Origin of the sequence: Nocardia beijingensis NBRC 16342 (assembly GCF_001612785.1) — a bacterium.
Taxonomy (GTDB): domain Bacteria; phylum Actinomycetota; class Actinomycetes; order Mycobacteriales; family Mycobacteriaceae; genus Nocardia; species Nocardia beijingensis.
The window spans coordinates 1-55463 of sequence record NZ_BDBC01000044.1 but is presented as its reverse complement, the minus strand read 5'-3'; the positions used below and the strand labels follow the sequence as shown (position 1 = coordinate 55463).

Annotated in this window: 60 protein-coding genes and 1 pseudogene; 36 read left to right on the top strand and 25 right to left on the bottom strand. The window is 69.3% G+C overall.

Going from position 1 to position 55463, the window contains the following annotated elements:
- Positions 1 to 282: 282 nt before the first annotated feature.
- The 3 genes from NB3_RS23505 (at position 283) to NB3_RS23495 (ending at position 1648) form a co-directional block, all read left to right on the top strand.
- On the top strand, positions 283 to 501 hold the full coding sequence (locus NB3_RS23505) for a helix-turn-helix domain-containing protein (RefSeq protein WP_307695456.1): 219 nt from the start codon (positions 283 to 285) through the stop codon (positions 499 to 501).
- Positions 502 to 522: 21 nt separating this feature from the next.
- Entirely contained in the window at positions 523 to 1098 is a 576-nt protein-coding gene (locus tag NB3_RS23500) for a class I SAM-dependent methyltransferase (RefSeq protein ID WP_067807466.1), read from the top strand.
- Positions 1099 to 1255: 157 nt separating this feature from the next.
- Positions 1256 to 1648, top strand: coding sequence for a hypothetical protein (locus NB3_RS23495; protein ID WP_067807463.1), 393 nt, complete (start codon positions 1256 to 1258; stop codon positions 1646 to 1648).
- Between the two features lie 15 nt (positions 1649 to 1663).
- Here the strand turns inward: NB3_RS23495 and NB3_RS23490 are convergent, their stop codons facing one another.
- Genes NB3_RS23490 through NB3_RS23480 form a run of 3 tightly spaced genes read right to left on the bottom strand, consistent with a single transcriptional unit; the run spans position 1664 to position 3884 of the window.
- Positions 1664 to 2548, bottom strand: coding sequence for a TIGR03621 family F420-dependent LLM class oxidoreductase (locus NB3_RS23490; protein ID WP_067807460.1), 885 nt, complete (start codon positions 2546 to 2548; stop codon positions 1664 to 1666).
- Positions 2549 to 2596: 48 nt separating this feature from the next.
- A complete protein-coding gene (locus NB3_RS23485) occupies positions 2597 to 2797 on the bottom strand; it encodes a hypothetical protein (protein WP_067807457.1) in 201 nt (66 codons plus the stop codon).
- A 10-nt stretch (positions 2798 to 2807) separates the two neighbouring features.
- The gene (locus NB3_RS23480) at positions 2808 to 3884 is read right to left on the bottom strand and encodes an NAD-dependent epimerase/dehydratase family protein (protein ID WP_067807454.1); all 1077 of its coding nucleotides are present in this window, start codon (positions 3882 to 3884) and stop codon (positions 2808 to 2810) included.
- A 111-nt stretch (positions 3885 to 3995) separates the two neighbouring features.
- Between NB3_RS23480 and NB3_RS23475 the strand changes: the two genes are divergently transcribed.
- The 3 genes from NB3_RS23475 to NB3_RS23465 all read left to right on the top strand — a co-directional run bounded on the left by NB3_RS23475 (position 3996) and on the right by NB3_RS23465 (position 6178).
- A complete protein-coding gene (locus NB3_RS23475; protein ID WP_067807453.1) occupies positions 3996 to 4622 on the top strand; it encodes a TetR/AcrR family transcriptional regulator in 627 nt (208 codons plus the stop codon).
- Between the two features lie 61 nt (positions 4623 to 4683).
- The gene (locus NB3_RS23470) at positions 4684 to 4995 is read left to right on the top strand and encodes a nuclear transport factor 2 family protein (RefSeq protein WP_067807450.1); all 312 of its coding nucleotides are present in this window, start codon (positions 4684 to 4686) and stop codon (positions 4993 to 4995) included.
- Positions 4996 to 5038: 43 nt separating this feature from the next.
- Positions 5039 to 6178 (top strand): alkaline phosphatase family protein, encoded by a 1140-nt coding sequence (locus tag NB3_RS23465; RefSeq protein ID WP_174553234.1) that lies wholly within the window; start codon positions 5039 to 5041, stop codon positions 6176 to 6178.
- A 267-nt stretch (positions 6179 to 6445) separates the two neighbouring features.
- Here the strand turns inward: NB3_RS23465 and NB3_RS23460 are convergent, their stop codons facing one another.
- Positions 6446 to 6823, bottom strand: coding sequence for a MerR family transcriptional regulator (locus NB3_RS23460; RefSeq protein ID WP_067807446.1), 378 nt, complete (start codon positions 6821 to 6823; stop codon positions 6446 to 6448).
- A 26-nt stretch (positions 6824 to 6849) separates the two neighbouring features.
- On the opposite strand from NB3_RS23460, the gene NB3_RS23455 reads away from it, so the two are divergent.
- Both NB3_RS23455 and NB3_RS23450 read left to right on the top strand, forming a co-directional pair.
- A complete protein-coding gene (locus NB3_RS23455; RefSeq protein WP_218020635.1) occupies positions 6850 to 8061 on the top strand; it encodes an MFS transporter in 1212 nt (403 codons plus the stop codon).
- Positions 8062 to 8173: 112 nt separating this feature from the next.
- On the top strand, positions 8174 to 8497 hold the full coding sequence (locus tag NB3_RS23450) for a hypothetical protein (RefSeq protein ID WP_067807441.1): 324 nt from the start codon (positions 8174 to 8176) through the stop codon (positions 8495 to 8497).
- A gap of 4 nt (positions 8498 to 8501) precedes the next feature.
- Here NB3_RS23450 and NB3_RS23445 read toward each other — a convergent pair whose 3' ends face one another.
- Positions 8502 to 8924 (bottom strand): MmcQ/YjbR family DNA-binding protein, encoded by a 423-nt coding sequence (locus tag NB3_RS23445; RefSeq protein WP_067807437.1) that lies wholly within the window; start codon positions 8922 to 8924, stop codon positions 8502 to 8504.
- Positions 8925 to 9024: 100 nt separating this feature from the next.
- Between NB3_RS23445 and NB3_RS23440 the strand changes: the two genes are divergently transcribed.
- Together NB3_RS23440 and NB3_RS23435 are read left to right on the top strand one after the other, a co-directional pair.
- Positions 9025 to 10248: an AfsR/SARP family transcriptional regulator gene (locus NB3_RS23440; protein WP_067807435.1), complete on the top strand. Its 1224-nt coding sequence runs from the start codon at positions 9025 to 9027 to the stop codon at positions 10246 to 10248.
- A 70-nt stretch (positions 10249 to 10318) separates the two neighbouring features.
- A complete protein-coding gene (locus tag NB3_RS23435; RefSeq protein WP_084823601.1) occupies positions 10319 to 10798 on the top strand; it encodes a DUF779 domain-containing protein in 480 nt (159 codons plus the stop codon).
- 66 nt (positions 10799 to 10864) lie between these two features.
- Here NB3_RS23435 and NB3_RS23430 read toward each other — a convergent pair whose 3' ends face one another.
- Entirely contained in the window at positions 10865 to 12418 is a 1554-nt protein-coding gene (locus tag NB3_RS23430; RefSeq protein WP_067807429.1) for a succinic semialdehyde dehydrogenase, read from the bottom strand.
- A 276-nt stretch (positions 12419 to 12694) separates the two neighbouring features.
- On the opposite strand from NB3_RS23430, the gene NB3_RS23425 reads away from it, so the two are divergent.
- Genes NB3_RS23425 through NB3_RS23410 form a run of 4 tightly spaced genes read left to right on the top strand, consistent with a single transcriptional unit; the run spans position 12695 to position 16392 of the window.
- On the top strand, positions 12695 to 15013 hold the full coding sequence (locus NB3_RS23425; RefSeq protein ID WP_067807426.1) for a nitrate- and nitrite sensing domain-containing protein: 2319 nt from the start codon (positions 12695 to 12697) through the stop codon (positions 15011 to 15013).
- A 2-nt stretch (positions 15014 to 15015) separates the two neighbouring features.
- The gene (locus NB3_RS23420) at positions 15016 to 15429 is read left to right on the top strand and encodes a roadblock/LC7 domain-containing protein (protein ID WP_067807423.1); all 414 of its coding nucleotides are present in this window, start codon (positions 15016 to 15018) and stop codon (positions 15427 to 15429) included.
- An 8-nt stretch (positions 15430 to 15437) separates the two neighbouring features.
- Positions 15438 to 15812, top strand: coding sequence for a DUF742 domain-containing protein (locus tag NB3_RS23415; RefSeq protein ID WP_067807421.1), 375 nt, complete (start codon positions 15438 to 15440; stop codon positions 15810 to 15812).
- A complete protein-coding gene (locus NB3_RS23410; protein WP_067807418.1) occupies positions 15793 to 16392 on the top strand; it encodes a GTP-binding protein in 600 nt (199 codons plus the stop codon). Before NB3_RS23415 ends, NB3_RS23410 begins: the two co-directional genes overlap by 20 nt.
- Positions 16393 to 16637: 245 nt before the next feature.
- Here the strand turns inward: NB3_RS23410 and NB3_RS23405 are convergent, their stop codons facing one another.
- From NB3_RS23405 to NB3_RS23390, 4 genes are read right to left on the bottom strand one after another with little or no spacing between them, the layout of a single operon-like run.
- Positions 16638 to 16919: a hypothetical protein gene (locus tag NB3_RS23405; protein ID WP_157111970.1), complete on the bottom strand. Its 282-nt coding sequence runs from the start codon at positions 16917 to 16919 to the stop codon at positions 16638 to 16640.
- A 46-nt stretch (positions 16920 to 16965) separates the two neighbouring features.
- A complete protein-coding gene (locus NB3_RS23400) occupies positions 16966 to 17463 on the bottom strand; it encodes a hypothetical protein (protein ID WP_067807507.1) in 498 nt (165 codons plus the stop codon).
- A 32-nt stretch (positions 17464 to 17495) separates the two neighbouring features.
- Positions 17496 to 17912, bottom strand: a complete 417-nt coding sequence (locus NB3_RS23395; RefSeq protein WP_084823600.1) for an NUDIX hydrolase — start codon at positions 17910 to 17912, stop codon at positions 17496 to 17498.
- Between the two features lie 52 nt (positions 17913 to 17964).
- Positions 17965 to 18438 (bottom strand): winged helix-turn-helix transcriptional regulator, encoded by a 474-nt coding sequence (locus tag NB3_RS23390; protein WP_067807501.1) that lies wholly within the window; start codon positions 18436 to 18438, stop codon positions 17965 to 17967.
- Positions 18439 to 18492: 54 nt separating this feature from the next.
- Between NB3_RS23390 and NB3_RS23385 the strand changes: the two genes are divergently transcribed.
- Both NB3_RS23385 and NB3_RS23380 read left to right on the top strand, forming a co-directional pair.
- Entirely contained in the window at positions 18493 to 19290 is a 798-nt protein-coding gene (locus NB3_RS23385; protein ID WP_067807411.1) for a thioesterase family protein, read from the top strand.
- 12 nt (positions 19291 to 19302) lie between these two features.
- The gene (locus NB3_RS23380) at positions 19303 to 20727 is read left to right on the top strand and encodes an MFS transporter (protein ID WP_218020634.1); all 1425 of its coding nucleotides are present in this window, start codon (positions 19303 to 19305) and stop codon (positions 20725 to 20727) included.
- A 226-nt stretch (positions 20728 to 20953) separates the two neighbouring features.
- Here the strand turns inward: NB3_RS23380 and NB3_RS23375 are convergent, their stop codons facing one another.
- From NB3_RS23375 to NB3_RS23365, 3 genes are read right to left on the bottom strand one after another with little or no spacing between them, the layout of a single operon-like run.
- Positions 20954 to 22063, bottom strand: coding sequence for a DNA glycosylase AlkZ-like family protein (locus NB3_RS23375; protein ID WP_067807407.1), 1110 nt, complete (start codon positions 22061 to 22063; stop codon positions 20954 to 20956).
- An 18-nt stretch (positions 22064 to 22081) separates the two neighbouring features.
- Positions 22082 to 23032, bottom strand: coding sequence for a M56 family metallopeptidase (locus tag NB3_RS23370; protein WP_067807403.1), 951 nt, complete (start codon positions 23030 to 23032; stop codon positions 22082 to 22084).
- Positions 23029 to 23409, bottom strand: coding sequence for a BlaI/MecI/CopY family transcriptional regulator (locus NB3_RS23365; RefSeq protein WP_084823599.1), 381 nt, complete (start codon positions 23407 to 23409; stop codon positions 23029 to 23031). The genes NB3_RS23370 and NB3_RS23365 overlap by 4 nt, the downstream gene beginning before the upstream one ends.
- Positions 23410 to 23537: 128 nt before the next feature.
- Here NB3_RS23365 and dinB point away from each other — a divergent pair, with 128 nt between their 5' ends.
- Positions 23538 to 24779, top strand: coding sequence for a DNA polymerase IV (gene dinB / locus NB3_RS23360; RefSeq protein WP_067807400.1), 1242 nt, complete (start codon positions 23538 to 23540; stop codon positions 24777 to 24779).
- A gap of 13 nt (positions 24780 to 24792) precedes the next feature.
- Here the strand turns inward: dinB and NB3_RS23355 are convergent, their stop codons facing one another.
- Genes NB3_RS23355 through NB3_RS23335 form a run of 5 tightly spaced genes read right to left on the bottom strand, consistent with a single transcriptional unit; the run spans position 24793 to position 29664 of the window.
- Complete coding sequence (locus tag NB3_RS23355) at positions 24793 to 25671, bottom strand: phosphoribulokinase (protein ID WP_067807397.1); 879 nt, start codon at positions 25669 to 25671, stop codon at positions 24793 to 24795.
- Positions 25672 to 25682: 11 nt separating this feature from the next.
- Positions 25683 to 26759, bottom strand: coding sequence for a class 1 fructose-bisphosphatase (locus NB3_RS23350; RefSeq protein WP_067807395.1), 1077 nt, complete (start codon positions 26757 to 26759; stop codon positions 25683 to 25685).
- A gap of 24 nt (positions 26760 to 26783) precedes the next feature.
- Positions 26784 to 27788 (bottom strand): AAA family ATPase, encoded by a 1005-nt coding sequence (locus NB3_RS23345; protein WP_084823598.1) that lies wholly within the window; start codon positions 27786 to 27788, stop codon positions 26784 to 26786.
- Complete coding sequence (locus NB3_RS23340) at positions 27778 to 28200, bottom strand: ribulose bisphosphate carboxylase small subunit (RefSeq protein ID WP_067807393.1); 423 nt, start codon at positions 28198 to 28200, stop codon at positions 27778 to 27780. Before NB3_RS23340 ends, NB3_RS23345 begins: the two co-directional genes overlap by 11 nt.
- Before the next feature lie 21 nt (positions 28201 to 28221).
- Positions 28222 to 29664, bottom strand: coding sequence for a form I ribulose bisphosphate carboxylase large subunit (locus tag NB3_RS23335; protein WP_067807389.1), 1443 nt, complete (start codon positions 29662 to 29664; stop codon positions 28222 to 28224).
- 156 nt (positions 29665 to 29820) lie between these two features.
- Between NB3_RS23335 and NB3_RS23330 the strand changes: the two genes are divergently transcribed.
- Together NB3_RS23330 and NB3_RS23325 are read left to right on the top strand one after the other, a co-directional pair.
- Entirely contained in the window at positions 29821 to 30684 is an 864-nt protein-coding gene (locus NB3_RS23330) for a LysR family transcriptional regulator (RefSeq protein WP_244892042.1), read from the top strand.
- Between the two features lie 72 nt (positions 30685 to 30756).
- Positions 30757 to 31611, top strand: a complete 855-nt coding sequence (locus NB3_RS23325) for a class I SAM-dependent methyltransferase (RefSeq protein ID WP_067807386.1) — start codon at positions 30757 to 30759, stop codon at positions 31609 to 31611.
- Between the two features lie 15 nt (positions 31612 to 31626).
- On the opposite strand, the gene NB3_RS35240 is transcribed toward NB3_RS23325, so the two are convergent.
- Genes NB3_RS35240 through NB3_RS23310 form a run of 3 tightly spaced genes read right to left on the bottom strand, consistent with a single transcriptional unit; the run spans position 31627 to position 35129 of the window.
- Positions 31627 to 33144, bottom strand: coding sequence for an FHA domain-containing protein (locus NB3_RS35240; RefSeq protein WP_067807384.1), 1518 nt, complete (start codon positions 33142 to 33144; stop codon positions 31627 to 31629).
- On the bottom strand, positions 33141 to 33584 hold the full coding sequence (locus tag NB3_RS23315; RefSeq protein ID WP_067807381.1) for a hypothetical protein: 444 nt from the start codon (positions 33582 to 33584) through the stop codon (positions 33141 to 33143). The genes NB3_RS35240 and NB3_RS23315 overlap by 4 nt, the downstream gene beginning before the upstream one ends.
- 3 nt (positions 33585 to 33587) lie before the next feature.
- Positions 33588 to 35129: a hypothetical protein gene (locus tag NB3_RS23310; RefSeq protein WP_067807377.1), complete on the bottom strand. Its 1542-nt coding sequence runs from the start codon at positions 35127 to 35129 to the stop codon at positions 33588 to 33590.
- 141 nt (positions 35130 to 35270) lie between these two features.
- On the opposite strand from NB3_RS23310, the gene NB3_RS23305 reads away from it, so the two are divergent.
- From NB3_RS23305 to nuoN, 15 genes and pseudogenes are all read left to right on the top strand, one after another.
- Positions 35271 to 35690, top strand: a complete 420-nt coding sequence (locus NB3_RS23305; protein WP_067807374.1) for an Rv3143 family two-component system response regulator — start codon at positions 35271 to 35273, stop codon at positions 35688 to 35690.
- Positions 35691 to 36154: 464 nt separating this feature from the next.
- Positions 36155 to 36535, top strand: a complete 381-nt coding sequence (locus tag NB3_RS23300; RefSeq protein WP_067807371.1) for an NADH-quinone oxidoreductase subunit A — start codon at positions 36155 to 36157, stop codon at positions 36533 to 36535.
- A gap of 51 nt (positions 36536 to 36586) precedes the next feature.
- Positions 36587 to 37141, top strand: coding sequence for a NuoB/complex I 20 kDa subunit family protein (locus tag NB3_RS23295; RefSeq protein ID WP_067807367.1), 555 nt, complete (start codon positions 36587 to 36589; stop codon positions 37139 to 37141).
- The gene (locus NB3_RS23290) at positions 37138 to 37914 is read left to right on the top strand and encodes an NADH-quinone oxidoreductase subunit C (RefSeq protein ID WP_174553233.1); all 777 of its coding nucleotides are present in this window, start codon (positions 37138 to 37140) and stop codon (positions 37912 to 37914) included. Before NB3_RS23295 ends, NB3_RS23290 begins: the two co-directional genes overlap by 4 nt.
- Entirely contained in the window at positions 37914 to 39239 is a 1326-nt protein-coding gene (gene nuoD / locus NB3_RS23285) for an NADH dehydrogenase (quinone) subunit D (protein ID WP_067807366.1), read from the top strand. Before NB3_RS23290 ends, nuoD begins: the two co-directional genes overlap by 1 nt.
- Positions 39236 to 40003, top strand: coding sequence for an NADH-quinone oxidoreductase subunit NuoE (nuoE, locus tag NB3_RS23280; RefSeq protein WP_067807363.1), 768 nt, complete (start codon positions 39236 to 39238; stop codon positions 40001 to 40003). The genes nuoD and nuoE overlap by 4 nt, the downstream gene beginning before the upstream one ends.
- Positions 40000 to 41322: an NADH-quinone oxidoreductase subunit NuoF gene (gene nuoF, locus NB3_RS23275; RefSeq protein ID WP_067807360.1), complete on the top strand. Its 1323-nt coding sequence runs from the start codon at positions 40000 to 40002 to the stop codon at positions 41320 to 41322. The genes nuoE and nuoF overlap by 4 nt, the downstream gene beginning before the upstream one ends.
- A complete protein-coding gene (locus NB3_RS23270) occupies positions 41319 to 43856 on the top strand; it encodes an NADH-quinone oxidoreductase subunit G (RefSeq protein ID WP_084823595.1) in 2538 nt (845 codons plus the stop codon). Before nuoF ends, NB3_RS23270 begins: the two co-directional genes overlap by 4 nt.
- Positions 43849 to 45129, top strand: a pseudogene (gene nuoH / locus NB3_RS23265) (NADH-quinone oxidoreductase subunit NuoH); the annotation flags it as partial. The gene NB3_RS23270 and the pseudogene nuoH, both read left to right, overlap by 8 nt.
- On the top strand, positions 45115 to 45741 hold the full coding sequence (nuoI, locus tag NB3_RS36355) for an NADH-quinone oxidoreductase subunit NuoI (RefSeq protein WP_371855932.1): 627 nt from the start codon (positions 45115 to 45117) through the stop codon (positions 45739 to 45741). The pseudogene nuoH and the gene nuoI, both read left to right, overlap by 15 nt.
- Positions 45738 to 46568, top strand: coding sequence for an NADH-quinone oxidoreductase subunit J (locus NB3_RS23260; protein ID WP_067807357.1), 831 nt, complete (start codon positions 45738 to 45740; stop codon positions 46566 to 46568). Before nuoI ends, NB3_RS23260 begins: the two co-directional genes overlap by 4 nt.
- On the top strand, positions 46565 to 46864 hold the full coding sequence (gene nuoK / locus NB3_RS23255; protein ID WP_067807355.1) for an NADH-quinone oxidoreductase subunit NuoK: 300 nt from the start codon (positions 46565 to 46567) through the stop codon (positions 46862 to 46864). Before NB3_RS23260 ends, nuoK begins: the two co-directional genes overlap by 4 nt.
- A 1-nt stretch (position 46865) precedes the next feature.
- Complete coding sequence (gene nuoL / locus NB3_RS23250; RefSeq protein WP_067807352.1) at positions 46866 to 48752, top strand: NADH-quinone oxidoreductase subunit L; 1887 nt, start codon at positions 46866 to 46868, stop codon at positions 48750 to 48752.
- On the top strand, positions 48749 to 50371 hold the full coding sequence (locus NB3_RS23245; protein WP_157111969.1) for an NADH-quinone oxidoreductase subunit M: 1623 nt from the start codon (positions 48749 to 48751) through the stop codon (positions 50369 to 50371). The genes nuoL and NB3_RS23245 overlap by 4 nt, the downstream gene beginning before the upstream one ends.
- A complete protein-coding gene (nuoN, locus tag NB3_RS23240; RefSeq protein ID WP_067807349.1) occupies positions 50368 to 51993 on the top strand; it encodes an NADH-quinone oxidoreductase subunit NuoN in 1626 nt (541 codons plus the stop codon). Before NB3_RS23245 ends, nuoN begins: the two co-directional genes overlap by 4 nt.
- Positions 51994 to 52044: 51 nt before the next feature.
- Here the strand turns inward: nuoN and NB3_RS23235 are convergent, their stop codons facing one another.
- The 3 genes from NB3_RS23235 to NB3_RS23225 are packed head-to-tail and all read right to left on the bottom strand — an operon-like array spanning position 52045 to position 53659.
- Positions 52045 to 52872: a helix-turn-helix domain-containing protein gene (locus NB3_RS23235; RefSeq protein WP_244892040.1), complete on the bottom strand. Its 828-nt coding sequence runs from the start codon at positions 52870 to 52872 to the stop codon at positions 52045 to 52047.
- A gap of 5 nt (positions 52873 to 52877) precedes the next feature.
- Positions 52878 to 53426, bottom strand: a complete 549-nt coding sequence (locus NB3_RS23230) for a DUF6879 family protein (protein WP_067807341.1) — start codon at positions 53424 to 53426, stop codon at positions 52878 to 52880.
- On the bottom strand, positions 53426 to 53659 hold the full coding sequence (locus NB3_RS23225; protein ID WP_051020738.1) for a hypothetical protein: 234 nt from the start codon (positions 53657 to 53659) through the stop codon (positions 53426 to 53428). Before NB3_RS23225 ends, NB3_RS23230 begins: the two co-directional genes overlap by 1 nt.
- A gap of 251 nt (positions 53660 to 53910) precedes the next feature.
- Between NB3_RS23225 and NB3_RS35680 the strand changes: the two genes are divergently transcribed.
- Positions 53911 to 54153 carry a GntR family transcriptional regulator gene (locus NB3_RS35680; RefSeq protein ID WP_169810739.1) on the top strand — a complete coding sequence of 81 codons (243 nt, stop codon included), beginning with the start codon at positions 53911 to 53913 and terminating at the stop codon, positions 54151 to 54153.
- A gap of 34 nt (positions 54154 to 54187) precedes the next feature.
- Here the strand turns inward: NB3_RS35680 and NB3_RS23215 are convergent, their stop codons facing one another.
- A complete protein-coding gene (locus NB3_RS23215) occupies positions 54188 to 55018 on the bottom strand; it encodes an alpha/beta fold hydrolase (protein WP_067807335.1) in 831 nt (276 codons plus the stop codon).
- A gap of 130 nt (positions 55019 to 55148) precedes the next feature.
- On the opposite strand from NB3_RS23215, the gene NB3_RS23210 reads away from it, so the two are divergent.
- On the top strand, positions 55149 to 55463 hold a 315-nt coding region (locus NB3_RS23210; RefSeq protein ID WP_244892039.1), incomplete at its 3' end, for a TetR/AcrR family transcriptional regulator.

The window sequence follows — 55463 nt, the reverse complement described above, 5'->3', positions numbered from 1 at the left end:
TGGTCGGCCAGCGCGGCCCTTTCGCGCACAGGCTTGCGCGACGCTGACCTGCTCCACATGGTCAGTCTCAGCTCGGCGACATTCCCGTCATACCGGCAGCATCCGTGCATATGGCGTCAAAGGTCGCGGACTTGCGCGGTCGCCGATCGGCGCTTGCCGTGGAGTCGATCGGGAGTGTCGGCACTCCGGTGGATCTGGCATGCACGGCTTTGTACCTAGAATCGTCCGATGATCACGGGTTGAGCGCACCGGGTGCCAGCGGCTTCGCAGGCGTCCTGCGAGTTGTCCGCAGTTCCGGCCGCAGGGAGTGCGGAAGCGGCACAGCTCGCGGGCATCAGCGTGGACAACGTGGTGCGGCTGGAGCAGGGGCGCGGTCCACGGCCGTCCAGCTCGGTGCTGGCCGCGCCGGCCCGCGCACTGCGGCTCAACGACGAGCACCGCACACTGCTGTTCCAGCTCGCGGGCGCCCAGCGGTTCACGGTGACGGAGCCCTCGGGCTGACCACCGCTCTACAGTGACAGCGTGCGCGACGATCCCTACTGGAATCACAACACCCACTACCACCCTTGGTTGTTGAAGCAGGTGCCACGCGCGGCGCGCACCGCCCTCGACATCGGCTGCGGTGACGGGTTGCTGGCGGGCAAGCTGGCCGGGCGCGGGCTGACGGTCACCGGGATCGACGTCGACCCGGATATCATCGCCCGAGCGCCGGCCGTGGCGGGGGTGTCACTCGAACAGGCCGACTTCCTCGACTACGCGGGCTCGTTCGATGTCGTCACGACCGTGGCCACGCTGCACCATGTTCCGCTGCGGGCGGGCATCACGGCATTGCGCCGCCTGGTCGCGCCCGGCGGCGTGCTCGCCGTGGTCGGCTTGTGGAAGATGACGCCGCGCACGGACTTCCACTACTTCCCGCTGATCCCGCTCATCCGGGCGATGGACCTCTGGCACCGTGTCGGCGGGCCGAGCGCACGAATGCTCGACCCCGTCGACGGATTCGCCGAGATCCGTTCTACCGCAGCGGAACTCCTACCCGGTGCACGCCTGAGGCGGCGGCTCATGTGGCGCTACACACTGTTGTGGCACAAGCCCGCGTGATCATCGGTTCAGCGGACGCACCCGGCTAGAGTCGTGGCATGCCGTCGCTTCGGGAGCACAGACCGCGAAAGGCCATCCGCACGCTGCCCGACCACAGCGTGCCGATGCCCCCGCTACTATCCGGCGAGGAGGTGCGCGCACGGCTCGCCGGCGCAGCGTGACCTCCCGCGCCCTCGGCGGCGTCGTCTTCGACGCCGCGGCGGTCGTCGCCTTCGCCAACCGCGCCAACTACGCCCAGGCGGTCGTCTGGGCGACGGTGGACGCGGGAAGCACCATCGTCGTTCCGAGCACCGCGCTCGCGGCGGCGCGCACGCACATTCCGGCCGACCGGCTCGACATCCTGGCCGTGCTGGTCGGCTTGCCGCACACCGTCGTCCCGGCGTTCGACCGCGGCACGAGCCCGCCGCTCGCAGCATTCGGCGACGACCCCCTGGTCGCCGCGGGCCATGTCACCCGCGAAGCGGTCGCCCGCACCTGGCCCTGCCTGACCAGCCGTCCGAGACGGCTGCGGCAGATCGATCCGCGCGTCATCATCGATCCGCTGCCATGACCCGTACCCGGCCGATCAGCGCAGCAACTGGATGACGGGGGCGAGTTTCTCCATGCTGTCCTCGAGGACGGTGACGTAGCTGATGCCGTAGCGATCGCGCCGATCGCGCAGGCGGTCGGCCATCTCCTCGGGCGTGCCCATCAGCAGGAGCGGGTGTTCCTCCGGGGAGTCGGCGACGTCCGGAGGCAGCGCCGGACCGAAGAGCTCCAGCACGCTCGCGCGTTCGCGCGGCGGAACCACCCGCTGCACGAGGATGTTGAACTCGACTTTGTCCAACCGTGGACCGAGCAGTTGCCCCACATAGGCGACGCGCTCCTCGATCTCGGCGAGCCCGGCCATCTGCAGTGGCCCGCCGTTGCGCGCGGCCGCCGCGCCGGTGTAGGCGATGATGTCGGCGTGCCGCGCGGCGACGCCGAGCAGACGATCACCCCATCCGCCGATGAGGACAGGCGGCCCCGACGGCTGCGCGGGCTGCGGCTGGTACTCCGGATCGGCGAACAGCCTGCGCAGGGTGATCACCGTCTGCTCCAAGTGCTCGACGCGCTTGCTCCCGCTCTCGAACGGGATGCCGGCGGCCTCGAACTCGGCCTGCACATAGCCCGCGCCGAGCCCGAGTTCGACCCGCCCGTCGGTGAACTGATCAGCGCCGGCCACATCGCGGGCCAGCAACACCGGGTTGTAGAACGCGGTGTTGAGCACGAAGGTGTTCAACCGCACCCGTTCGGTCGCCTCGGCAGCCAGGATCAGCGCGGGGAACGGTGCCGGCATGCCGAGATGGTCGGCGACACCCACCACGTCGAAGCCGAGTTCCTCAGCCCGACGGCACTTTTCGATCCAACTCGAACGCGATTCGGGGACCACCATGTTGACACCGAACCGGAAAGGGTGCTGTGCAGTCACGTGTCCTGTCTAGCGAACCGGGCCGGGCCGCCGTACTCCGGGGCCGGGTCAGCACTGGGCGAGCGCACCCGCGGCAACCACGACGCCGAGCAGGGCGACGACGGTGGCGGCCACCGGCACCGGCCGTCGCAGCGCCCGCCGGATCGGGCCGGAAGCGTCGCGCCCAGCGGCGTTCGCGCGCGGGGACCGACGGGCGAACCAGCGCCGGATCATGGCGACCGTGGTGATGATCAACGTCGCGATCAGCATGCCCGCGCCCTCAGACCCGCACGGCGCGCGGCGCGGCGGCGTGAGAGGCGGACTTGCCGCGCGGCGACGCGACTATCCCGTGCCGCAGCAGACTTTCGGCGGTGTCCACCACGGTTTCGCGCACCGGCCGCATGGTCCAGCCCAGTTCGCGCCGGGCTTTGTCGGCGCTGAGCGACTCGGTGCGCCCCAGGGTCGGCACGGTCAGCCGGAGACTCTTGTCGAAGATCGCGACGCAGCGCACGAGCCAGTTCGGCAGCTGCCTGGTCGGCACCCGGAATCCGCGCGGCCCGTATTCCTCGGCGAGAACACGCGCGATCTCCCCCATCCACAGGTGTTCGCCCGCGCAGATGTAGCGGTTGCCCGCGGCCTCCGGCGTCTCCAGCGCCAGGCGGTGGGCCACGGCGAGATCGCGCACGTCCACCGGCGCCCAGCCGACGCGCGGCATGCCGGGCACGTCCGCGGCGAGCAATCTGCGCACCGGCTCGTGCGAGGTGCTCGTCGCGGCGGACAGCAGCGGCCCCAGCACCATGCCCGGATTGACGACGACCAGTTCGAAGCGCTCGCCCGCAGGGAGCCCCGCGACGAAATCCCAGGCCGCCCGCTCGGCCAGCGTCTTGCTCTTCTGGTAGGCCGGGCTGCGCTCGACCACCGACCAGTCGGCCTCGGTGCGCAGGCCGTCGGCAGCGTGACCGGCGACGATCGCCGCGATCGACGAGGTGAGCACCACCCGGCGCACGGTGCCCGCGGCCGCGCAGGCACGCAGCACGCGCAACGTTCCCTCGACCGCCGTATCGATGAGTTCGCGCTCGTCGTCGGGCGGAGTGGTGGGAAACGGGGAGGCGACGTGCAATACCGCCGCGCTGCCCGCGACGGCGGCTGCCCAGCCGTCGTCGCCGTTGAGGTCGGCTTGCGCGAACTCCAGTTCGCCCCCGGTTCGCCGGGCCAGCTCGACCAGGTGCGCCCGTTTGCCGGTGGCGGCGAGGTCGCGAACCGTCGCGCGCACGGCGTAGCCGTGCTCCAGCAATTCGGCGATGACGTGACCGGCGACGAATCCCGTTGCGCCGGTGACCGATACCCGTGTGCTCATTACTTCATCCGTCTCGTGGAGTGGCTACCGCGGCAGTCATCTGAGCGCCGCTCAGATAATCTAAGCACCGCATAGTTAGGTTGTCCAGGAGCCGTCGCATACGCTCGGACGGTGACGCGGACCAGTTACCACCACGGCGCCCTGCGCGACGCGCTGCTGGCCGCCTGCCTGCGTTTGATCGAAACCGAAGGGCTCGCGGCGGTCAGCCTGCGCCGGGTGGCCCGCGAGGCCGGCGTGAGCACCGCGGCGCCGTACCACCACTTCCCCGACCGAGCCGCCCTGCTGGCGACGCTGTCCACCCAGGGTTTCCAGCTGCTGGGAGCGCGACTGGCGGCGGCCCGCGCCGAAGCGGAGACGCCCATGGCCGCCCTGACCGCGCTGGCGCACGCCTACGTGCGGTTCTCCCGCGAGCAACCGGCCTACTTCCGCTTGATGTTCCGGCCCGAACTCTCCCAGCCCGACAAGCATCCCGACACCATGGCGGCGGGCGACGCGGCTTTCGGGGTGCTGGCCGACGCGATCACCGAGTGCGTCCGCGCGGGCGCGCTACCCGCCGACAAAGCCGACACACTGGCCGTCACGTTCTGGGGACTCGGCCACGGCCTGGCCTCGCTGTGGCTGGACGGACAACTGGAGAAGCGCGCCGGACAGTTCGGCACCACCGCCTCGGCACTGGTGGACGATGTGATGCGGACCTTCGCGACATTGATCGAACCCGGCAGGCCGCCGCTGCCCTAGAGTGAACGCCAGACGTTTGCTCCTCCGATGCTTCTCACACCGATCCGAGAGGACGACACGGATGACCGCGCAGCTGGATCCGACGGTGCAGGAGTTCGTCGACGCGCTCAACGCCAACGATCAGGACCGGTTCTACGCGGTTCTCACCGACGACGCCACCATGTCCGACGACGGCGTGGAGCGCAACCTCGCCCAGTGGACCGAAGCGGAGATCTTCGACAGCAACGGCCGCATGCGAGTCGAGTCGGTCGGCGACACCGGCACCGAACTGGTCGCCGACTACACCAATTCGCGTTGGGGCTCGATGCGAACCACCTGGCGGTTCGTCCTGCGCGAAGGCAAAGTGAGCCGTTTCGAGACCGGACAGGCGTGAATGCCCTTGCCAGCCCGCCGCTCGCGTTGACATCCTGACCTTTGTGTTCGTCGCGCCGCGTTACGGTACCGGCTCTCTCGCCGACCTGCTGCCCTCCGTCCTCGCCGGTCTCGGCGTGCCCGGCGAGGCGGACCGCCTCGGCCTCGGGCTCGACGCCGACCGGGTCTGCGTGCTGCTGGTGGACGGCCTCGGCTACCACGATCTGGTCGCGAATCCCGCTGCGGCGCCGTTCCTGTCCGGTCTCGCGCCGATCTCGCTCACGGCCGGTTTCCCGACGACGACCGCGACCAGCCTCGCCTCGCTCGGAGTCGGCGTTCCCCCTGGGGAGCACGGCATCGTCGGCTATCTGTTCCACGTGCCCGGCTACGACCCGCTGTTCACTCCGCTGTCCTGGCGGCTGCACGGCGTGCCGAAATCCGATCTGCGCAAGGAACTCGTTCCGACGGAATTCCAGCCCCGGACAACGGTTTTTCAGCGCGCCGCCGCCGACGGCATCGCCGTGGCCCAGGTGTCGCCACGCGACCAGGCGGGATCAGGACTGACCGAGGCGGTGCTGCGCGGGTGCGAGTTCCGTCCCCAGTTCTCGTTCGGCGATCTCGTCGCCACCGTGAGCGACGCGTTGCGCGCCGGTCCGCGTTCCTTGGTCTACACCTATCACGGCGATCTCGACCTCACCGGGCACGTGCGCGGACCCGCAACCCGTTCCTGGGAGCTGGAACTGGCGAATGCCGACCGGCTCGCCGCCGCGCTCGCCGAGGAGTTGCCCGCCGGAGCGGCGCTGCTGGTGACCGCCGACCACGGCATGGTGCACTTGGACGACCGCATCGACTTCGACACCACCCCCGTGCTGCACGAGGGCGTCCGAGCGCTCGGCGGCGAGGCCCGCGCCAGGCACATCTACACCGAGCCTGGCGCCGAATCCGACGTCACCGCGGCGTGGCAGGCCACGCTCGGCGCGGACTTCGAGGTGCTGACCAGGGCGGAGACCGTGGAACGCGGCTGGTTCGGCCCCACCGTCGACCCCGCGATCGCCCAGCGCATCGGCGATCTGGTCGTGGTCGCGCGTGGCAGGCGCGGCGTCATCCGGACCGGCGCCGAACCACTGCAGTCGCGGCTGGTCGGTCACCACGGTTCGCTCACCCCGGCGGAAATCGACGTTCCGCTGTGCGTCTTCCGCGCCTGATCGAGTGCCGCAAGCCTGCCGAATCCATCGGCTCCGTAGCCGGCGTCGATCGCTCGCTGCACCTCGGCCCGTGCGCGCGCCGACCTCGACACGATCATCACCGGCGAGTCCTTCGGTGACAAGAGGCTGTGAAAGCCCTTGGCAGTCACCTATGAGCCCCGTGGCGCTACGACTACGCATGCGACGGCCAACCGCCGACCGGCCAGCGGCAGCTGAAGTGGATGCAGTACCGGCGGACCCACCGCGGTGGTCGGGCAGTCGGCGCCACTATGTGGTGGCCGTCTCCGCGAGGTTGCGCCGGGCCGGGGCCTTGGTGGTGGCGAGCAAATCATCCAGCAGCGACCGAGTGTGGACCAGGTGATCGATGTCGCCGGTGATCCGGCGGCGTTCTGTTTCGAGACGTTCGCGGCAGTTGTCCAGCAACAAGGATTCGCCGGACAGGCAGGCCAGGATCTGGCCGATGAGGTCCATGCCGAGACCTGCCGCGAGGAGAGTCTGGATGTGCGCCACCGTGCGGATATCGGATTCGGTGAAGATCCGGTATCCGCTGGAGGTTCGATCCGGATTCAGGACCCCCTTCTCCTCGTAGTAGCGCAGCGCTCGCACGCTGACGCCGGTCCGTTCCGCCAGCTCGCCGATCTTCATCGGGCCGCTCCGTTCGCTACCCGGGCTTGACTCTCACGTCGACGTCAGAGTTTAGCGTGCCGAGCATGGTTCGAATTGCGGTCCTCATGTTCTGCGTCTTCAGCATCACGACCGGCGAGTTCGTAGTCGCCGGAATCCTGCCCGAGGTTGCCACCGACCTCGGTGTGGCCGTCGGCACCGCAGGCCTGCTGGTTACGGCCTACGCCGTGGGCATGATCATCGGCGGCCCGGTGCTCACGGCGGTGACCGCCGGGATCGACCGGAAGCGGCTGATGCTGGCACTGTTGGTTGTCGCGGTCGTCGGAAACGCGGTGTCCGCCCTCGCATCCGGATTCCCCGTGCTGCTGGCCGCCCGCGTGCTCACCGCGCTGGTGACCTCGACCTTCTTCGCCCAAGCCGTGGTGATCGCCGTGCGGTCCGCGCCGGCCGAACGAGCCGGCACCATGGTGGCCCGGCTGGCGTTCGGGATGAATATGGCCATGATCCTCGGAGCGCCGATCGGCACCTGGATCGGTCATCAGTCGGGGTGGCGCGCGACGTTCGCTGCGATCGCGGTGGCCTGCCTGATCGGCCTGGGTCTGGTGTTCTGGCTGCTCAGCCCACCGAGCGATGCGGGTCGGACCTCGGCGGTCGCGGAATTGCGGGTGTTGCGACAGCGGCCGGTGCTGGTGGCGCTGGCCATCACCGCGGTCGGCAACGTCGGTGTTCTCATGGTGTTCAGCTATCTCGCCCCGCTGCTCACCGATCTCGGCGGCCACCCAGCCGCCCGGCTGCCGGTCCTGCTTCTCGCCTACGGCGTCGGCGCGACGATCGGCAATCTCGTCGGTGGCACGCTCCATGACCGGAACCCGCGATTCTTCCAACCTTTCCTGCTCGGACTGCTGGCCGTGATCCTGGCGAGTACGTGGTTCGTCGCCACCTCGACCGCACTCACCGCGATGGCGGTCGTGGCGATCGGGCTGCTCGGCTTCGCGATCATCCCCGGCGTGCAAGCACGCGTCATGACGACCGCCGCCGAGGCGCCCACGCTGGCCATGGCCGTCAACGCGTCCGGTTACCAGGTCGCCGCCGCCTGCGCCGGCTTGTTGGGCGGACTCATCGCCGACTCCCCCGCCGGCCCCAGGCCCATCTACCTCGTAGCCGCAGGACTGACCATGTGTGGCCTGCTGCTGACCGCCACGGCTACCCGGGCGCCGCGCGGAACCCGCCGCGAAGACGCCGCGGCGACCACGCACTGACGGCCGCCTTCACACCTTTCGGGTCAGCATGTCACCGAGGTCGTGGCCTCCTACAACTAGTCTGGAGGCCGATCGCGGCGGCCAGCGCCGCCGAACCGTCAGGAGGAATCCCATGAACGCCACGCTGTCACGAACCGGCCGAACCGGCCTCGGGATCGCGATGGTCGCCATGGCGCTGGCGGGCTGCACCGATATCGAGCGCGCGCTCAACCGCGGCGGCGACACCCCGTGCAGTGAGTACGTCAAGCAGGACCAGGACACCAAGCGCACCACGATCACCAAGTTCGTCAAGCAGCAGAGCAACGACGACCGCGAGCCCGCGGGCACCGTGGTGGACGCGACGATGGTGTCGGTCGACCTGCTGTGCGGCGCCCAGGCCAACGCCGACACCCCGATCAAGAACGCCGACGTCGCAGGCATTTTCATTCGGAAGTGACCGCTCAGCGCGGCGGATGCGCGGCCAGCCAGTCCGCCGCGCGCTTGCGCGAGGCCCGCGACAGCCAGGCGTCCTGGATGACCTCGGTGAGCTCGCGACGGCTCAGTTCGCCGAGCCGGGCCGCGCGCACCAGGACCGACGGATGCCCGTCGAAGTGCGGCGTGGTGAAGAACGGCGAGTCCGGGTCCTGCACCAGCGCTTGCTTGTCCGACTCCGACGGCACCCAGATCACGATCACATCGGGGTAGCGCTCGCCGGTCGCCGGGTCGACGGCGTCCGGGCGGGGAGTGCGGAAGAACACGAACGATTTGCCCCCGACCTGGTAGATCGGATTGCCGCGTGGTCCGTCGACGCGCGTCACATGGGGCATGCTCGAGGCCACTTCGTGGACGTCGGCCAGACGTGCTCGCGCAGAACCGGTCGCCATGCCGTCAGCTTATGACGCGACCGGCGGGTAGCGGCCGAACGGTTCGCCACCGTCAGCGGCGTCCGCCAGAATGAGAGTGCGAATACGAGCTCACACGACGATGGGTGTCCACGTGGCGCTGTTCCGCACCCTCACCCAGCAGCGGGTCGAACTGGAAAGAGAATGGGAGCGTTGGGCGACGGCTCCGCCGGTACCGGAGCAACGAAACACCGTCCTGCGCAACGAAGTAGCACAATCCTGGCGGCGGTCGTTGCACACCGTCGATCCGGGCACCACCGTCGCGCCGGGAGTGGACGACATCGGCGACCGCTGGGCCGCTTCCCCGCTGCGCGAACCGGTGACGGCGCTGGCGGGTGAACTGCGCGCAGTCACCGAGGACTCCGGTTACCTGGCCGTGGTCACCGACAGCACGGGCACCGTCCTGTGGTCCTGCGGTGACCGCACCCTGCGCAGACGAGCCGAGCAGGTCAATCTCGCACCCGGCGGCTGCTGGGACGAAAGCCACATGGGCACCAACGGCGTCGCCCTCGCACTGCACGCCGATCGCCCCGCCACCGTGTTCTCCGCCGAACACCTGGTCGCCGCCCTGCACGGCTGGGTCTGCTATTCCGCGCCGATCCACGGCCCCGACGGCAGGCAGGTCGGCGCGCTGGACCTGTCCAGCTCCTGGGATCGCTCCCATCCGGCGGTGCGCACGTCGGTGCGGGCGCTGGTGACGGCGGTGGAGACGATGTTGCGCACGGCCGCGCCCGTGCCGTCGCCGGGCATCCGGCTGGAATGCCTCGGCGCCGCACGGCTGGTGCGCGAGGGGTCGCCGCTGCCGCTGCCGCCTCGGCAACTGGAGATCCTCGCCCTGCTGGCACTGCAGCCGGACGGATTCTCCCCGGAGCAACTGCACGCCGCCCTGTACGGCGACCGAGCGGTGTCCATCAGCACGCTCAAAGCCGACGTCTCGCATCTGCGCCGCGCGATCGGCGGCGAGATCAGCAATCGCCGTTACGTGTTGACCGGCCCGGTGTCCTGCGACGCGGTCGACCTGCTCGCCGCCATCACGGCGGGCGACACCACCTCGGCGGTATGGCTGTACCGGGGACCGCTGCTGCCCGGCTCGGAAGCACCAGCCGTGCTGCAGTGGCGCGACCATCTCGACGTGGGTGTGCGCACCGCCGTGCTCGCCGGTGACCGCGCCGAGCACGCGGTGGCGTTCGGCGAACGCGCGCCCCGTGACATCGCGGTGCACGAGCACGCGCTGCGGTTGCTCCCTTCCGACGACGTCCGCCGCGCCGTGGTCGCGGCTCGGCTGCATACGGCGTTGCGGGACTGAGGTTTCCACCAACCTCGCACCAACCTCCGCGGACCATAGTTGGTTCGGTCCGAGATATCTGCGAGGAACCATGAGCTACACCAGACCGGGGGCGGGACTCCGGCACCGCCGACTACCCGACACCCGGATCCGTCGTCCCCGCGGTGCGGTGGCGCATCGAACGCGGCGGGTGGAGATCACCGACCGCGCCAGGGCCGTCCTGCGCCACGTGATCGATCAGCACGGGGCCGTGCTGCTGCACCAGTCCGGCGGACACCGCGACAGCGCCTCACCGCGCTGCCTGCCCATCCGGGAGTCGCCGATCGGCGGCGAGGACGTGCTGCTGGGGAACCTGCCCTGGCACACCGAATTGTGGATCAGCGGAGAACAGTACGAGCGCTGGAAGTACGCCCACCTCACCGTGGACGTGGCCGACGAGCCCGGCGGCGATGCTTCGGACACGCTCGAGCAGATGCGTTTCGTCATCAGATCACGGCTGCTCACCGACGAGGAAGCAGCGGCGCTCGCGGCGGGCGGGCCGCCGCGCACCGGAGCCGACCGGTTGGCGTGACCCCTGCACGGAAACCGGCGGGTCGTCCGTCCGGGTGGGCACGACCACCCGGACGGACGTCGTGTCTCAGCGTCCGGGCAAGAAACGCAGACTGCGGGCCACGGTCATCAGGAACGGCTGCCACTTGCCCTTCGGGAAGAACTTCGGCGCGTCGAGGTTCAGGAAACGCGTGACCACGATCGACTGCGGCTCGGTGAATTTGAGCAGGCCGTCCGGCCCGTGACGGCGCCCGACACCGGAGATGCCCATGCCGCCCATCGGCGCGCCCGTGGTGCCCCAGGCCGGCGCGTAGCCCTCGTCCACACAGACCGTGCCCGCGTGCAGCCGCGCCGCGATCCGCTCGCCTTCGGACTTGCTCGCCGCCCAGACCGAAGCGTTCAGACCGTAGTCGGTGTCGTTGGCCAGGCGGATGGCCTCCTCGACATCGGCGACCGGATAGATCGACACCAGTGGGCCGAAGGTTTCGTTGCGACCGCATTCCATCTCGTCGGTCACCTCGCCGAGCACGGTCGGCTCGAAGAACAGCGGCCCCAGATCCGGGCGGGCCTTGCCGCCGGTGAGCACCTTCGCCCCCTTCGAGGTGGCGTCCGCGACGTGCTTGGACACCGTCTCCAGTTGCGCCTCGGAGATCAGGCTGCCGATGTCGGTGGAATAGTCGTAGGCGGCGCCGAGTTTCGCGGCGTTCACGGCGGCGACGAATTTCTCGGTGAACGCCGCCGCCACCCGCTGCTCGACATACAGCCGCTCGATCGAGATGCACAGCTGCCCGGCATTGGAGAAGCAGGCGCGCACGGCCGCCCGCGCGGCCTTGTCCAGGTCGGCGCCCGCGGTCACGATCATCGGGTTCTTCCCGCCGAGTTCGGCGGAGAAGCCGATCAGCCTGCGGCCGCACTGTTCGGCCAGGGTGCGGCCGGTCGCCGACGAACCGGTGAACATGAGGTAGTCGCAGGCGTCGACGATCGCGGTGCCGACGACGCCGCCCGGTCCGGGGACGACCGCGAGCAACTCCCGCGGCAGACCGGCCTGGTAGAGCAACTCCGCACCGGCCAGCGTGGAGAACGGAGTCTGGCTGTCGGGTTTGACCACCACGGCGTTGCCCGCGACGAGCGCCGGTATGGAGTCGCCGATCGACAGCAACAGCGGGTAGTTCCACGGCGCGATGACGCCGACAACGCCTTTGTGCTGGTACCGCACGGAGGCGCGGTTGAGCACGGGAAAGGCGCCCCGCACCCGGTGGCCGCCGAGCACGCCGGGTGCGATTCCGGCGAAATAGCGGGCCGCGAACATCAGGCCCATGATTTCCTCTTGCGCCGCCCAGCGCGCTTTGCCGGTCTCGGCCTGCACCACGTCCATCAGGAATTCACGGTGCCGCACCACCAGCGCGCGGTAACGATCGAGCACGGCGGCGCGCTCGGCCACCGGCCGCGCGGCCCAGCGCTCCTGCGCGGCCCTGGCTTTGTCGAAGGCGGCGGCGACATCGGCGGCGGTGCCGACCGGGACGCTGCCCAGCGGCTTTCCGGTGAAGGTTTCGGCGATCGTCCTGCTCTGACGTTCCGCGGGCGCCTCGATCGCGGCCAGCGCGCTGAGGCGCTCGAAGACATCGGCTTCCGGCGCGGGCATCGTTGCCTCCTACTTGTGAGTAACCGAGGGATACGGACAATCTACGCCGCGTCCGAGCCGCCATGAACCGGCCACGGGATGATTTCGCCGGGATCGGGTCACAAGCGATCGCGCAGGCCCACCGCACCGAACACCACCGACTCCCAGTTATGCTTTCCGGCAATAAGTTTCGGCGGATCGTGCGCGAAATCACAGCGAAGCATGTCACGTCAAATCCAGTCCCGCTCACCGGGACAGGACGCCCGGATCGCCGGGTTCGTGGTTTACGTTGTGCCGATGTTCAGAGCGAGGCTCGGGGTCCGCACCCGGATTCTGGCGATCGCGCTCATTCCGAGTCTGACTCTGCTTTTGGTCGGGGTGGGCGCAGCGGGCTATCTCGTCGCCGAAGGGACCAAGGCCAAGGACTGGGCGGCGGAAAGTCAGAACGCCATCGCGGTGACCAGCGAAGTCATGGACGCGGTGCAGCAGGAACGCCACCTCACGATCGCCCAGCTGTCCGGTGACGACACCCTCGCCGCCACGCTCGCGAGCGTGCGCCTGCGGGTGGACGCGGCGGTGCGCCGCCTGCTCACGGCCTCACAGAACCTACGCAACGTCGACGACACGAAGATCACCGGCAAGGACGCCGACTTCGATGTGCTGATGCAGAACATGATCATGGTGCGTTCCGCCGCCGACGCGGGCGCGTTGCCGATCCCGGACGCGTACATGTTCTACAACCGGCTGCTCGAGCCGATCCCCAAGGGCGCCATGGACGCCGTGCAGGGCGCGCCGGACAGCGGCACCGCGGTGCGAGCCGTGGCGGGTGTCCGGTTGTACTACGTGAGCGAGGCCATGGCCCGCAGCAATGCCCTCGGCGCGGTGTACCTCAACGGCGCCACGCCTCCACCCATTCCGATCGAGGAATACATCCACCAGACCGGCTTCTACCATTCCGAGTTGGCCAACCTCATCGCCGAACTCAGCGGTCCGACCAAAGATCGCCTGCAAGCGCTCACCAACAGCTCTGCCTGGCAACAGCTGACCGCGATGGAGAACGCCATCACCCACCGCGCCACCGCCGCGGGCCAGAACGGCGGCGCACGGCAAACGAGCTCGCCGCCGCTGCCACTGAACACGGAGGACTGGCACCGTGCCGCCACCGAGGTCAGCCGCACGTTGCTCGACACCTGGGCGGCGGACAGCCGGAATGTGCAGCGGTCCGCCGAGGACAAGGCCGCCGCGGCGGCGACCAGCTCCGCGGTCACCGGTGGCGGCATGCTGCTGGTGGGACTTCTGGTGCTTGTCGTGGCGGTCCTCCTGGCCAACCGCCTGATCCGCAGATTGAAGCGGTTGCGTGGAGAAACGCTCGCCTTGGCCGATGAGCGCTTGCCGGAGATGCTGCGCAGGTTGCGCGCGGGCGAGGAGGTCGATCCGGCGTCCGAGTCCCCGAATCTGAACTACGGCAGCGACGAGATCGGCCAGGTCGCCAAGGCTTTCCAGCACGCGCATTCCGCCGCCGTCGCCGCGGCGGTGGCCGAGGCCCGCACCCGGGAGGGCGTGAAGGCGGTGTTCTTGAACATCGCGCACCGAAGCCAGATCGTGGTGCACCGGCAGCTGGAGATCCTTGACGAAGCCGAGCAGCGGCAGGAGGACCCGAGCCTGCTCGACACCCTGTTCCGCCTCGATCATCTCGCCACCCGCGAGCGGCGCAACGCCGAGAACCTCACCATCCTCGGCGGCGGCAAGCCGGGCAGGCAGTGGCGCAATCCCGTGCCGCTGGTCGATCTGGTGCGCAGCGCCGTCGGCGAGACCCTCGACTACGCGCGGGTCCGGGTCTCGCGGCTGCCCGAGGTCCACGTGCTCGGCACGGTGGTCGCCGACCTCATCCACCTGCTCGCGGAGCTGGTGGACAACGCGACCTCCTTCTCCCCGCCGCAGTCCCGAGTCGAGGTGACCGGCAACGTGGTCGGCAAGGGCGTCGTGGTCGAGATCGGCGACCAAGGCATGGGCATGTCCGAATCCGAGCTGGCCAAGATGAACGACATGCTGCGCGATCCGCCGGATTTCGGCGTGGCGGCCCTGTCCGCGGACTCCCGGCTCGGGCTGTTCGTGGTCGCGCAGCTGGCCACGCGCCACGGCATCGCGGTACGGCTGTCGGATTCCGACTACGGCGGCATCAAGGCGATCGTGATCGTTCCGTCCGCGCTCATCGCGGCCGATTCCCTGCCGCAGACTCCGGCGGAACTCACCGATCCCGGCAGCAGGCGCAAGCTGATCGCCGGTACCGCGGTCGCGGCGGACTCGGGGAACCCCACCCGGACCGCGGCGTCGTCGGTGGCGACCCTGCCCGCCGAACCCGCCGAACTCCCGCGCTACGGACCCCGCCCGTATACCGAGGCGCCGGCGCAGGTCACACCGGACGGCCGACCCGCGTTGCCGCGCAGGAATCGTCAGACCAACCTCGCACCGCAATTGGCGCAGCCGGTCCAGGAGCAGACCGCACCCGTGCAGTCGCACCGCTCCGCCGAGCAAGCCCGTGATCTGATGTCCGCCATCGAGAACGGAACCAGACAGGGCCGTCGCGCTGTCATCTCCGACGAACAGGAAGGTTAGGTGTGTCCGCTTCTCCCGCAGGTGATCTCAATTGGCTGCTCGATGATCTCGTCGACCGGCTGGCAGGCGTGCGCCACGCGGTGGTGCTGTCCACCGACGGGTTGCTATTGGGCCGCTCCGGCGGAATGAACCGCGAGGACGCCGAGCACTTCGGCGCGATGTCCTCGGCGCTCTACGGGCTGGCGCGCAGCGCGGGCAACCGGTTCGACGGCGGCGGCGTCCGTCAGGCGGTCATCGAACTCGACCGCGCGGTGCTGTTCGTGACCTCCGCGGGCGACAACGCCTGCCTGGCACTGCAAGCCGCCGAATCGGCCAATCTCGGCATGGTGGCCTACGAGATGAACCTGACCGTCCAGCGCGTGGGCAACTACCTGTCCACGACCCCGCGCCAAGACCTCGTCGGGCATGTCGAGTAGCGACCGCCATGACCAATCCGCGTGAGCCCTGGTTCGACGAAGCGGCCGGCCCGCTGGTGCGCCCCTACGCGCTGACGCGCGGGCGCACCACCGGCGCCGGGCCGGAACTGGATATGCTCACCACCGTGGTCGTGGACCCGTCCGCGGCCCCGCTGCGACGCAGCGAACCCGAGTACGCCGAAATCCTTCGCCTGTGCCGGGTCTCGCAGACCGTCGCGGAACTCTCCGCACAGTTGCGTTTGCCGCTGGCGGTGACGAAGATCCTCGTCGGTGATCTGATCGGCGACGGGCAACTGATCTTCCGCGCTCCCGTCCCGACGGAGGCCGGACCCGATGACCTCAACATATTGCGAGCGGTACTGGATGGAATCCGAAAACTTTGACCCGAGCGGCACACCGCAACTGGCCGCCTCGGTCAAGATCCTCGTCGCCGGCGGGTTCGGCGTCGGCAAGACCACGATGGTCTCCGCGATCAGCGAAGTCGCGCCACTGCGCACCGAGGAGCTGATCACCGAAGTGAGCACCGGCATCGACGATCTGTCCGGCGTCGAGCAGAAGTCGACGACCACCGTCGCGCTGGACTTCGGCAGACTCACCATCGACCGCGACCTGGTGCTCTACCTGTTCGGCACGCCCGGCCAGGATCGGTTCTGGTTCCTGTGGGACGAACTGGCGCGCGGCGCGCTGGGCGCCGTCGTGCTGGCCGACACCCGCAGGCTGGGTAACTCCTTCGCCGCCGTGGACTTCTTCGAGCGGCGCGGCCTGCCGTTCATGGTAGGCGTCAACTGCTTCGACGGCGCACCGCGGTACACCATCGACGAAGTGCGCGACGCCCTCGATCTCGACTCGGTGACCCCGGTCATGCTGTGCGACGCCCGCGAGCGCAGTTCCTGCAAGGACGTCCTGCTCACCCTCGTCGAGCACCTCATCCAGCGGGCTCAGCGCGCACACGCCACCACCTGAGCGCGCCGCGCGCACACGCGGTGGGCGCTCCCCTACTTCGTCACGTTCACGCCTCGGGACGAGGGTACGGTTGCCAGGCCCGCCGCCGGTCTCGAATGATCCTAGGACTGGTGTCGCCGAGAACTGGCGCATAGGGCCGCCGAGGGCGGCGGCCTCTTCGTCACGCGGGTGTCGAACATCGATGGTCGATCGGTGGCCGTCACCCACGCGCAAAGGGGCCTCGCCACCGCGGCTTCGCCGCCTCGTCAGGCTCGGCGCATGAACGCCAACGTGTAGTTGACGTTCGAGATATTCCGATCGAGCACGCTGACCAGCTCCCAGCCCTGGGTTTCGAGCAGTTCGATGCCGTTGACCAGGTGGACTACCGGCTCGAAGATCGCGCGCTGGTAACCGGCCGAGCCGAACGCGAACCCACCGCCCTGCAGCGAGCTCAGGACCAGGTTCCGGCGCGGATAGGACCGCAGGTCCACCGCGCCGTTCAACACGGCGATCACGTCGAAAACAGGTCCGGGAGCAGGAGCATTCACGTCCCCATCGTTCCTCATCGTGGACGCCGCGGCCGCGATCGGCTCCTCACACCTGCCGGATCCAGGCGACGAACAGCACCGCGCCACCCGCGATCAGAGCGACGGCGACCGGGGCGGGCCACCGCGGCCCGGTCCGGCCGAGCAGGCCACGGATGAGCCGTAACTGGAACGCGCCGAGCCCGGCCAGGATCGACAGCCACACCGGGAGCAATCCGACACCGAGCGCCGCGTGGACCGCCCACGCGCCCGCCAACGTCGGTCCGCCCCAGGAGTTTTCAAGGTTACTGGCGGCGACGAGCGGAAAGCAGACGCCGCGGAACGCGGCGAGGACCGCGAGGAACGCCAGGAACCACGTCAGCAGGCCCACCCCGCCGCTGAGCACCGAGTGCGACACCGACCGCGGAGCCGAGAACTTGCGCGGCAGAACGGATTCGCCGAGCATTCGCCGCGGCGCGCGCAACCGGGTCGGAATCCGCCGCGCCGCCAGCGGCGCCGCGCGAAGTGCGTAGGCCGCGTACCGCAGCAGCACTCGAAACCAGGACATACCGCCGACGGTAGCGCTGTTCGGCCCGCGATTCACCGCAGCAGGCCCGCGTCCACCAGATCGTCGAACAGCAACTGATCGACCGGGGGCACGAGGGGGCGATCGGCGTAGGAGAACCACGCGACCTCTTCGATCTCACTGCTGGCGGCCAGCGTTCCCCGGTAATCCGCGGTGTAGCAACTCATCCGCACCAGCGCCCCGTCCGCCGGGCCGTGCACCACCGCCTCGTAGGTGCCGACGTGCGCGGCGGTCTCCGGCAGCAGTGCGACGGTGAGTTCCTCCTCGATCTCCCGCAGCAGCGTCTGCAGATCGGTCTCGCCGCCCTCGCGCTTGCCGCCCGGGATGTAGAAGACGTCCTTGCCGCGGGGTCTGGCGCACAGGATGCGCCCCTCCTCGATACGCACCCATGCCACCGTGTCGATCAGTTGCCGCACTCGCCCGTCCGCCACCGGCGCAGCCTATCGCCGCGCGGCGGCGAACGCGGAACCGGTCACACCGGCCTCAGCTCGATGGCAGCAGCGAAGGATCCTTGGCGCCGGGGCCCAGCACGGGACGCAGATCGCGCCCCGCGATGCGCTCACCGCAGGCGGAGCACACCGGCTCGACGGTCGCGAGGTGCCCGCACGTGGTGTGCAGGGTTTGCACCGGCGGTCCGTCCGGGGCGGCCCATGCGTCGCCCCACTGTCGCATCGCGGTGACGACCAGCCACAGCGAACGTCCCTTGGGGGTGAGCCGGTAGTCGTAGCGCACCGGATTGTCCTGATAGGGCTCTCTGCTCAGCACTCCGTGCTCGATCAGATGCTCGAGACGCTGGGTGAGCACGTTGCGGGCGATGCCGAGACGGGCGTGGAAGTCGTCGAAACGCGTCACGCCGAACAGCGCGTCGCGCACGATCAGCAGCGTCCACCACTCGCCGACCACCTCGAGGCACTGGGCCAGCGAACAGTTCATCTCCTCGAAGCTCGTCCTGCGCATGGTCGTCAGCATAGTCGGTTGCATCATAAAACTCACTAACCTAGGGTGCGTTGTATGAAACAACTCACTAAGCGGAGTCTCGCCGAGGAGTTCGCGCTCACCGAGTCCGGCGCCGGGTGGCAAGCGCGCGTCGACCGGTCCTGGCGCGGCTGGACCGGCCCGCACGGCGGCGCGATCGCGGCGCTGCTCATCGAGGTGGCGCGCGCGGCGGCGGCCGAACCGCTGCCGGTGCGGGCCGTCGACCTCCGGTTCCTCGGCCGTCCCACCGACGACGTGCTGACCTTCCACGCCACCGAGCGCGCCGTCGGACGCAGCACCGTGGTGGTCGAGGTGAGCGCTGACCAGGACGGCAGGCCCGTCGCCGGGGCGTCCGTCACGCTCGGTCGCACGATGGCGTCGGATGTCGCGGACTACGCGGGAACGCCCGCACCGCGAGTGCCCGATCCCGATTCGTGTGCGCGCTTCGCCCTCCCGCCCGAGATCGTGCCCGCGAGCGCTCATTTCGACATCCGTCCCGCCGCGGGCCCGCTGCCGCTGACCGGCGCGGACGAACCGATGATGTGCGCGTGGATCGAACTCGTCCCCGAGTTGTCCACCGATGCCGCGGCCCTCGCCATCCTCGCCGACGCGTTGCCGCCCGCCGTCTTCCCCCTGCTGCGGGCGCCCGTCGCGATTCCCACCGTGGCGTTGTCGATGTATCTGCACGGCTTGCCGACCGGCGGCTCGCCGGTGCTGGTACGCACGGTGAACGCCTCGACCGGCGGCGGCTGGTCGGTGGACGACACCTCGATCTGGGACCGGAGCGGCCTGCTGCTCGCCTCGGCTCGCCAGACCCGCCGTGTGCTCGGCTGAACGGAGACGATCGTGAATTTCCCTGCCACACCGCCCGGGCGAACCGACTTCCGAGTCGTGCTCGCCGTCGTCTCGATCGGCGTTCTGCTGTCGAGCCTGGATCTGTTCATCGTCAACGTCGCCCTGCCGGACATGGCCGCCGATCTCGGCGGAGCGCGGATCTCCGGTCTGTCCTGGGTGCTCAACGCCTACGCGATCGTGTTCGCCGCCCTGCTGGTGCCGGCGGGACGGCTCGGCGACCGCCGCAGCATCCGGACCACCTTCCTGCTGGGCTTGGCGATCTTCGTCGCCGGATCGGCACTGTGCGCGACCGCGTGGGACGTCGGGTCGCTGGTGGGATTCCGTGTCCTCCAAGCCGTCGGCGCCGCGCTGCTGACGCCCGCCTCGCTCGGCTTGGTGCTCGCGGCCAGCCCACCGCACCGCCGCGCCGCCGCGGTGCGGCTGTGGGTCGCCTTCGGCGGGCTCGGCGCGGCGCTCGGCCCCGTGCTCGGCGGTATTCTCGTCGAATTCGGCTGGCGCTGGGTCTTCCTGGTGAACGTGCCGATCGGACTGGCCGCCGTGGTCATCGGACTGCGAACGCTGCCCGACCCCGAAGGCGACCGCGGCCGGCTGCCCGACCTGCTGGGCGCGGCGCTGCTGGTCGGCGCGATCGCGAGCCTGGTGCTCGGGCTGGTCGAGGGCGAGGACTGGGGCTGGTCGTCGGCGCGGGTGCTGATCGCGTTCGCGCTGGCGGCGATTCTGACGGTGGCGTTCGTCGTCTCCTCGGCCCGGCACCACAGCCCGGTGGTGGATCCGGCGCTGCTGCGCGCGCCGAACTTCGCCTGGATGACGGGTAACGCGGTCTTGTTCAACGTGGCCTTCGGCGCGATGCTGCTGTCGGTGGTGCTGTGGGCGCAGAACGTGTGGGACTGGTCGGCGTTGCGCACCGGACTGGCCATCGCGCCGGGCCCGCTGATGGTGCCGGTGGTCGCCGCCTTGGCGGGGCGGCTCATCGGACGGATCGGCGCAGGCCCGGTCATCGCCGCGGGCGGGATCGTGTTCGGCGCGGGCATGCTGTGGTGGGCGCGGGCGATCACCCTGACACCGGACTATGTCGGCGGCCTGCTCGGCGGCATGGTGGTCAGCGGCATCGGTGTCGGCCTCACCCTGCCGACCGCCTTCGCCGCGGGAACCAGCGGGCTGCCGCCGCAGCGGTTCGCCACCGGGTCTGCCGTGCTGAGCATGGCCCGTCAGATCGGTCTCGCGGTCGGCGTCGCGGGCCTGGTCGCGGTGCTCGGCTCACCCACAGGCCCCGAGGCGACGCTCGACTCCTTCCGGCGCGGATGGTATGCGACAGCCGCGGTGGCGGTCATCGCCGGACTGGTCGGCATGGTCGCGCGGATGCCGAAACCCACTGTCGTGCAGGAAGAATCGGTCCCCGATCCGGCCGTCGCCTGATCCCGGATCATCTCGGTCCGCGTCGTGCCGGTCCGTCCGGCACGACGCGGCGAACTCCGGCACGACGCGGTCAGGCCCAGCACGACGCGGTCAGGCCCGGTAGTGCGGGTCGTGACGCCCTTGCGCCGCGACCCGCACGTTCCGGGGTCGAAGCGCCAGCAGCCCGCTTTGGTGCGCAGCGCGTCCTCCACGCCCTGGAACGTCGGGTGGCCGCCGCACTGCGACGCTACGCGGCACGCACCGTGAGACTCTCGCGTCCGGCCGCCAGCGCCACGTGGGCGACGACCGCCTCCAGCCCCTGCGTGGGTAACGGCGCGCCGTCGAACATGGTGATCCGGACGGCGTCCTCGGTGAGTTCCCAGACACCCGCGATGCGTCCGCCCACCACGACGATCGGAGAGATCCAGCCCGCGGCGCGGCTCACCTTCGCACGGTGGGCGGCGGGCAGCAGGTCGGTGTCGCCGGTGCCGGGACCCAGCACGTATTGGTCGAAAGCGCCGAGCAGGTGCACCGTCGCACTCGGCGCGGTGGCGGCCATGGCGTCGAGTTGGTCGGTCGGCAGGAAGGCCCGGCGGCCCTCCACGTCGATTTCGGTGATCAGGTCGCCCAGGTCGGCGAACCAGCGGCGCACCGTGGTCTTGCGCAGGCTGCCGCGGGTGAGCCAGGCGTCGAAGGTCTCCGGCGTCGCCGGGCCGTAGGCGCCGAGATAGCCGAGGATCGCCGCGGGCGCCGCGGCATCGGGCTCCGGCAGGCCGGGCCAGTCGCGCACCAGGTGCGCGGGGCTGGTGAACGTCACCTTGGTCCCCCGCGCCGGGCCGTGACACAGCGCGCCCTGCCAGGCCAGCGGTTTGAGCAGCGCACCCCAACCGGATCGCAATTCCTCGCCCAAGCGGTGGAACTCCGGCGCGGACACCAGGGCTTCGACCAGCTCCTCCCTGGTGAGCACCGCGGCGTCGAGTACCTCGGCGACCGCCTCGGTCAGCGCCGCGACCTCCGCGGGCGACGCGCCGAACGTCTTCTGCCACGCGGGTTTCTCCCAGGTGCGCGCGGAACCGATCAGCGCGAGAACGGCGGCGGCCATCTCCGGGAGCAGCGCGTGCAGCGTGCCGCGCATCGCCCAGGTCTTCATCAGCGCGCCGTCGTCGAGCGCGCGGACCAGCGCGCCGGATTCGGGCTTCGTGCCGCGCAATGCGACCGCCAGCTCCGCCGCGGAGGTGACCTGGGCCTGCACGCCGCACAGCCGCCCGGCCACCGCTACCGCGCCCTCGTCGGTCCGCGACCGGACGTACTGCCGGTCCAGCCGCCAGGCGAAGACCTGATCCCAGGTGGCCCGCACTCGTGCTCCTTCTCGAAGTCAGTTCAGCAACGTGCCCGCGCAGGCCACCGTCGCGGCGGCCAGCGCAGACCCGGTGACCGTCATGGCGATCACGCCGAGCAGAGCGGTGCGGGTGGTGGCACGCCGGACCGCGCCGACCGGGTCGGCCAGCCGCTCGGCGCGGGCCAGTACCGCCGTGCCCGCCGCGGCCAGCGCACCCGGCGGCGCGGGCTCGGCGATGCCGACGATCGCCAGCAGGCCGCCCAGCAGCGGCAGCGAACCGTGCTCGTCGGCGGCCTTGTCGTCGGCGCACATCTCCAGCAGACGAGCGATCTCGGCCGCGCCGCCGGTGAACAACCGCAGACCGGGCAGTGTGCTGGCCACCGCGCGCAGCACCGCGGTCAACGCCGCGTGCCTGCCGGACAGGTGCGCGCGTTCGTGCGCGAGCACCGCGGCGAGCTGGTCGTCGTCCAGCACATCCAGCGCGGCGGTGGTGACCACGATGGTGTCCGGCCGCCCCGGCACGCAGTACACCTGCCGCTCCGGTGAGTCGAGCACGACCGCCCCGATACCAGGCACCGGCCTGCCGACCAAGCGGACCGCTCGCGCGTGGACGCTGGTTCGCCTGCGCATGTCCAGCACGACGCCAACGGCGCGCGCGATCAGCGCGACGGTGCCGGTGGCCACCAGTGCCGCCACCGCGAACGTCGCCGCATGGCCCGCCGCGGCGCCGTGGGCGTCCGCCGGGGCCCACAGGAACGAAGCGCAGGCGCGCAGCGCATCCTTCGGATGTCCCCAGTAGGTGGCGAACTCGACGGTAAGCACCGCCGCCGCCACACCCCACCCGCTCAGGGCGCCGATGATCGCGACCACCCAGGCGATCACACCCAGTCGCGGCGCGATCCCGCGGTGGGTCAGTCTGCGCAGCACGGGCGGACCGAAGGTCGCCACGCCGCCGCCGTACAACGTCAGTGCCAGGGCCAGGCTCACGGGACTTCTGGTGACTTGCGCGCCGCGAGTCTGCGGAGCGCGGCACGCAGCCCGGCCGACTCCTCGGCGCTGATCCGATCGACGAAGTGGCTGAGCACCAGATCCGAGCGTCCGCCGGCACCGAGCGCTTCGAGCATGAGCCGGGCGCTGTGCTCCTCCCTGGTCAGTGTCGGCCAATATCGATAGGCCTTGCCTGCGCGTTCGCGCGCGAGCCACCCCTTGCGATGCAGGTTGTCCATGGTCGACATCACCGTCGTATACGCGATGTCGCGCTGGGCCGACAGTTCGTCGAAGATCTCACGCACCGTTGTGTCCTCTGCGTCCTGATCCCAGATGCGGTCCATGATCACCGCCTCCAGATCCCCGAATCCACGCACCGTACCGACTCCCTCATCCGAGCTGTGCCCCGTCGTGGGAACAGGTTACCGGTCCGGGCGGGTTACTACGGAGGCAACCAGTAGATCCGCTCGCCCCACACCGGCCTGTCGGAGGTTTATGCGAACATATGTTCGTGTCCGATGCGTTCGTGTCCCGATCCGGCAGACCCCGGATCCTCGCGCAGCCGGACGCATCGATCCTGCATGCCGACCTCGACTCGTTCTACGCCTCGGTCGAGCAACGTGACGACCCGCGGCTGCGCGGCAAGCCGGTGATCGTCGGCGGCGGCGTCGTCCTGGCGGCCAGCTACGAAGCGAAGGCGTTCGGCGTGCGCACCCCGATGAACGGCGGGCAGGCGCGCCGGTTGTGCCCGCACGCGATCGTGGTGCCGCCGCGCATGTCCGCCTACGCCGAGGCGAGCAAAGCCGTCTTCGAGATCTTCCGCGACACCACCCCCGTGGTCGAGGGCATCTCGATCGATGAGGCGTTTCTCGACGTCGGCGGCCTGCGCCGGATCGCGGGCGAGCCGGTCGCCATCGCGGCGCGGCTGCGTGCGCGAGTCCGCGACCGGGTCGGCTTGCCCATCTCGGTGGGCATCGCCCGCACCAAGTTCCTCGCCAAGGTCGCCAGCGCCGTCGCCAAGCCAGACGGGTTGCGGCTGGTGCCGCCGGATGGCGAATTGACCTTCCTGCATCCGCTGCCGGTCGAACGACTCTGGGGCGTCGGCGATGTCACCGCGCGCACGTTGCACGAGCACGGCATCACCCGAGTAGGCCAACTTTCCGAACTGGGCGAGGGCCCGCTGCGGGCGATCCTCGGTCCCGCCGCGGCCCGCCACCTCTACGCTCTGTCCTGGGCACGTGACCCACGCCGGGTCGAGACCGGCAGGCGGCGGCGCTCGATCGGCGCCCAGCGCGCGCTCGGCCGCAAACACCGGCCGCCGGAGGAGATCGAGGCCTATCTGCACGGACTGACCGATCGGCTCGGCAGACGCCTGCGCACCGCCGACCGGGTATGCCGAACCGTGGTGCTGCGCCTGCGTTTCGACGACTTCACCCGCGCCACCCGCTCGCACACCATGGCCGAAGCCACCGACCACACCGAGACGATCCTGCTCGCGGCCCGCACCCTGCTCACCGGGGCCATGCCGTTGATCCAGGAACGCGGCCTCACCCTGATCGGCCTCGCGCTGACCAACCTCGACGATGCCGACTCGGTCCAGCTCGCCCTGCCGTTCGAAGCCCGTGTCGCAGGCAGCCTCGACGCGACCCTCGACGACCTGCGCAAACGCTTCGGCTCCGCCGCCGTCACCCGCGCCGCGCTGCTGCACCGCGGCGAGGGGCTCTCGGTGCCGCTGCTTCCGGACTAGCGCCGCCCGCCGCTCAGTACGACCGTTTCGGCCGCTTGTCCATCAACCGCAGGATCAGCGGCGTGAAGATCAACTGCATGGCCAGCTCCATCTTGCCGCCCGGCACCACGATGCAGTTCGACCGGGACATGAACGAGTCGTGCAGCATCGACAGCAGATACGGGAAGTCGATCACCTTCGGGTCGGCGAACCGGATCACCACGAAACTCTCGTCCGCCGTCGGAATGGTGCGCGCGATGAACGGATTGGACGTGTCCACGGTGGGCACCCGCTGGAAGTTGACATAGGTGCGGGAGAACTGCGGGCAAATGTAGGTGACGTAATCCGGCATCCGCCGCAGGATCGTATCGATCACGGCCTCGCTGGAGTACCCGCGCTCGGTCTTGTCCCGGATCACCTTCTGAATCCACTCCAGATTGATGATCGGCACGACGCCGACCAGCAGATCGGTGTACCGCGCCACATCCACGGTCGAGGTGACCGCCGCGCCGTGCAGGCCCTCGTAGAACAGCAGATCACTGCCCGGCGCCAGCTCCTCCCACGGCGTGAAGGTGCCCGGCGGCTGGCCGTAGGGCTTGGCCTCGGCCTCGTCGTGCAGGTAGCGGCGCACGGTTCCGACGCCGGTCTCGCCGTACTCGCGAAACAGTGTCTCCAGTTCCTTCAGCAGGTTGGCCTCCTCGCCGAAATGCGAGAACCGCACATTGCGGTTCTGCTCGGCCTCGGCCATGGCCGCCTTCATCTCGTCGCGGTCGTACCGGTGGAACGCGTCGCCCTCGACGACGGCCGCGTTGATCCCTTCGCGACGGAAGATCTCCTGGAACGTCCGCGTCACGCTGGAGGTCCCCGCGCCAGAGGAGCCGGTGATGGCGACGACCGGGTGCTTGACCGACATGGTTCTCCTGTTCAGCGCTGGGCCGGGCGAAACAGCGACCGCCTGCCGAACAGCGAGCTGTCGAAGCTGGGGCCCTCGTCGGGTTCGCGGTGATACCGCTCGATGCGCTCGACTTCGTTGCGGGAGCCGAAGATCAGCGGCACCCGCTGATGGACGTCGCGGGGCGCCACTTCCAGCACCCGCTCGCTGCCGGTGGTCGCCGCGCCACCGGCCTGTTCGACGATGAACGCGATCGGGTTCGCCCCGTAGAGCAACGCCACCCGGCCCGGACGCGTGGGCGGGCGGGTGTCGCGCGGATACAGATACACCCCGCCTCGGGTGAGGATGTGGAACGTGTCGGCCACCAGCGAGGCCACCCAGCGCATATTGAAATCGCGTTCGCGCGGGCCGTCGACGCCGTCGAGGCACTCGTGCACGTAACGGCGCACCGGCCGTTCCCAGAACCGCTCGTTGGCCGCGTTGATCGCGAAACCGGAAGTGTCATCGGGGATGCGCATCCGCGGGTGGGTCAGCACGAACGCGCCGATCTCCCGGTCCAGGGTGAACCCGTCCACCCCGCTGCCGGTCGTCAGCACCAGCATGGTCGCCGGGCCGTACAGGGTGAAGCCCGCGCACACCTGCTCGACGCCGGGTTGCAGGAAGTCGGCCGCGGACGGGGCCGTGCCCTGCGCGGGCGCGCGCAACACACTGAAGATGGTGCCCACCGGAAGGTTGACGTCGATGTTCGACGAACCGTCCAGCGGATCGAAGGCCAGCAGATATTTCCCGCGCCGATGCGTGGACGGCACCGGGTGGATCTCGCTGATCTGTTCGGAGAGCAACGCCGAAAGATGGCCGGTCCATTGCGTCTCGGCGACCATGATGTCGTTGGAGATCGCGTCCAGTTTGCGATGCACCGTCGGTGGCAGATTGTCCGGTTCGGACGCGCCGATCGAGCCGGCGATCGCGCCCCTCGTGACCTGGTTGGCGACGATCTTCGTCGCGGTGGCGATCACGTTCACCAGGGCGGAGAACTCACCGGACGAGCCGGGATGCCGATGCTCCTGCTCGATGGTGTAACGGGTGAGGGTCTTCAGTCCTTCTGGCATAACGCCTCGATCTCGTCACCGCGGTCACACGGTCGGCCCGCCCGCGGGCTCAGGGTCGGTGAACACGCTGCTGCCGTAGACGTCCTCGTCGGTCAGCGTGATCAAATCGGTTCTGGTCAGCGGTCTGCGCAGTTCGACGAGACGCTTGGCCTGCCGCAACCGGCAGCGGTCGAGCGCGTTGCGCACGCTGCGCGCGTTGGAGAAGCGCGGGCGGTCCATCCGGCGCTGGAGGTATTCCCCGAAGGCGGTGCGCGCCGCGTCGTCGAAGCGGAAGTTCTCCGCCGCCACCATGAGTTCGGCGATGCCGAGCAGTTCCGCGTGCGTGTAGTCGGCGAACTCGAGGTGATGAGCCACCCGCGAGGACAGGCCGGGATTGGCGGAGAAGAACCGGTCCATCCGGTCGGGGTATCCGGCGAAGATCACCACCAGGCTGGCGCGTTCGTTCTCCATCTCCTGCAACAGGATCTCGATCACCTCCTGCCCGTAGTCGCGTTCGTTCTCCGGCCGGAACAGGTAGTAGGCCTCGTCGATGAACAGCACCCCGCCCGCCGCCTTGGCCAGCGCCTCCTTCGTCTTCGGCGCGGTGTGCCCGATGAACTGACCCACGAGATCGTCGCGAGTGACGGTGTGCACCTTGGGTTTGCGGATGTAGCCGAGGGCGTGCAGCATCTGCGCCATCCGCAACGCCACGGTGGTCTTGCCCGTGCCCGGCCCGCCGGTGAAGCTCATGTGCATGGTCGGCCGCGACGAGGTCAGCCCGAAACGCTGCCGGGCCCGGTCGATCAGCAGCAGCGCCGCGATCTCGCGTACCCGCCGCTTCACCGGTGCCAGCCCGATCAGCTCGGCGTCCAGCCTGCGCAACGTCTCTTCGACGTCGTGACCGGCGATGTCACTCGACAGGTCCAGCACCGCGTCCTCGGCCAGGATCTGCGGCTCCTCCGATTCGGCGGGCGCCGTCCGCACCGCGCCGGGGACCTCGGCCCCCGGCCGGTGCAGACGGAATCCGGAGCCGTTGCGCTCAGCCGCCATACCGCTGTCCCGGCCGGACGGTCGTGGCATACGAGTGCAGGCCGTAGGTCTGCCTGCGATCGGGCCCCTCGGTGCGGGTGAGCACGAAGCCGGGCTCATCGGGCGGCCGTTGCACCAGGAAACTCAGCGCCGTCGTCTGCCTGGTGTAGCGGGCGTCGTAGGCGAGCACCCGCACGTAGTGCCGGGGGAACGTCGCCCGGCAGGCGTCGATTTCGGCCAGCACGCCGTCGGGCTCGTCCAGGTCGAACAGCGGAAGCCCCCACATCTCCCAATAGGCGTTACGCGGGTGCGGATCGTCGGTGTACTCGATGGACACCGGCCAGCCGTTGAGCAACGCGTAACGCACTTGGGCGGCGATCTGCTCATCGGTCAGCGGCGGCAGGTAGCAGAACGTTCCGTGCCTCAGATACATCGATTGGTCCTTCCTGGATGGTCAGCGGCTGGCCGTCGGCACGGCGTCCGGCGCGTCGGTGGAGGTGTAGTCGAAGGTGACATCGCCCCAGGTCGCCAGCGCGACCTCCAGCGGACGACACAACTCGGCCGCCTTCCGCAACACCTCGGGGCCTTCCTTCAGCAGATCGCGGCCTTCGTTGCGGGCCTGAACGACCGCCTCCAGCGCCACCCGGTTCGCCTCGGCGCCCGCGGCGATGCCGAGCGGATGCCCGATCGTGCCGCCGCCGAACTGCAATACCACGTCGTCGCCGAACAGGTCGAGCAGCTGATGCATCTGCCCGGCGTGGATGCCGCCGGAAGCCACCGGCATCACGCCGGGCAGGCTGGCCCAGTACTGGTCGAAGAAGATCCCGTTGGCCGGCTCGGTGCGGATGTGGTTCTCGCGCAACGTGTCGTAGAACCCCTTGGTCGTCGCCGGATCGCCTTCCAGTTTCCCGACCACGGTGCCCGCGTGCAGATGGTCGACGCCGATCAACCTGCACCACTTGGCCAGCACCCGGAAGCTGACACCGTGCGTCTTCTGCCGGGTGTAGGTGGAATGCCCCGCGCGATGCAGGTGCAGCAGCACCCCGTTGCGGCGCGCCCAGTGCGACATCGACTGCATCGCGGTGAAGCCGACGGTGAGGTCCATCATGATGACAACGCTGCCGAGTTCCTTGGCGAACTCCGCGCGCTCGTACATCTGCTCCATCGACGCCGCGGTCACATTGAGATAATGGCCTTTGATCTCACCGGTCTCGGCCATCGCGCGGTTGACGCCCTCCATCGCGAACAAGTACCGGTCGCGCCAGCGCATGAACGGCTGCGAGTTGATGTTCTCGTCGTCCTTGGTGAAATCCAGACCGCCTTTGCACGCCTCGTAGATGACGCGTCCATAATTGCGGGCCGATAGCCCCAGTTTCGGTTTCACGGTCGCGCCGAGCAGCGGCCTGCCGTATTTGTTGAGATATTCGCGTTCCATCACCGTGCCGTGCGGCGGCCCCTGGAACGTCTTCACGTACGCCACCGGGATGCGCATGTCCTCCAGCCGCAGCGCCAGCAGCGGCTTGAACCCGAACACGTTGCCGATGATCGAGGAGGTCAGATTGGTGATCGACCCCTCTTCGAACAAGTCGAGATCGTAGGCGATGTAGGCGAAGTACTCCCCCTGCCGTCCCGGCACCTCATCGATGCGGTAACACTTCGCCTGGTAGCGCGAGTGGGCGGTGAGCCGGTCGGTCCACACCACCGTCCAGGTCGCCGTGGAGGATTCACCCGCCACCGCGGCGGCCGCCTCGATCGGATCGACGCCGCGCTGCGGAGTCACCCGGAACACGGCGAGCACGTCGGTGTCCGACGGCTGGTAGTCGGGCGCGTAATATCCCATCGACGCATAGGATTGGACACCCGGATCCCAGCGGTCGCGTTCGGTTTCTTCGGCCATCGTTCCTCCTGCTGTGCCACTGCGGGACACCCGCACCCGGGTGAACGGGCGTGCCTCGAGATTTCCAGGATGACGGGCCGGATACCGACAAACAATTTGATTGTTCCTCGCGATACTCAACGTATTCGTAGAGTTTGTTACCGTTTTCCGGTGGGTATGGTGAGCGCGGCTCGGATGGAAACCTTCCTGGCCGTCGCCCGCCACGGCAGCATTCGCCGCGCCGCGGCGCAACTGCACATCACCGAGGCCGCCGTCTCCGCGGCCGTCGCGCACGTCGAGAAACAGCTGGGGGCCAAGCTCGTCGCGAAAGCGGGACGCGGCATCGCGCTCACCGAGGCCGGGCGCGTCTACGCCGAGTACTGCCGCGGCATCCTCGGGTTGATGCAGGAGGCTCAGGCCGCCGTGCGCCGCGCCGAGACCGGGCGCCTGCGGATCGGCGTGGTCGCCACCGCGGGCGAGTACGTCCTGCTGCGGCCGCTCGCGTCGTTCCGCCGCCGGTTCCCCGACATCGAACTGAGCCTTTCGGTGCATCCGCGCGACGCGCTGTTCCTCGAATTGCAGCACCACGAAACGGATCTCGTCATCGCGGGCCGTCCGCCGCGCGATACCGGGCTGGTCGTGCGCGCCCGGAGGCCGAGCAGCCTGGTCGTGGTCGGCCTGCCGGAACTCGAACCGCTGCACGCCACCTGGCTACTGCGCGGGCGCGGCTCCGGCACTCGCGAGGCCACCCTCGGCCTGTTCGATCAGCTCCGGATCGAACCGCCCACGCTCACGCTCGGCTCCCACGGCGCCGTCCTTGCCGCCGCACGAGAAGGACTGGGCGTGACCTTGATCCACAGCGACGCCATCTCCCAGGACCTGGACAACGGCGTGCTGCGTGTCCTTCCGGTCGAGGGCACCCCGCTGGATCGGCCATGGCACGCCGTCACCACCCGCACCCCGACCCCTACCACCCGCCTGTTCCTCGCCCACCTGCTCGACACCGCCGAGGCCGGATCCGCCGCGTTCCACCCCGATTGAAGCCGCCATCCGCGCCGACCGGCGCCGTGACCAGCGCGGAAACCGCTGGACGGATGTGGCAGACTGGCTCGCATGACCGGAGGGGATGTACCGTCCAACGTCTCGGACACCGCGCGCTGGGTCGCGGCCTACCGGGCACGCGAGACCGAACGCCAGGACGCGCTGTTCCGCGATCCGCTCGCCGACCGCCTCGCCGGTGAACGCGGCCACGCCATCGCCGACAACGCACCCCGGGTGATGCGCGGCGGGTGGCCGATCGTCACGCGAACCAAGCTGATCGACGACCTGATCGCCACCGCGATCGCTGAAGGCTGCGACCGCGTCCTCAACCTCGCCGCCGGTCTCGACACCCGCCCCTATCGGCTCGAGCTTCCCGGGGAGTTGCTGTGGATCGAGGCCGATCTGCCCGAGCTCGTCGCGGAGAAGGACAGCGCCCTCGCCGGTGAGACGCCGCACTGCGTGCTCCTGCGCCGAGCGGTCGACCTCGCCGATCCCGACGCGCGGGCGAAGTTCCTCGACGAGGCGCTCGGCGCGATCGGCCCGGTCACCGCTCCCGCATCGAAAGCCCTCGTGCTCACCGAGGGCCTGCTGATGTACCTCGACCCGCCGACGGTCACCGACCTCGCTGCCGCGCTGTCCCGCCCCGAGATCGCCTGGTGGCTGCTGGACTTGAGTCTCGGGATGCGCAAGATGCGCTCCGGCGACACCTTCGCCAACGCGCCGATGAAGTTCGAGCCCGCCAACGGCGTCCGCTTCTTCGAAGACCTGGGCTGGCAGCCGATCGAACTCGAGAGCCTGCTGCTGCACGCCCGCAAGTTCCGCCGAGCGCCGTGGTACCTGCGGCCGTTCACCTACCTGCCCCAGCCCGACCCCCGCAAACCCATGCGCAACCCGTGGTCTGGCATCATCCGTTTCCGCCGCACCTGAGCGCGCCGATCGCCGCTACAGCTGGCCGTGCTGGGAGTCGAAGGTCAGGACGCGTCCGCCCAGTTGGATCTGGGCGCCCGGTGCGAGGACGATCGGCTGGCCCGGCACCGCCCGCACCCAGTCCTGGCGGCCGGGATGACGGATGTGGGTGCCGTTGGTGGAGCCGCCGTCCACGACCGTGGCATCCCAGTCGAGCAGCCGGATCTCCGCGTGCGCCCGTGACATTCCGCCCGAGCTGTCCTCCAGCCGCACCGGCCGCGCACCACGCGCGACCGCCTCCGAATGTTCCGGCTCGCGACCGAGAACGCAGTCGCTGTCCAGGACGAACGACGTGCCGTCGTCCAGCAGCAGCACACCGAGCGGCGGGCGCACCCCTGCGCTGAGCACGCAGGTGAGTTGATCCATCCGGATGCCGCACACCGCGCAGAACGACACTCGCGGATCGTTGTGATGATGCCGGGCGCACTGGAAGCCCTGCACGATCACCCGATGCCCCATCGTGTTCGATCCGGTCGAACCGAGCGCGGCCGCGACGACTCCGGCCGAGGGCACCACGGTCTCGGCGAGGTTCGCGTCGTTGGCGATCGCGTGATCCCGATCGGTGCGGTGCGCGGGCGGCGCCGGTGGTACCGGCTGCACGGCCGGCGTCACGCCATCGCGTGGCGTGGCGCGCCGCGACGGCGCCTGGAGATCGACTTCCGTCGCGGCGTCACCGGGGTCCTCGCCTTTACGCAAGCTCGGCGCGCGCCGCGGTTGGGCCGCCGATGCCTCGGAACCCGGCTGCGCACCGGGGCGGTGTGATTGCGGTCCGGCGGTGACACTCGGGACCGGCGTCGGCGGCGGGGCCTGGACGGGATGCGGTTCGGACACCGGTCGTGGCCCGGCGTGCGGCGGCTCCGCGATCCGCCGCGGTCCACCGGTCGGCTCCGGCTCGGCGTGCGATGGCGATGTGGCGTGCGGCTCCCCCGGCCCCGCGGTGACGCCGTGGCCGTACGCCTCGTCGTCGATCGCACCTGACCACAACACCGCTCCCGATCCAGGTGCGGTCCCGCCGCCTAGCGACAGGATCCCGCGCCCCGGCAGCGATTCCGCGATCCACCCCGCCTCGTCCACGAACAACCCCGCGCCGCTGCCGGGTGCGGGCGTCACCATCCGGTCGACGGTGAATCCGGCGTCCCGGCCGCGCAGCACCTCCGTGTGGCCCGGCCCGGCGAGCACCGCGGTGATGCCCCCGTGCAGGAACACCGCGAGGCCGTCGTCCACCGGCGTGATCACGCCGAACTCGACCTCGTCCTCCTCGCCGTTGGACAAGCCCATCAGCCAGGTCGTGGCCAGCCGCGCCACCGCGCGACCGCTGCGGCGCGGGTCACGCGCGACCGCTTCGCGCACGATGTCCAGCAGCGCCGTCAGCGTGCGGGCCGCGACCGTGTCCGCCGTGACCGGTCCGTCGCCCCGGTGCGCGACCACCACGACGGCGCCGCTGGAGCTCGCCACCAGGTGGGCGCCGGGCAACACCTCGATCTGCGCGCTCACAGGAATCGGCCGCCTTGGAAGCGCCACCGATGGAACACCACCCGCATCGGCCCGTTCACGATCAGCCAGAAGACGATCCACGTGATGACGAACTGGAGCAGGAACGCGGCGGGCGACGGGCGCAGATGCTCGGGCAGCACCACCGTGGTGTAGCGCACCAGCACCCAGATCAGCAATCCTTCATTGAGGATGGTGACCAGGCCGAACAGGGTCGGCCAGTCCTTTTCCCAGCGGAACTGCTGTAGCAGATGGTAGAGCAGCTCCCAGAGCACACCGACCAGAACGGTGGCCAGCAGCACCGACAGCGTCACCCGGTAGGCCTGCCCGATGCTCAACGAGCCGGTCGGCAGCAACGGGGTGATCAGCAGCGCGACGACGAAGCCGATCACGCTCAGCGCGAGAAGACGGGTCTGGATTCGCCCGTTCAAGGTAGGAAGCATTGTTCAGATCTTCTCGTTCGTAACCCACAGCCACCATTGCCGCGTCGAGCGCAGCGGCCCCATCCGCCGGCAGAATCCGACCGCCGCCAGGTCGTCGGCGATCTCCTGCGCGGCGATCTGCAAGCCGAGGAAGGTGTCCACGCCCACGAACGGCCCGCCGAGCGTCGCGCTGCCCGAGGCGTACATCCGCCCCGTGCCGCTGCGGGTGCCGATCAGCTCGAAGGTGGTGTTCACGTCGAGCCTGCCGAGCGGATTGCGTCCCGCGCCGGCGTGATCGAGCAGGTCGGCCAGCAGCCGGTGCTCGCGGATGTCGGCTTCCAGGCCCGTGCAGTCGATGATGTAGTCGACGGTCGTGTCGAACGGTTGCGTCGGCGGCGGAAACGGCAGCGGCGCAGTGGGGTCGGGAAGGATCGTCGCGACCACTCCCTGCCGTCCCGCGGCGGGACGCGGAGCACGCATGGTGCCGGCCATCACCTGGTACCACCCTTCCCGGCGGCCGCGGCGCAACTGTTCCTGCCAATTGTCCCGGATGGGGGTGTTGGTGCCGGAGATCTCCTTGTACGCCCGCGCCCGTTCCTCGCCTTGCAGCCGCCGCACCTTCTGCTTGAGCTGACCGCCCCACACCGACTTCGGATAGTTGAAGCCCTGGTAGGCCCACCCGTCGCCGCCCTTGCGCCTGCTGAAGACGTTCTTGCCGTGCGGTCCGGCGATATAGGTGCGGAACAGGTGCAGGATCCGGGTGTCGAGGCGGTATTTGTCCCGATCGTCGATGAGCCGTTGCAGGACGCGGCTGGCCACGATCCCGCTGCCGCGGATCAGCACGGTACCGGGCCGCCGCTGTAGCGCCTGGTAGACGTGCTCGTGCGGCTCGTAGGCGTTGACCACGCGCGTCGGGTCACGATGGGTCTCGCGATACTCCTGCAGGTCCGGCAGCAGCTTCAAGCCCGGATACCCCACGGCCACATGCACATACGTACTGCGGAAGGCGACGCGTTTGGTCGGCGTCGAACCGGCGGGCGGGGTGAGGATCGTGAAGTATCCGCCGCCGTGGCGCTTGCGGACCATGCGCACGTGCCCGCGATGCAAGGAGCGGGCATAGCCGATGCGGTGGAATTCCCGTTCCATGGACTCGAACGCCTGGCCCGCCCGCGGGGTGTAGTAGTTGGCGAAGATCGGCTCGACGAAGACGTTCCACAGCGCTTTGATCGACTTGTCGGCGATCGCCTCCCGCACCGCGTAGGACGGGAAGCCCCAGATGTTGTCCGGGGTGGAGGCCGAGTCGCTGCGCAGGCGCTCGCTCCGGGGAATCTGCGACACCCTGGTGAGGTACTCGTAGGAGGCCCACGGGTGCTCTTGCGGACCGAGCACCGCCATCGCCTCCGCGGGCACGCCGAAGATCCGGAGCGTGTCGTAGGTGACGAAGGACCCGATCCCGCCGCCGATGGTCACGAACGGTACGTCGATCACCGGAATCCCGGCGCCGCCAAGCATTTCGTCGGTCCACACGTCGGTGTCGACGAGGGCCTGCGTGATATCTCCCCGCATTGGCCGGACTTTACCGGCATATTCTTGTCAACTGCTTGTCATCGGCTTTCGGGGGAAGACCGCACTGGTGACGCGCGGTGCACGACGCGCGCGAATCATCTGCGCCGAACCTGCCACGCGGGGCGCCCTCGCGGACGTACCATGCCGTTCGTGGCCGATTCCCCTCGTTCCACCCCGCTGCGGGTTCTCGTGTACAGCAACGACGCCGACACCAGGCGCCAGGTGATCCAGGCCTTGGGCAAGCGTCCGAGCCCGGAGCTACCGGAGTTCGAGTACCTCGAGGTCGCCACCGCTCCCGTGGTGATCGCGCAACTGGACGCGGGCGGCATCGACTTGGCCGTGCTCGACGGCGAGGCCACTCCGGCGGGCGGGCTCGGCATCGCCAAGCAATTGAAGGACGAAGTCGATCCGTGCCCGCCGCTGCTGGTGCTCACGGGCAGGCCCGACGACGCATGGCTGGCCAGCTGGTCGCGGGCCGAGGCCGCGGTGGCGCATCCCATCGATCCGCTGCGGCTCACCGAGGCCGTCGTGACCCTGCTGCGCAACCGCTCCGCGGCCTGACCGCCGAGACGATTCATAGCGATCATGAATTAGTAAGGTCGGGCGCGTCGCCATGCCGCCACTCTCGGAAGGCCCTCTCCGCGCCCACCGCCCGGCCGCGTCGGGTTCGCCGCGCAATTGTCGCCCTTTCCGACTGCGAACCCGCTCGGGACCACATTCGACGTCGTGGAACCCGACATCCCGGCCTTCCAACTGACCGTTCACCCAACAGGGCGGCCACGCCGCGCGGATTACCACCGTTTCGGTCATAAATGCTTGTACTGAATTCGATCAAACGCCGTCGCCAAACGCACTGCGGGCCGCCCTTTCAGTTGTAGGCTGTGCCGTATCTCACACGGAGACGGATCCGGTAATGACCGTCCCCGGGTGGAGCCGAGGGGCGAGTCTGGCCGAGGCGGACAACGACGTCAGCCCGCCTCGGACGCTGTTGTCAGCTGCCGCTCGCAAGGAGGGGAAGTGCAGTCGTGAACATCGAGGTGCCGACGCTCGTACTCGGCGCGATCGCGGCGGCGTTCGCGCTGTTCTCCATCGTCCTGTCCGCCCTGGTCGGTCCGAAACGACGCAACCGGGCCAAGCTCGAGCCCTACGAATGCGGCATCGAGCCGACCCCGCACGCCGTCGCGGGCGGGCCGGGAAATGTTACGGGACAACGCTTTCCGGTGAAGTACTACCTCACCGCCATGTTGTTCATCATCTTCGACATCGAGATCGTGTTCCTCTACCCGTGGGCAGTGCACTTCGATGCGCTCGGTCTCTTCGGTCTTGCCGCGATGGCGTTGTTCATCGTCAACGTCTCGGTGGCCTACGCCTACGAATGGCGGCGGGGCGGGCTCAGCTGGGACTGACTGCCGGGCAGCCGATTTCGTAGCCGACGAGTGGAAGCGAGTCAGTAGAACATGGGTCTCGAGGAAAAACTGCCCAGCGGCTTCCTGCTGAGCACGGTCGAGGATTTCGCCGGATACCTGCGCAAGGGCTCCCTCTGGCCGGCCACCTTCGGCCTGGCCTGCTGCGCCATCGAGATGATGGCCACCGGCGGGGGCCGATTCGACATCGCCCGCTTCGGCATGGAGGCCTTCCGCGCCTCACCGCGGCAGGCGGATCTGATGATCGTCGCGGGCCGGGTGAGCCAGAAGATGGCTCCGGTCCTGCGGCAGGTCTACGACCAGATGACCGAACCGAAATGGGTGCTGGCGATGGGCGTCTGCGCCTCCTCCGGCGGGATGTTCAACAACTACGCCATCGTGCAAGGCGTCGATCACGTGGTGCCGGTGGACATCTACCTGCCCGGCTGCCCGCCGCGGCCGGAGATGCTGCTGAACGCGATCCTGGCACTGCACGCCAAGATTCAACAGATGCCGCTCGGCGTCAACCGCGAGGAAGCCGTGCGCGCCGCCGAACAGGCCGCGCTCGCCTCGACGCCGACCATCCGGATGGAGGGTCTGCTGCGATGACCTTCGACACCCCTGACGACACCGAGACCCCGCCCGCGCACGACGCGATCGATGCCGCGGCCACCGCGGGCCCGGAAGGCACACTGCCGGACGAGGATTCCGCACCGCAGGAGACCGACGTCATCGGTGTGCGCCGCGGCATGTTCGGCGTCACCGGCACCGGCGACACCTCCGGCTACGGCCGCCTGGTCCGCCCGGTCACCCTGCCCGGCGGCACGCCGCCACCCTACGGCGGGTACTTCGACGAGGTGGTCGACGCGCTGCGCGCCGCGCTCACCGCCACCGGCTCCCCTCCGGAGGCGGCGCTGGAGAAGGTGATCGTCTTCCGCGGCGAACTCACCCTGCACGTGCGCCGGGAGCAGCTGCCCGCGGTGGCCCGCGCGCTGCGCGACGATCCCGCGCTGCGTTTCGAACTCTGCCTCGGCGTGAACGGCGTGCACTATCCGGAGGATTCCGGCCGTGAACTCCACGCGGTCTATCACCTCATGTCGATCACGCACAACCGCCGCCTACGGGTGGAGGTCGCCGCGCCGGACGCCGACCCGCACATTCCCTCGCTCTACGAGGTGTATCCCACCACCGACTGGCACGAGCGCGAGACATACGACTTCTTCGGCATCCGGTTCGACGGGCACCCCTCGCTGACCCGGATCACCATGCCGGACGACTGGCGCGGCCACCCCCAGCGCAAGGACTACCCGCTCGGCGGGATCCCGGTCGAATACAAGGGCGCGCGCATCCCGCCGCCCGACGAGCGGAGGGCATACAGCTGATGCACGACACCGACACCGAACCCGAGGTCACCGCGCCCGAGCCCGCCACGGTCACCGTCGCGGGGCAGGACTGGGACCAGGTGGCCGAGACGCTGTCCGGCGCGGGCGAAGAACGCATCGTCGTCAACATGGGCCCGCAGCATCCGTCCACCCACGGTGTGCTGCGGCTGATCCTGGAGATCGAAGGCGAAACGGTCACCGAAGCCCGCTGCGGCATCGGCTACCTGCACACCGGAATCGAGAAGAACCTCGAATTCCGCAACTGGACCCAGGGCGTCACCTTCGTCACCCGGATGGACTACCTGTCGCCGTTCTTCAACGAGACGGCGTACTGCCTCGGCGTGGAGAAGCTGCTCGACATCACCGAACAGATCCCAGAGCGCGCCACGATCGTGCGCGTGCTGCTGATGGAGCTCAACCGCATCTCCTCGCACCTGGTCGCCCTCGCCACCGGCGGCATGGAGCTCGGCGCGCTGACGCCGATGCTGTTCGGCTTCCGCGAACGCGAGTTGATCCTCGACGTGTTCGAGACGATCACCGGTCTGCGCATGAACCACGCGTTCATCCGCCCCGGCGGCTTGGCCCAGGACCTGCCCGACAACGGCGTCACCAAGGTGCGCGAACTGCTCGCGCTGCTGCCCAAACGGCTGCGCGACATGGAGCACCTGCTCACCGCCAACCCGATCTGGAAGGCACGCACTCAGAACATCGGCTATCTCGACCTGCAGGGCTGCATGGCCCTCGGCATCACCGGCCCCGTGCTCCGCGCCACCGGCCTGCCGCACGACCTGCGCAAAGCCCAGCCCTACTGCGGCTACGAGAACTACGAATTCGATGTCCCCACCACCACCGGATGCGACTGCTACGGCCGCTACGTCATCCGGGTGGAGGAGATGAAGGAATCGCTGAAGATCGTCGAGCAGTGCCTGGACCGGCTCCGGCCGGGCCCGGTGATGATCGACGACAAGAAGATCGCCTGGCCCGCCGACCTGCAACTCGGCGCCGACGGACTGGGTAACTCCCCCGCGCACATCGGCAAGATCATGGGCACGTCCATGGAGGGCCTGATCCACCACTTCAAGCTGGTCACCGAAGGCATCCGCGTGCCTGCGGGCCAGGTGTACGCGGCCGTGGAGTCACCGCGCGGCGAGCTGGGCGTGCACATGGTCAGCGACGGCGGCACCCGGCCGTACCGGGTGCACTATCGCGACCCCTCGTTCACCAATCTGCAAGCGGTCGCGGCGATGTGCGAGGGCGGCATGGTCGCCGACGTCATCGCCTCGGTCGCCAGCATCGACCCCGTCATGGGCGGAGTGGACCGATGAACCCGGCAACGCACGGCGAGACCCCCAACGGCGGCTACGCGACCGGCGGGACGCAAGTCCTGCTGAAGCTCAGTACCCGCCCCGAGCCCTATCAGCCCTTCGTGCGCGAACGGCTCGAGACCGACGCCAAGGAGATCATCGCGCGCTACCCGCATCCGCGTTCGGCGCTGCTGCCCCTGCTGCACCTGGTGCAGTCCGAGGAGGGCTACGTCACGGGCACCGGAATCGAGTTCTGCGCCGAGCAATTGGGCCTGACCGGCGCCGAAGTCACCGCGGTCGCCACCTTCTATTCGATGTTCCGGCGCACACCCACCGGTGACTACCACGTCGGCGTCTGCACCAACACCCTCTGCGCGGTCATGGGCGGTGACGCCATCCTCGCCGCGCTCGAGCGCCACCTCGGCATCGGGCACGGCGACACCACGGCGGACGGGTCGATCACGCTCGAGCACGTCGAGTGCAACGCGGCCTGCGACTTCGCGCCGGTGATCATGGTGAACTGGGAGTTCTTCGACAACCAGACCCCCGAGTCCGCACAGGCACTGGTGGACGCGCTGCGGGCCGGACAACAGGTCACCCCCACCAGGGGCGCGCCGCTGTGCACGTTCAAGCAGACCGCGCGCATCCTCGCTGGGTTCCCCGACGAGCGCCCCGGTGTGCTCGACGGCGCGGCCGGTGACGCGACGCTCGCCGGTCTGCGGGTCGCCCGCGAGCAGGGCATGCGCGCGCCCGCGGCGGAAGCCGACGCGGAGGACCTGCGATGACCCTCACCCCGGTGTTGAGCACCTACTGGGACGATCCGCAGTCCTGGACGATGGACACCTACCTGCGCCACGACGGGTATCAGGCGCTACGCACCGCACTGCGGATGGAGCCGGATCAGGTCATCCAGACGGTCAAGGACGCGGGCCTGCGCGGGCGTGGTGGCGCCGGCTTCCCCACCGGCATGAAATGGAGCTTCATCCCGCAGGGCCCCGGACCCGACGGCGTGACCAAACCGCACTACCTAGTGGTGAACGCCGACGAGTCGGAACCCGGCACCTGCAAGGACATTCCGCTCATGCTGGCCGCTCCGCACGCGCTGATCGAAGGCGTCGTCATCGCCGCCTACGCCATCCGCGCGGCGCACGCCTTCATCTACCTGCGCGGCGAGGTGGTTCCGGTGCTCCGGCGGCTGCAAGCCGCGGTGGCCCAGGCCTACGAAGCGGGTTTCCTCGGTCACGACATCCTCGGCTCCGGCTACGACCTGGAACTGATCGTGCACGCGGGAGCGGGCGCCTACATCTGCGGTGAGGAGACCGCGCTGCTGGACTCGCTGGAAGGCCGCCGCGGCCAGCCTCGGCTGCGCCCGCCGTTCCCCGCCGTCGCAGGCCTGTACGCCTGCCCGACCGTGGTGAACAACGTGGAGTCCATCGCCAGCGTGCCGCCCATCATCCGCAACGGCATCGCGTGGTTCCGCTCCATGGGCAGTGAGCGATCGCCCGGCTTCACCCTTTACTCGCTGTCGGGTCACGTGACGCGGCCGGGGCAGTACGAGGCGCCGCTGGGCGTCACGTTGCGCGAGCTGCTCGGCTACGCGGGTGGCGTGCGCGCCGGGCACCGGGTGAAGTTCTGGACCCCGGGCGGCTCGTCGACACCACTGTTCACCGAGGAACACCTCGACGTGCCGCTCGACTACGAGGGCGTCGCGGGCGCGGGGTCCATGCTCGGCACCAAGGCTTTGCAGATCTTCGACGACACCACTTGCGTGGTGCGGGCCGTGCTGCGCTGGACGGAGTTCTACGCGCACGAGTCCTGCGGCAAGTGCACCCCGTGCCGGGAGGGCACCTACTGGCTGGTGCAGCTGCTGCAACGCATCGAGGCAGGCACCGGCGTCGCGTCCGACCTGGACAAGCTGCTCGACATCAGCGACACCATCAACGGCAAGTCGTTCTGCGCCCTCGGCGACGGCGCGGCCAGCCCGATCGTCTCCTCGCTGAAGTACTTCCGCGCGGAGTACGCCGAACACCTGCGGCTGGGCGGCTGCCCGTTCGACCCGGCGCGCAGCACGGCATGGGCGGAGTCAGGAGAAGAGGTCCGATGAAACCGGTATCGCGCAGCGATGCGATCAGGGGTGGCGGCCGGGCGACGAGCGGGCCCGCCACCGTGCGTGACGACAACGGCGGCCCCGCGCCCGCCGACCTGGTGACCGTGACCATCGACGACACCGCCGTCAGCGTGCCGCCCGGCACCCTGCTGATCCGGGCCGCCGAACTGATCGGCATCCAGATCCCCCGCTTCTGCGACCATCCGCTGCTCGACCCGGTCGGCGCCTGCCGCCAGTGCCTCGTGGAAGTCGAAGGGCAGCGCAAGCCGGTCGCCTCCTGCACGATGGCCGTCGCCGACGGCATGGTGGTGCGCACCCAGCTCACCTCTCCCGCCGCCGACAAGGCGCAGGAGGGCGTGATGGAGCTGCTGCTGATCAACCATCCGCTCGACTGTCCGGTCTGCGACAAGGGCGGCGAGTGCCCGCTGCAGAACCAGGCGATGTCCACCGGCCGCGCCGAATCCCGGTTCGACGGCCGCAAACGCACCTACCCCAAACCGATTCCGCTGTCCACGGCCGTGTTGCTGGACCGGGAACGCTGCGTGCTCTGCGCCCGCTGCACCCGTTTCTCCCAGCAGGTCGCGGGCGATCCGTTCATCGAACTGATGGATCGCGGCGCGCTGCAACAGGTCGGCACCGCGCAGGCCGAACCGCTGGACTCCTACTTCTCCGGCAACACCGTGCAGATCTGCCCGGTCGGCGCGCTCACCGGCACCGCCTACCGATTCCGGGCGCGTCCGTTCGACCTGGTGTCCAGCCCGAACGTCTGCGAGCACTGCGCCTCCGGCTGCGCCCAGCGCACCGACCACCGCCGCGGCAAGGTCCTGCGCCGGCTGGCCGGGGACGACCCGCAGGTCAACGAGGAGTGGAACTGCGACAAGGGCCGGTGGGCCTTTACCTACGCCACCGAGCCCGACCGGCTCACCACCCCCCTGGTGCGCGGCTGGGACGGCGAACTCGCCCCGGCTTCGTGGTCGCAGGCGCTGGCCGCGGCCGCGGAAGGACTGGCCGCGTCCTTCGGCAACGCAGGAGTCCTGGTCGGCGGCAGGGTCACCGAGGAGGACGCCTACGCCTACGCGAAGTTCGCGCGAGTCGCCCTCGGCACCAACGACATCGACTTCCGCTCCCGCGCGCATTCGGCGGAGGAGGCCGACTTCCTCGCCGCCCGCGTCGCGGGCCGGGATCCCGCGGTCACCTACGAGAGCATGGAGGCCGCGCCGGTCGTGCTGCTCGTCGGATTCGAACCCGAAGAAGAGTCGCCGATCGTCTACCTGCGGTTGCGCAAGGCCGCCCGCAAGCGGGGCCTGCCGATCTACGCGGTGGCGCCGTACTCCTCGCGGGGGCTCGAGCGCATGTCCGGACGGCTGATGCGCGCTGTGCCGGGCGCCGAACCGCATCTGCTCGACGCGATCCGCACCGGCGAGATCACCACGCCCGGGGCGGATCCCGCCCAGCTGGCCGATCTGGCCCGGCTGCTGCGCGAACCCGGTGCGGTGATCATGGTCGGCGAGCGCATGGCGGCCGTCGCGGGCGCGTTGTCGGCCGCGGTGCGTCTGGCCGAGGAGACCGGCGCCGCCCTCGCCTGGGTGCCGCGCCGGGCGGGTGAACGCGGCGCGGTCGAAGCGGGCGCCATGCCCGGCCTGCTTCCCGGCGGCAGGCCGGTCGCCGATCCCCGTGCCCGTCAACAGGTCAGGGCCGTGTGGAACGTGCCGGAACTGCCGGTGGGCGCAGGCCGCGACACGACCGCCATCCTGGAGGCCGCGCCCGGCCTCGGCGCGCTGGTCATCGGCGGAGTCGACGTCGCCGACCTGCCCGATCCGGCCGCCGCGCTGGCCGCCATCGACGCCGCCAGGTTCGTGGTCAGCCTGGAACTGCGCCGCAGCGCCGTCACCGAACGCGCCGACGTGGTGTTCCCCGTGGCCACGGCGATGGAGAAGTCCGGCACCTTCCGCACCTGGGAGGGCAGGCCGCGCCCGTTCGCCGCCGCGCTCGGCGACGACATGGTGCGCCGCCAGGCCGCGCCGCTGTCGGATCAGCGCGTGCTGCACGCCATCGCCGCCGAGATGTCGGTGCGCCTGGGTCTGCCCAATATCGAATCCGCCCGCGCCGAACTCGACGAACTCGGCGCGTGGGACGGCGCGCCCGTCACCGCCCCCACCCACGCGCCGAACCCGCTGCCGCCACTGGAACCGGGAACGGCGGTGCTCGCCAGCTGGCGCATGCTGCTGGACGAGGGACGCATGCAGGACGGTGAACCGAACCTCGCGGGCATCGCCCGGCCTCCCGTCGTTCGCCTGTCGGCGGCCACCGCCGCCGAGATCGGCGTGCAGCCCGACGATCCGGTCACCGTCGCCACCAGCCGCGGCGCGGTCACGCTCCCCCTGATGATCAGCGACCTGCCCGACCGCGTGGTCTGGCTGCCGCAGCACTCGCCCGGCTGCTCCATCGCCGAGCAGCTCGGCGTCCAGCCCGGCGCGATCGTGCAGCTGCGGCACGCCGACGAGAGGATGAAGGAGCACCGCCATGAGTGATCTCGCGCTCGTCCTGGCGTCCACGGTGACCGACGCCGCTTCCGATCCCTACGCACCCGCGGGCTTCGGGCACGACCCATTGTGGCTCGTGGTCGTCAAGGCGCTGGCGGTCTTCGTCTACCTGATGCTGATTCCGCTGGTCGCGGTGCTGGCGGAACGAAAGATCGTGGCGCGCATGCAGATGCGCATCGGCCCGAACCGCACCGGGCCGTTCGGCTCGTTGCAGAGCATCGCCGACGGCGTGAAGATGGCCCTCAAAGAGGACATCGTCCCGGCGATCGTGGACAAGCCGATCTACATTCTCGCGCCGGTCATCTCGGTGGTGCCCGCGTTCATGGCGTTCGCGGTCATCCCCTTCGGGCCCGAGGTGTCCTTCTTCGGTGTCACCACCCCGCTGCAGCTGACCGATCTGCCGGTGGCGGTGCTGTACATCCTCGCGATCACCTCCATCGGCGTCTACGGCATCGTGCTGGCCGGATGGTCGTCGGGCTCCACCTACCCGCTGCTGGGCGGGCTGCGTTCCACCGCGCAGGTCATCTCCTACGAGATCGCGATGGCGCTGTGCTTCGCGACGGTGTTCCTGCTCACGGGCACCATGGCCACCTCAGGCATCGTGTCCGCGCAGGAAGGCACCTGGTATGTGTTCCTGCTGCTGCCGTCGTTCCTGATCTACTGCGTCTCGATGGTCGGCGAGACCAACCGCGCGCCGTTCGACCTGCCCGAGGCAGAAGGCGAGCTGGTCGGCGGCTTCCACACCGAGTACTCCTCGCTCAAGTTCGCGATGTTCATGCTGGCCGAGTACGTCAACATGGGGACGGTGTCCGCGCTGGCCACCACCCTGTTCTTGGGCGGCTGGCACGCGCCGTGGCCGTTGAACATGTGGGACGGCGCGAATTCCGGCTGGTGGCCGGTGCTGTGGTTCACCGCGAAGGTCTGGACGTTCCTGTTCGTCTTCATCTGGCTGCGCGGCACGCTGCCCCGGCTGCGCTACGACCAGTTCATGAATCTCGGCTGGAAACTGCTGATCCCGACCTCGCTGGCCTGGGTCATGGTGGTGGCGACCGCGCGGGTGCTGCAGGCCGAGGGCTACCGGGTGCAAACCCCCATCCTGGTGATCGGCGGCCTGGTCATCACCGGCCTGCTGGTGTTGCAGTTCCTGCGGGCCGGCCGGGCGCAGGCGGCGCCCCCAGCGATCGAAGAACCCGTGACCACGGCCGACACCGACTCGACGGTCTTCCTCGGCTTCCCGGTTCCGCCGCTGCCCGCCGACGCGCACGCCCGCGACGCCACCCGCGCCAAAGCGGGGTTGTTCGAGCCGCTGGCCGGGTTCGCGGTCACCGCAGGCACCATGTTCAAGAAGCCGAACACCGAGTTCTATCCCGAGCAGAAGACGCCGACCGCGCCGCGCTACCACGGCAGGCACCAGCTCAACCGGCATCCCGACGGCTTGGAGAAGTGCATCGGCTGCGAGCTGTGCGCGTGGGCCTGCCCCGCCGACGCGATCTACGTCGAGGGCGCCGACAACACCGAGACCGAACGGTATTCGCCCGGTGAACGATACGGCCGGGTCTATCAGATCAACTATCTGCGCTGCATCGGTTGCGGCTTGTGCATCGAAGCCTGCCCCACCCGGGCGCTGACGATGACCAACGACTACGAGATGACCGACGACAACCGGGCCGATCTGATCTACGAGAAGGACCGCTTGCTCGCCCCGCTGCAGCCGGGAATGACCGCGCCGCCGCACGCCATGCACCCCGGCGCGGACGAGGCGGACTACTACCTCGGCCGCGTGCCCGGCGCCGCGCCGGCCACCAGCGGAGCCACGGCGACCGACGCGCCCCGCAAACCCGCCGCCGCCGGTGCGGAAGGAGCGACACGGTGACCGAACTGATCCTGGCCGCGGAGCCACTGACCCGCGCCTCCACCGGTGAGACCGTCCAGTTCTGGATCCTCGCCCCGCTGGCCGTGCTCGGCGCGCTCGGCATGGTGTTCGCCCCCAAGGCGGTGCACTCCGCACTGTGCCTGGCCGCCACGATGATCGCGCTGGCCGCGTTCTACATCGCCCAGGACGCGTTGTTCCTCGGCGTCGTGCAGATCGTGGTCTACACCGGCGCGGTGATGATGCTGTTCCTGTTCGTACTGATGCTCGTCGGCGTCGACTCCGCCGAATCCCTGAAGGAGACCATCCGCGGCCAGCGGCTCGCCGCCGCCGCGGTCGGCGTCGGCTTCGGCCTGCTGCTCAGCAGCGGCATCGCCCACGGCGTGCGCGAATCCGGAATCACCTTCCCCGCCAGAGGTTTTCCCGGCCGCAATGTGATCGCCGAACTGGCCGAGCTGATCTTCCTGCGCTACGTGTGGGCCTTCGAACTCACCGGCGCCCTGCTGATCACCGCCACCATCGGCGCCATGGTGCTCGCCCACCGCGAGCACTTCGGCCCCCGCACCGATCAGCGGGAGCTCTCGCGGCGGCGGTTCCGCGAGCAAGGCCACCGCGCCACACCGCTGCCCACCCCCGGCGTCTACGCCAGGCACAACGCCGTGGACATCCCCGCGCGGCTGCCCGACGGGTCGTTCGAGGAACTGTCGGTCAGCACCATCCTGCGGCATCGCCGCACCAGGGCGCTCACCGAAGCGGCCGTCATCTCGGTCGGCACCACGCCCGCACCGGACGGGACCGACACACCCAGCGACGAGGAAGGCAACCGGTGAATCCCGAGAACTACCTGTTCCTGTCCGCCCTGCTGTTCACGATCGGTGCGGCCGGAGTGCTGCTCCGGCGCAACGCCATCGTCGTGTTCATGTGCATCGAGCTGATGCTCAACGCGGTGAACCTCGCGTTCGTCACCTTCGCCAGGATGCACGAGAACCTCGACGGACAGGTGTTCGCGTTCTTCACGATGGTGGTCGCCGCCGCCGAGGTCGTCGTCGGCCTGGCCATCATCATGACCATCTTCCGTACCCGCCGCTCGACCTCGGTCGACGACGCCAGCGCGCTGAAGTTCTGACGTGGACACCGCGACGCTGTGGCTGCTGCCCGCCCTCCCCCTGGCGGGCGCCATCGTCCTGTTGCTGACCGGACGCTACGCCGACAAATGGGGTCATCTGCTCGGCACCGCGCTGGCCCTGGCCTCCTTCGTGGTCGCCGCGCTGGCGTTCGCCGACATGCTCGGGCGCGACACCGCCGACCGCGCGGTGCACCAAGACCTGTTCAGCTGGGTCCCGGTGGCCGGGCTCCAGGTCGACTTCGCCCTCCGCCTTGACCAGCTCTCGATGTGTTTCGCGCTGCTGATCACCGGCGTCGGATCGCTGATCCACGTCTACTCGATCGGCTACATGAGCCATGATCCGGCGCGGCGGCGGTTCTTCGCCTACCTGAACCTGTTCCTCGCGGCCATGCTGCTGCTGGTCCTGGCGAACAACTACCTGGTGCTCTACCTCGGCTGGGAAGGCGTCGGCCTGGCCTCCTACCTGCTGATCGGGTTCTGGTACCACAAGCCGTCGGCGGCAACGGCGGCCAAGAAGGCGTTCGTCGTCAACCGGGTCGGCGACATGGGCCTGGCGATCGCGATGATGGTCATGTTCGCGACGTTCGGATCGATCGACTTCGACGTCGTGTTCGGCGCCGCGTCCGGCGCGGGCGAGGGCACGCTCACCGCGATCGGTCTGTTGCTGCTGCTGGCAGCGTGCGGCAAGTCCGCGCAGGTGCCACTGCAATCCTGGCTCGGTGACGCGATGGAGGGCCCCACCCCGGTGTCGGCGCTCATCCACGCGGCCACCATGGTCACCGCGGGTGTGTACCTGATCGCGCGTTCCAACGCGATCTTCGATCTCGCACCGTACGCGCGCCTCGGCGTGGTGCTGGTCGGCGCGGTCACCCTGCTGTTCGGCGCGATCATCGGTTGCGCGAAGGACGACATCAAGAAGGCGCTCGCCGCCTCCACCATGAGCCAGATCGGCTACATGGTGCTGGCCGCTGGCCTCGGCCCCGCCGGATACGCCCTCGCCATCATGCATCTGCTCACCCACGGATTCTTCAAGGCCGGGCTGTTCCTGGGCGCCGGTTCGGTGATGCACGCGATGGACGACGAAACCGACATGCGCCGCTACGGCGGACTGCGCACCCTGCTGCCGATCACCTACGTCACCTTCGGCCTCGGCTACCTCGCCATCATCGGCGTGCCACCGTTCGCCGGATTCTTCTCCAAGGACCGGATCATCGAGGCGGCGTTCAACCAAGGCGGTCTCGGTGGGGTCGCTCTCGGCCTGGTCACGCTGCTCGGCGCGGGCCTGACCGCGTTCTACATGACGCGGGTCATGCTGATGACGTTCTTCGGCGAACGCCGCTGGAAACCGGACACACATCCGCACGAAGCTCCCGCTGTGATGACCGGGCCGATGATCCTGCTCGCCGTCGGCTCGATCGGGGCCGGGGCCGTGTTCGTCTTCGGCTCCTCACTGCAGAACTGGCTCGAACCGGTCGTCGGCGCCCACCACGGCACCGAAACCGTTCCCGCGGCGCTGGTCACGGTCCTGGCACTGGGCGTGGTCGCCGTCGGGGTCTGGGTGGCCTACTCGCAGTACGCGCAGCGCGAGGTCCCCGAGACCGCCCCCGATGGCGTCTCCGCCCTCACCGTCGCGGCACGCCGCGACCTGTACGGCGACGCGGTCAACGAGACCGCCTTCATGCGGCCGGGTCAGTACTTGACCCGGGCGCTGGTCTTCCTCGACAACCGCGGCATCGACGGCGTCGTCAACGGCACCGCGGCGCTGATCGGCGGATTGTCGGCACGGGCACGGCGAGTGCAGTCCGGATTCGTGCGCTCCTATGCCCTGTCCATGTTCACCGGCGCGGCCCTCGTGGCCGCCGCCCTGCTGGCGGTGAGGTTGTGGTGAACGAATACCCCTGGTTGACGACGCTGTGGCTGGCGCCGGTGGTCGGCGCGGCGATCGTGCTCGCGCTGCCCGCCGCGCGACGCACCCTCGCACGCGCGGTGGCACTCGGCTTCTCGGTGCTGGCGCTGGGTATCGGCATCGGGCTCGCGGTGCGCTTCGACCCCGGCGGCGCGCAATACCAGTTCGTCGAATCCCATCAGTGGATTCCGGCGTTCGGCGCCGGCTACACCCTCGGATTGGACGGCATCGCGCTGGTGCTGGTGCTGCTGACCGCGGCGCTGGTGCCGGTGCTGATCCTGGCGGGCTGGCACGACGAACGCGAAGTCGGCAGCGGCAAACGAGTGGCCCACACCTACGTCGCGCTCATCCTGCTCGTCGAGGCGATGGTGCTGATCTCCTTCCTCGCCCTGGACATCCTGCTGTTCTACGTGTTCTTCGAGGCGATGCTCATCCCGATGTACTTCCTCATCGGCGGGTTCGGGCCACGCACCGGCGACGCGCTGCTGCGCAGGCAGCGATCCCGCGCGGCGGTGAAGTTCCTGCTGTACAACCTGTTCGGCGGCCTGATCATGCTGGCGGCGGTCATCGGGTTGTACGTACTGACCGCCCGCGAAGGATTGGGCGATGGCTCGGCGGGCACGTTCGATTTCCGCACCGTGGTCGCCGCCGCCAACGCCGGGCAGCTCGGCGCGGGCCCGGCGGTGCTCAACGCCCTCTTCCTCGGATTCATGTTCGCATTCGCGGTCAAGGCGCCGCTGTGGCCGCTGCACACCTGGCTGCCCGACGCCGCGGTCGCCGCGACACCGTCCAGCGCGGTACTGATGATGGCGGTGGTCGACAAGGTGGGCACCTTCGGCATGCTGCGCTACTGCCTGCTGCTGTTCCCCGGCGCGTCGGACACCTATGCGCCACTGGTGATCACGCTCGCGGTGATCGGCATCGTGTACGGCGCGCTGCTGGCCATCGGCCAGACCGACGTGATGCGCCTGATCGCCTACACCTCGATCTCTCACTTCGGTTTCATCATCCTCGGCGTCTTCGCCATGACCAGCCAGGGCCAGACCGGCGCGACGCTGTACATGGTCAATCACGGCATCTCCACCGCCGCGCTGTTCCTGGTGGCCGGATTCCTGGTCTCGCGGCGCGGCACCCGGCTCATCGCCGAGTACGGCGGCGTGCAGAAGGTGGCGCCGGTGCTGGCAGGCACGTTCTTCATCGCCGGTCTTGCGACGCTGTCGCTACCCGGCCTCGCCCCGTTCGTCAGCGAATTCCTCGTGCTGATCGGCACCTTCACCCGATACCGGTTCGCCGCCGTGATCGCCGCGAGCGCACTGGTGCTCGCAGCGCTCTACGTGCTGTGGCTCTATCAGCGGATGATGACCGGACCGGTCAAGAAGGGCAACGAGCGGATCTGGGATCTCGCCCCGCGAGAGCTCGCCGTCGTGATCCCGCTGATCGCCGCGCTGCTGTTCCTCGGCATCTACCCGAAAGTCCTGACCGACTTCATCGATCCCGCGGTGAGCCAGACGCTCACCACCATCGGCCGCAGTGATCCCGCGCCCTCGGCGCCACCGGCGGAAGCGGGATCGGCGAACCATCCCGGAGGTGCCCACAAATGACCGACCTCGCCTCCACCGCGACACTGGCCGCGAGCGTTCCCGCGCCGAGCATCGAATACGGCGCCCTGTCTCCCATGCTCATCGTGTTCGGCGCCGCCGTACTCGGTGTCCTGGCCGAAGCGTTCGTCGCGCGGCGCTACCGCTATGCCACCCATCTGGTGCTGAGCGTGGCGGGCTTGGTCGCCGCGCTGATCGCTGTGGTGCTGTTGGCAGGCACCGAAATCGCGGCCGTCGCCGGTGCGGTCGCGATCGATGGCGTGACCTTGTTCCTGCAGGGCACGATCCTCGTGGTGTCGCTGCTGGGGATCTTGTTCATCGCCGAGCGCGGGGCGCAGCCGCGTCAGCAGGCGCGGTCGGGCCCGGGAACCTGGAGCCGGGCCGCCGCCACCATCGAACGCGGTGTCGACGCCTTCACCCCCCAGGCCTCGGCGGTGCCGGGCAGCGCGGACGAAGCCGCGGCGCTGCGCGCGGGCGTCTCGACCACCGAGGTGTTTCCCCTGACGCTGCTCGCCGTCGGCGGCCTGCTGCTGTTCCCGGCGTCCAATGACCTGCTGACCATGTTCGTCGCCCTGGAAGTGCTGTCGTTGCCGCTGTATCTGCTGTGCGGTCTGGCCCGGCGCAAGCGGTTGCTGTCCCAGGAGGCGGCGCTGAAGTACTTCCTGCTCGGGGCGTTCTCCTCGGCGTTCTTCCTCTACGGCGTCGCGCTGCTGTACGGCCAGGCGGGCACGGTGCGGCTCGGCGGCATCGCCGACGCGATCGCGCGGCAACCGGACAACGCGACGCTGGCGGTCCTCGGGATCGCGATGCTCGCGGTCGGGCTGTTGTTCAAGATCGGCGCGGTGCCGTTCCAGTCCTGGGTCCCCGACGTCTACCAGGGCGCTCCCACCGCGATCACCGGGTTCATGGCCGCGGCGACCAAGATCGCGGCGGTCGGCGCGCTGGTGCGTGTGCTGCAGGTCGCGGTGCCCGGTCTGCGCGACGACTGGCGACCCATCCTCGCCGCCGTCGCCATCGCCACCATGGCCGTCGGCGCGGTCATGGCGATCACGCAGACCGACGTCAAGCGCATGCTCGCGTATTCCTCGGTGGCGCACGCCGGATTCCTGCTCACCGGCCCGGTGGCGGCCAACGACCGCGGCGTCGCGGCGGTGTTGTTCTATCTGCTGGCCTACGGCATCGGCACACTCGGCGCGTTCGCCGTGGTCAGCCTGGTCCGCGAGCCCGACGGTGACGAGGCCACCGGCCTGCCGCGCTGGGCGGGGCTCGGCCGCCGCTCGCCGTGGCTGGCGACGGTGTTCGCGCTGTTCCTGCTCTCCTTCGCCGGATTGCCGCTCACCAGTGGCTTCGTCAGCAAGTTCACCGTCTTCGAGGCCGCCGCTTCGGGCGGTGCCACCTCGCTGGTCATCATCGGCGTGATCTGCAGCGCTATCGCGGCGTTCTTCTACCTGCGGGTCATCGTGCTCATGTTCTTCACCGACCCGCCCGCCGACGCGCCGGTGCTGGTCAGCCCGCCGCTGACGACGACGATCGTGGCGATCACCGCGGCGGTCACGTTCGCGCTCGGCGTCTTTCCGCAGCCGGTGCTCGACCTCGCCGACCGGGCGGCGACCTTCGTGCGCTGACGCGTCGCGGTGCCGCCGAGCCAGCGCGGCGGCACCTGCGGCGGGACGTACTCAGGCCCCGCGCCGCCGTTCCAGCGCTTTCGCGATCAGCGCACGGGCACGATCGCCGTACTCGGCCTGCTCGGCGAGGATCGCGAAGGTCTTCTCGTGCAGCGCGATCTCCGACGGCCGCGTGATGGTCAGCTCCGCCGAGACCGTCTCGGTCAGCACCTGCGCCCGGTCGTAGATGACGAAGTTCGTTGCCGGGGCGCGGTACTCCGCGCAGATCGGGATGATGCCCAGCCGGACGCTCGGGTTGGCCATCACCGCCAGCAGGTGGGCGAGCTGCTCGGCCATGACGGCGCTGTCACCGACCGTGCGCCACAGCGCGGCCTGATTGATCACGAAGTGGAACCGGTGTTTGGCCCGGAAGAGCACCTGCTTGCGGGTCATGCGCGCGGCCACCGCCTCTTCCAGGTCGTCGCGGCCGCCGGTGACGGCGATGCAGGCGGTCAGGATCGCGCGCGCATAGCCCTCGGTTTGCAGCAGCCCGGGCAGCGTATCCGGCGCGTACCAGCGGATCTGCGTGGTCTGCGCCTCCAGGTCGATCGACTGCCGTTGCCTGCGCGCGTGCCCTGAGGCGACGCTGCGCTGCCATTCCAGGTACATCGATTGCAGATTGCGCGCGTTGGCGACCAGATCGTCCAGCACGGCGATATTCCCGCACGCTTCGCACCATGCGGCGAGGTCGGCTTCCGACGGCGTCTGCTTACCGCCCTCGATCCGGGAGACCTTGCTCGAATGCCACCCGCACCTCGCGGCCAGCTCCAGGCCGGTGAGGTGGGCGGCGCGACGAAGTTCACGCAGGCGCGCGCCAAGCACCTCGCGTGCGTCCGACACACCGTTCACTCGTGTACGTGCTCACTCTCGCAATATCGTTGGTGATCGATTCCCAAAGGCCACAGCCGTTCTCGCGCCCGTACGTAGCGGGCGACCAGCGCCGGATCGCTGGTGATCGACAGGCCGGTGAACGACCCGTTCTCGGCGAAGGTGTTGAAGGCCACGGTGTCGTTGTCGAACAGCCAGTGATCGTCGTGCGGCAGATCGGCGGGGTCGACCAGATGCCGCGGCAGCCAGCGCACCGCTTCACCGGTGGCGATGTTGTCGTCGGTCGCCGACAACAGCCACCGGGTGTAGCCGGTGTGCGGGACCGTCACGACACGTAGTCGTTCCAGCGTGACTCCGCGGGCGGCCGACTCGACCATCAGGGCATCCCAGGCTTTCCACGACTCGGGCTGTTCCTCTCGCTCGTACGCTACTCCGGCATCGAAGCGGCGCAACGCTTCCTGCTCGTCCTCCATCACGTAGTGATCTCGCACCTCCAGGTGGAAGGCGCGGAATCGAGCCGCCCGGAACAGCGGCTCGAAACAGCGATCGCCTGCGACGTGCAGCATCAGCGCACCACCACGGCGGTTTCATGACAGTCGAGGGTCAATTGGGCGAGCAGTTCGGGATCGGTGACCGGTTCACCGGCCACCAGCACCGAACCGCAGGTTCCGCTGGCCTCCACCCGTAGCCACATGCCCGGTTCCAGCCAGTCCAGCAGTTGGTGCGGCACGCGGACGGTGCCCGTGCGGTCGGTGGCATCGCCCTGCACCACGAGCACGCCGGTGTCGGTCGCATACACGGCGGGGCAAGCTCCATGGTCGGATCCGGATCCGAGAAGTCGCAGGTTCATAGCTGATCCTTTGCGAGAGCGGGCGGACGATGTCGTGCAATCGTCCCTACCGGACCCGATGCCGGTCAACGCACTTCGCAAAGTCGCGCAAAATGTGGGCGGCGGTGTCGGTGTGGCTTCTACCGTCGATTCGGCAACTCGGGGCCGCCGCGCCGATGTCGATCCCGGGCTGCCTTCTCCGCGAGGGAAAGGGCTGCGACATGATGAGACGACCCAGGACTGCCGCCGATTTCGCGGTGCTGGGTGTGCTGGCGCCGGGCGGATTGCTCACCGTCGACCAACTGGCGCAGCAGGCGCGACTGACCGCCTGGTCGGTGCGCAGCGCATTGCTGCGCCTGCAGTCGCGCGGTCTGATCATGGACTGCCGGCACCGCGGCCGCTGGGCCATCACGCCGCGCGGCCGTGGTGAATGGGCTGCGAAGGGACGCAGATTCACGTTGTGAGCCGAGACCGAGCTCGATGGCCCGGCTTCTCGGCTCAGGAGGCGCGCAGAACGTCGCGCAGCCGGTCCGCGAAAGCGCCGGGGTCGTCGACGAATCCGGTGTGTCCGCCCGGGAACAGCGTCGGTGTCAGGTCGAGTGCCGCGGCGAGTGCGCGCGAGGTGCGATCGCAGAGTTGCCCAGCGGATTCGGCGCCGATACCGACGACGAGACGGGTGGGCGCGTGGCGCAGAGCGTGGAGATCGGGTTCCCACGTGGTGGTGCCGCGGATCTCGTGGGCGAACCAGTACCGTTCACCGGCCAGTTGCCGCGGGTCGCGCTCGGCACCGAACATCTGCTCGAGCACCGGCTCGGGCATCGTGATGTTCGCGGCGGCGAAGAACTTCCGCCAAGCGCCGAGTACGTCACCCCCGGCGTAGGTCGCGACGAGGTCTTCGGTCGCGGCACGGTGCGCGTCCCGGTCGACGATCAGGGCGTTGATCGGTGGTTCGTGCGCGATCACCGTGGTGACCAGATCGTGGCGAGACTGGGCAAGGGCGAGCGCGGTCACCGCACCGCCGCTGGAACCGAAGACCACGGCGGGGCCCGCGTCGACGTGCGTGATCAGCCGGGCGAGGTCGTCGGCGCGCAGTTCCGGCGTCGAGTCCTGTTCGGCGTCGGCGAGCGTGGAGTTCTGATGCCCGCGCGGGTCGGTGGTCAGCACGGTGTGGTCGGCGGCGAGCAGATCGGCCAGCGGCGCGAACGCGGCGGCGTCCATCGGCGCGCCCACCAGCACGGCCAGCGGTCCCGCGCCACGCAGTTCGTAGTACAGGTTGGCGTCCGGAACGTCGAGGGTCCGCGCGCTGATCGCGGACGGCAGCTGGGTCATGAGTTCTCCTCGTGCGGTCGGTTCTCGTCTCCGGAATGGAGACGATGCGCACGAGCGGAATTCATCGCGGTTGCAAAACCTAGGAGTATTAGGATATTAGTTAATTGACCAAGTTTCCGGAGGTGTGCGCATGATGGCCCGAGCGGGACTGACCGCGGAGCGGATCACGCGGGCCGCCGCCGATCTCGCCGACGACATCGGATTGGAGAACGTCACGATGTCGGCGGTGGCCAAGCAGTTCGGCGTCCAGGACGCGAGCCTGTACTCGCACGTGAAGAATCTGCGAGACTTGCGGGCGCGGATCTCCGTTCTGGCGGCCACGGAGAAGACCGAAATGATCGCGGCGGCCGTGGCCGGTCGCGCCGGACGTGACGCGCTCGCCGCCTACGCCCACGCCTGGCGGGACTACGCACTGCGCTACCCCGGCCGCTACGCCGCGACCCAA

Coding starts and splice junctions, on each gene's coding strand:
- NB3_RS23290 (WP_174553233.1), top strand. CDS start 37,138: ATGACCTTCGACACCCCTGACGACACCGAGACCCCGCCCGCGCACGAC.
- NB3_RS23430 (WP_067807429.1), bottom strand. CDS start 12,418: ATGCCCGCGCCGGAAGCCGATGTCTTCGAGCGCCTCAGCGCGCTGGCC.
- NB3_RS23325 (WP_067807386.1), top strand. CDS start 30,757: ATGACCGGAGGGGATGTACCGTCCAACGTCTCGGACACCGCGCGCTGG.
- nuoF (WP_067807360.1), top strand. CDS start 40,000: ATGACCCTCACCCCGGTGTTGAGCACCTACTGGGACGATCCGCAGTCC.
- nuoN (WP_067807349.1), top strand. CDS start 50,368: ATGACCGACCTCGCCTCCACCGCGACACTGGCCGCGAGCGTTCCCGCG.
- NB3_RS23485 (WP_067807457.1), bottom strand. CDS start 2,797: ATGCTGATCGCGACGTTGATCATCACCACGGTCGCCATGATCCGGCGC.
- nuoD (WP_067807366.1), top strand. CDS start 37,914: ATGCACGACACCGACACCGAACCCGAGGTCACCGCGCCCGAGCCCGCC.
- NB3_RS23270 (WP_084823595.1), top strand. CDS start 41,319: ATGAAACCGGTATCGCGCAGCGATGCGATCAGGGGTGGCGGCCGGGCG.
- nuoE (WP_067807363.1), top strand. CDS start 39,236: ATGAACCCGGCAACGCACGGCGAGACCCCCAACGGCGGCTACGCGACC.
- NB3_RS23470 (WP_067807450.1), top strand. CDS start 4,684: ATGACCGCGCAGCTGGATCCGACGGTGCAGGAGTTCGTCGACGCGCTC.
- NB3_RS23450 (WP_067807441.1), top strand. CDS start 8,174: ATGAACGCCACGCTGTCACGAACCGGCCGAACCGGCCTCGGGATCGCG.
- NB3_RS23295 (WP_067807367.1), top strand. CDS start 36,587: ATGGGTCTCGAGGAAAAACTGCCCAGCGGCTTCCTGCTGAGCACGGTC.
- NB3_RS23305 (WP_067807374.1), top strand. CDS start 35,271: ATGCCGTTCGTGGCCGATTCCCCTCGTTCCACCCCGCTGCGGGTTCTC.
- NB3_RS23480 (WP_067807454.1), bottom strand. CDS start 3,884: ATGAGCACACGGGTATCGGTCACCGGCGCAACGGGATTCGTCGCCGGT.
- NB3_RS23310 (WP_067807377.1), bottom strand. CDS start 35,129: ATGCGGGGAGATATCACGCAGGCCCTCGTCGACACCGACGTGTGGACC.
- NB3_RS23440 (WP_067807435.1), top strand. CDS start 9,025: ATGGGTGTCCACGTGGCGCTGTTCCGCACCCTCACCCAGCAGCGGGTC.
- NB3_RS23330 (WP_244892042.1), top strand. CDS start 29,821: ATGGTGAGCGCGGCTCGGATGGAAACCTTCCTGGCCGTCGCCCGCCAC.
- NB3_RS23435 (WP_084823601.1), top strand. CDS start 10,319: ATGAGCTACACCAGACCGGGGGCGGGACTCCGGCACCGCCGACTACCC.
- NB3_RS23460 (WP_067807446.1), bottom strand. CDS start 6,823: ATGAAGATCGGCGAGCTGGCGGAACGGACCGGCGTCAGCGTGCGAGCG.
- NB3_RS23390 (WP_067807501.1), bottom strand. CDS start 18,438: ATGCGCAGGACGAGCTTCGAGGAGATGAACTGTTCGCTGGCCCAGTGC.
- dinB (WP_067807400.1), top strand. CDS start 23,538: ATGTTCGTGTCCGATGCGTTCGTGTCCCGATCCGGCAGACCCCGGATC.
- NB3_RS23410 (WP_067807418.1), top strand. CDS start 15,793: ATGGAATCCGAAAACTTTGACCCGAGCGGCACACCGCAACTGGCCGCC.
- NB3_RS23355 (WP_067807397.1), bottom strand. CDS start 25,671: ATGTCGGTCAAGCACCCGGTCGTCGCCATCACCGGCTCCTCTGGCGCG.
- NB3_RS23335 (WP_067807389.1), bottom strand. CDS start 29,664: ATGGCCGAAGAAACCGAACGCGACCGCTGGGATCCGGGTGTCCAATCC.
- NB3_RS23215 (WP_067807335.1), bottom strand. CDS start 55,018: ATGACCCAGCTGCCGTCCGCGATCAGCGCGCGGACCCTCGACGTTCCG.
- NB3_RS23415 (WP_067807421.1), top strand. CDS start 15,438: ATGACCAATCCGCGTGAGCCCTGGTTCGACGAAGCGGCCGGCCCGCTG.
- NB3_RS23345 (WP_084823598.1), bottom strand. CDS start 27,788: ATGGCGGCTGAGCGCAACGGCTCCGGATTCCGTCTGCACCGGCCGGGG.
- NB3_RS23425 (WP_067807426.1), top strand. CDS start 12,695: ATGTTCAGAGCGAGGCTCGGGGTCCGCACCCGGATTCTGGCGATCGCG.
- NB3_RS23350 (WP_067807395.1), bottom strand. CDS start 26,759: ATGCCAGAAGGACTGAAGACCCTCACCCGTTACACCATCGAGCAGGAG.
- NB3_RS35680 (WP_169810739.1), top strand. CDS start 53,911: ATGATGAGACGACCCAGGACTGCCGCCGATTTCGCGGTGCTGGGTGTG.
- NB3_RS23385 (WP_067807411.1), top strand. CDS start 18,493: ATGAAACAACTCACTAAGCGGAGTCTCGCCGAGGAGTTCGCGCTCACC.
- NB3_RS23315 (WP_067807381.1), bottom strand. CDS start 33,584: ATGCTTCCTACCTTGAACGGGCGAATCCAGACCCGTCTTCTCGCGCTG.
- NB3_RS23340 (WP_067807393.1), bottom strand. CDS start 28,200: ATGTATCTGAGGCACGGAACGTTCTGCTACCTGCCGCCGCTGACCGAT.
- NB3_RS23400 (WP_067807507.1), bottom strand. CDS start 17,463: ATGTCCTGGTTTCGAGTGCTGCTGCGGTACGCGGCCTACGCACTTCGC.
- NB3_RS23230 (WP_067807341.1), bottom strand. CDS start 53,426: ATGCTGCACGTCGCAGGCGATCGCTGTTTCGAGCCGCTGTTCCGGGCG.
- NB3_RS23445 (WP_067807437.1), bottom strand. CDS start 8,924: ATGGCGACCGGTTCTGCGCGAGCACGTCTGGCCGACGTCCACGAAGTG.